At 45.1% G+C, this 57671-nt stretch carries 51 protein-coding genes and 1 pseudogene (2 of these 52 cut by a window edge); 37 read left to right on the top strand and 15 right to left on the bottom strand.

The features are described 5' to 3' along the window. The 6 genes from NYE22_RS20590 to niaP form a co-directional block, all read left to right on the top strand. Positions 1 to 384, top strand: the 3' portion of a protein-coding gene (locus tag NYE22_RS20590) for a TerD family protein (RefSeq protein ID WP_003234723.1). Its footprint begins 198 nt before the window's first position; only the last 384 of its 582 coding nucleotides appear in the window; the start codon falls outside the window, past its left edge; the stop codon is at positions 382 to 384. Positions 385 to 418: 34 nt separating this feature from the next. After that, a complete protein-coding gene (locus NYE22_RS20585; RefSeq protein ID WP_003241242.1) occupies positions 419 to 997 on the top strand; it encodes a TerD family protein in 579 nt (192 codons plus the stop codon). A gap of 51 nt (positions 998 to 1048) precedes the next feature. Further along, positions 1049 to 1822, top strand: a complete 774-nt coding sequence (locus NYE22_RS20580) for a TerC family protein (RefSeq protein WP_003234719.1) — start codon at positions 1049 to 1051, stop codon at positions 1820 to 1822. 83 nt (positions 1823 to 1905) lie between these two features. Beyond that, positions 1906 to 3519, top strand: a complete 1614-nt coding sequence (locus NYE22_RS20575; RefSeq protein WP_021481855.1) for a YceG family protein — start codon at positions 1906 to 1908, stop codon at positions 3517 to 3519. Positions 3520 to 3534: 15 nt separating this feature from the next. Then, complete coding sequence (locus NYE22_RS20570; protein ID WP_003234715.1) at positions 3535 to 4626, top strand: toxic anion resistance protein; 1092 nt, start codon at positions 3535 to 3537, stop codon at positions 4624 to 4626. A gap of 121 nt (positions 4627 to 4747) precedes the next feature. Next, complete coding sequence (niaP, locus tag NYE22_RS20565; protein ID WP_015252880.1) at positions 4748 to 5950, top strand: niacin permease NiaP; 1203 nt, start codon at positions 4748 to 4750, stop codon at positions 5948 to 5950. 228 nt (positions 5951 to 6178) lie between these two features. Here the strand turns inward: niaP and NYE22_RS20560 are convergent, their stop codons facing one another. Both NYE22_RS20560 and NYE22_RS20555 read right to left on the bottom strand, forming a co-directional pair. After that, on the bottom strand, positions 6179 to 7351 hold the full coding sequence (locus NYE22_RS20560) for an MFS transporter (RefSeq protein WP_072175241.1): 1173 nt from the start codon (positions 7349 to 7351) through the stop codon (positions 6179 to 6181). A 68-nt stretch (positions 7352 to 7419) separates the two neighbouring features. Beyond that, positions 7420 to 7722, bottom strand: coding sequence for a metalloregulator ArsR/SmtB family transcription factor (locus NYE22_RS20555; protein WP_010886398.1), 303 nt, complete (start codon positions 7720 to 7722; stop codon positions 7420 to 7422). A gap of 289 nt (positions 7723 to 8011) precedes the next feature. Here NYE22_RS20555 and opuAA point away from each other — a divergent pair, with 289 nt between their 5' ends. The 3 genes from opuAA to opuAC are packed head-to-tail and all read left to right on the top strand — an operon-like array spanning position 8012 to position 10999. After that, positions 8012 to 9268 carry a glycine/proline betaine ABC transporter ATP-binding protein OpuAA gene (gene opuAA, locus NYE22_RS20550; protein ID WP_003246301.1) on the top strand — a complete coding sequence of 419 codons (1257 nt, stop codon included), beginning with the start codon at positions 8012 to 8014 and terminating at the stop codon, positions 9266 to 9268. Position 9269: 1 nt separating this feature from the next. Next, positions 9270 to 10118: a glycine/proline betaine ABC transporter permease subunit OpuAB gene (gene opuAB / locus NYE22_RS20545; protein WP_003234703.1), complete on the top strand. Its 849-nt coding sequence runs from the start codon at positions 9270 to 9272 to the stop codon at positions 10116 to 10118. Further along, on the top strand, positions 10118 to 10999 hold the full coding sequence (gene opuAC, locus NYE22_RS20540; RefSeq protein WP_003246462.1) for a glycine/proline betaine ABC transporter substrate-binding protein OpuAC: 882 nt from the start codon (positions 10118 to 10120) through the stop codon (positions 10997 to 10999). Before opuAB ends, opuAC begins: the two co-directional genes overlap by 1 nt. A 37-nt stretch (positions 11000 to 11036) precedes the next feature. Here opuAC and NYE22_RS20535 read toward each other — a convergent pair whose 3' ends face one another. Further along, the gene (locus NYE22_RS20535; RefSeq protein WP_342412100.1) at positions 11037 to 12188 is read right to left on the bottom strand and encodes a M20 peptidase aminoacylase family protein; all 1152 of its coding nucleotides are present in this window, start codon (positions 12186 to 12188) and stop codon (positions 11037 to 11039) included. A gap of 149 nt (positions 12189 to 12337) precedes the next feature. Between NYE22_RS20535 and NYE22_RS20530 the strand changes: the two genes are divergently transcribed. The 5 genes and pseudogenes from NYE22_RS20530 (at position 12338) to NYE22_RS20510 (ending at position 19415) form a co-directional block, all read left to right on the top strand. Further along, positions 12338 to 13771 carry a YfcC family protein gene (locus NYE22_RS20530; RefSeq protein ID WP_172850470.1) on the top strand — a complete coding sequence of 478 codons (1434 nt, stop codon included), beginning with the start codon at positions 12338 to 12340 and terminating at the stop codon, positions 13769 to 13771. Positions 13772 to 13886: 115 nt separating this feature from the next. Beyond that, positions 13887 to 14488 (top strand): annotated as a pseudogene (locus NYE22_RS20525) (DUF6773 family protein). 148 nt (positions 14489 to 14636) lie between these two features. After that, positions 14637 to 16616, top strand: coding sequence for an alpha-amylase (gene amyE / locus NYE22_RS20520; protein WP_161986479.1), 1980 nt, complete (start codon positions 14637 to 14639; stop codon positions 16614 to 16616). A gap of 176 nt (positions 16617 to 16792) precedes the next feature. Beyond that, positions 16793 to 17758, top strand: a complete 966-nt coding sequence (locus tag NYE22_RS20515; protein ID WP_161986478.1) for an L-lactate dehydrogenase — start codon at positions 16793 to 16795, stop codon at positions 17756 to 17758. A gap of 31 nt (positions 17759 to 17789) precedes the next feature. Continuing rightward, positions 17790 to 19415, top strand: coding sequence for an L-lactate permease (locus NYE22_RS20510; RefSeq protein ID WP_342412099.1), 1626 nt, complete (start codon positions 17790 to 17792; stop codon positions 19413 to 19415). Between the two features lie 43 nt (positions 19416 to 19458). Here the strand turns inward: NYE22_RS20510 and bmr3 are convergent, their stop codons facing one another. Continuing rightward, on the bottom strand, positions 19459 to 20997 hold the full coding sequence (bmr3, locus tag NYE22_RS20505) for a multidrug efflux MFS transporter Bmr3 (RefSeq protein WP_161986476.1): 1539 nt from the start codon (positions 20995 to 20997) through the stop codon (positions 19459 to 19461). Positions 20998 to 21109: 112 nt separating this feature from the next. Here bmr3 and NYE22_RS20500 point away from each other — a divergent pair, with 112 nt between their 5' ends. The 3 genes from NYE22_RS20500 (at position 21110) to NYE22_RS20490 (ending at position 23106) form a co-directional block, all read left to right on the top strand. Beyond that, the gene (locus NYE22_RS20500) at positions 21110 to 21574 is read left to right on the top strand and encodes a MarR family transcriptional regulator (protein WP_003246360.1); all 465 of its coding nucleotides are present in this window, start codon (positions 21110 to 21112) and stop codon (positions 21572 to 21574) included. Between the two features lie 71 nt (positions 21575 to 21645). Continuing rightward, positions 21646 to 22275: a LysE family translocator gene (locus NYE22_RS20495; RefSeq protein ID WP_038828521.1), complete on the top strand. Its 630-nt coding sequence runs from the start codon at positions 21646 to 21648 to the stop codon at positions 22273 to 22275. A gap of 69 nt (positions 22276 to 22344) precedes the next feature. Beyond that, positions 22345 to 23106, top strand: coding sequence for a YqcI/YcgG family protein (locus tag NYE22_RS20490; RefSeq protein WP_032724882.1), 762 nt, complete (start codon positions 22345 to 22347; stop codon positions 23104 to 23106). 1 nt (position 23107) lies between these two features. On the opposite strand, the gene NYE22_RS20485 is transcribed toward NYE22_RS20490, so the two are convergent. After that, positions 23108 to 24448 (bottom strand): amino acid permease, encoded by a 1341-nt coding sequence (locus tag NYE22_RS20485; protein WP_021481846.1) that lies wholly within the window; start codon positions 24446 to 24448, stop codon positions 23108 to 23110. 129 nt (positions 24449 to 24577) lie between these two features. Here NYE22_RS20485 and NYE22_RS20480 point away from each other — a divergent pair, with 129 nt between their 5' ends. Continuing rightward, complete coding sequence (locus NYE22_RS20480) at positions 24578 to 25174, top strand: DUF1989 domain-containing protein (protein WP_003246345.1); 597 nt, start codon at positions 24578 to 24580, stop codon at positions 25172 to 25174. A gap of 129 nt (positions 25175 to 25303) precedes the next feature. Further along, a complete protein-coding gene (gene nadE, locus NYE22_RS20475; RefSeq protein WP_003246440.1) occupies positions 25304 to 26122 on the top strand; it encodes an ammonia-dependent NAD(+) synthetase in 819 nt (272 codons plus the stop codon). Between the two features lie 49 nt (positions 26123 to 26171). Here the strand turns inward: nadE and tmrB are convergent, their stop codons facing one another. After that, positions 26172 to 26765, bottom strand: coding sequence for a tunicamycin resistance ATP-binding TmrB (gene tmrB / locus NYE22_RS20470; protein ID WP_161986854.1), 594 nt, complete (start codon positions 26763 to 26765; stop codon positions 26172 to 26174). Between the two features lie 277 nt (positions 26766 to 27042). Here tmrB and NYE22_RS20465 point away from each other — a divergent pair, with 277 nt between their 5' ends. After that, complete coding sequence (locus tag NYE22_RS20465; RefSeq protein WP_032724886.1) at positions 27043 to 27603, top strand: shikimate kinase; 561 nt, start codon at positions 27043 to 27045, stop codon at positions 27601 to 27603. A gap of 27 nt (positions 27604 to 27630) precedes the next feature. On the opposite strand, the gene NYE22_RS20460 is transcribed toward NYE22_RS20465, so the two are convergent. After that, positions 27631 to 28392 carry a class I SAM-dependent methyltransferase gene (locus NYE22_RS20460; RefSeq protein WP_342412098.1) on the bottom strand — a complete coding sequence of 254 codons (762 nt, stop codon included), beginning with the start codon at positions 28390 to 28392 and terminating at the stop codon, positions 27631 to 27633. 117 nt (positions 28393 to 28509) lie between these two features. Between NYE22_RS20460 and NYE22_RS20455 the strand changes: the two genes are divergently transcribed. The 10 genes from NYE22_RS20455 (at position 28510) to NYE22_RS20410 (ending at position 40485) form a co-directional block, all read left to right on the top strand. Next, entirely contained in the window at positions 28510 to 29484 is a 975-nt protein-coding gene (locus NYE22_RS20455; protein ID WP_021481843.1) for a LysR family transcriptional regulator, read from the top strand. A 71-nt stretch (positions 29485 to 29555) separates the two neighbouring features. Beyond that, positions 29556 to 30512, top strand: coding sequence for a cephalosporin C deacetylase (cah, locus tag NYE22_RS20450; RefSeq protein WP_342412097.1), 957 nt, complete (start codon positions 29556 to 29558; stop codon positions 30510 to 30512). Between the two features lie 84 nt (positions 30513 to 30596). Continuing rightward, on the top strand, positions 30597 to 31379 hold the full coding sequence (locus tag NYE22_RS20445) for a nucleotidyltransferase domain-containing protein (protein WP_342412096.1): 783 nt from the start codon (positions 30597 to 30599) through the stop codon (positions 31377 to 31379). A 189-nt stretch (positions 31380 to 31568) separates the two neighbouring features. After that, complete coding sequence (gene putB / locus NYE22_RS20440) at positions 31569 to 32480, top strand: proline dehydrogenase PutB (protein ID WP_003246421.1); 912 nt, start codon at positions 31569 to 31571, stop codon at positions 32478 to 32480. A gap of 16 nt (positions 32481 to 32496) precedes the next feature. Further along, positions 32497 to 34044, top strand: coding sequence for an L-glutamate gamma-semialdehyde dehydrogenase (gene pruA, locus NYE22_RS20435; protein ID WP_003234655.1), 1548 nt, complete (start codon positions 32497 to 32499; stop codon positions 34042 to 34044). 123 nt (positions 34045 to 34167) lie between these two features. Further along, entirely contained in the window at positions 34168 to 35589 is a 1422-nt protein-coding gene (gene putP, locus NYE22_RS20430) for a sodium/proline symporter PutP (RefSeq protein WP_234398237.1), read from the top strand. Between the two features lie 152 nt (positions 35590 to 35741). After that, positions 35742 to 36971, top strand: coding sequence for a proline utilization transcriptional regulator PutR (putR, locus tag NYE22_RS20425; RefSeq protein WP_042977244.1), 1230 nt, complete (start codon positions 35742 to 35744; stop codon positions 36969 to 36971). A 191-nt stretch (positions 36972 to 37162) separates the two neighbouring features. Then, positions 37163 to 37549, top strand: coding sequence for a lactococcin 972 family bacteriocin (locus NYE22_RS20420; RefSeq protein WP_042977243.1), 387 nt, complete (start codon positions 37163 to 37165; stop codon positions 37547 to 37549). Positions 37550 to 37628: 79 nt separating this feature from the next. Beyond that, positions 37629 to 39836 carry a DUF1430 domain-containing protein gene (locus NYE22_RS20415; RefSeq protein WP_161986473.1) on the top strand — a complete coding sequence of 736 codons (2208 nt, stop codon included), beginning with the start codon at positions 37629 to 37631 and terminating at the stop codon, positions 39834 to 39836. 4 nt (positions 39837 to 39840) lie between these two features. Next, positions 39841 to 40485, top strand: a complete 645-nt coding sequence (locus tag NYE22_RS20410; RefSeq protein WP_042977240.1) for an ABC transporter ATP-binding protein — start codon at positions 39841 to 39843, stop codon at positions 40483 to 40485. A gap of 88 nt (positions 40486 to 40573) precedes the next feature. On the opposite strand, the gene NYE22_RS20405 is transcribed toward NYE22_RS20410, so the two are convergent. The 3 genes from NYE22_RS20405 to NYE22_RS20395 form a co-directional block, all read right to left on the bottom strand. Next, positions 40574 to 41431, bottom strand: coding sequence for a TIGR03943 family protein (locus tag NYE22_RS20405; protein ID WP_043858166.1), 858 nt, complete (start codon positions 41429 to 41431; stop codon positions 40574 to 40576). A gap of 4 nt (positions 41432 to 41435) precedes the next feature. Next, a complete protein-coding gene (locus NYE22_RS20400; protein ID WP_128441338.1) occupies positions 41436 to 42320 on the bottom strand; it encodes a permease in 885 nt (294 codons plus the stop codon). Positions 42321 to 42419: 99 nt separating this feature from the next. Further along, the gene (locus NYE22_RS20395; protein ID WP_161986472.1) at positions 42420 to 43274 is read right to left on the bottom strand and encodes an alpha/beta hydrolase; all 855 of its coding nucleotides are present in this window, start codon (positions 43272 to 43274) and stop codon (positions 42420 to 42422) included. Between the two features lie 159 nt (positions 43275 to 43433). On the opposite strand from NYE22_RS20395, the gene ffoR reads away from it, so the two are divergent. Next, on the top strand, positions 43434 to 44444 hold the full coding sequence (ffoR, locus tag NYE22_RS20390) for a ferredoxin--NADP(+) reductase (protein ID WP_161986471.1): 1011 nt from the start codon (positions 43434 to 43436) through the stop codon (positions 44442 to 44444). A gap of 31 nt (positions 44445 to 44475) precedes the next feature. On the opposite strand, the gene cobA is transcribed toward ffoR, so the two are convergent. The 5 genes from cobA to nasB all read right to left on the bottom strand — a co-directional run bounded on the left by cobA (position 44476) and on the right by nasB (position 53332). Then, complete coding sequence (gene cobA, locus NYE22_RS20385; RefSeq protein ID WP_161986470.1) at positions 44476 to 45927, bottom strand: uroporphyrinogen-III C-methyltransferase; 1452 nt, start codon at positions 45925 to 45927, stop codon at positions 44476 to 44478. A 60-nt stretch (positions 45928 to 45987) separates the two neighbouring features. Next, positions 45988 to 46308 (bottom strand): nitrite reductase small subunit NirD, encoded by a 321-nt coding sequence (gene nirD / locus NYE22_RS20380; protein ID WP_003246252.1) that lies wholly within the window; start codon positions 46306 to 46308, stop codon positions 45988 to 45990. 31 nt (positions 46309 to 46339) lie between these two features. Beyond that, the gene (gene nasD / locus NYE22_RS20375; protein ID WP_161986469.1) at positions 46340 to 48757 is read right to left on the bottom strand and encodes an NADPH-nitrite reductase; all 2418 of its coding nucleotides are present in this window, start codon (positions 48755 to 48757) and stop codon (positions 46340 to 46342) included. A 120-nt stretch (positions 48758 to 48877) separates the two neighbouring features. Further along, positions 48878 to 51010: an assimilatory nitrate reductase catalytic subunit gene (gene nasC, locus NYE22_RS20370; protein ID WP_161986468.1), complete on the bottom strand. Its 2133-nt coding sequence runs from the start codon at positions 51008 to 51010 to the stop codon at positions 48878 to 48880. 6 nt (positions 51011 to 51016) lie between these two features. After that, entirely contained in the window at positions 51017 to 53332 is a 2316-nt protein-coding gene (gene nasB / locus NYE22_RS20365) for an assimilatory nitrate reductase electron transfer subunit NasB (RefSeq protein WP_342412095.1), read from the bottom strand. Positions 53333 to 53511: 179 nt separating this feature from the next. Between nasB and NYE22_RS20360 the strand changes: the two genes are divergently transcribed. The 6 genes from NYE22_RS20360 to zinU all read left to right on the top strand — a co-directional run. Beyond that, entirely contained in the window at positions 53512 to 54717 is a 1206-nt protein-coding gene (locus NYE22_RS20360) for a nitrate/nitrite transporter (protein ID WP_015252853.1), read from the top strand. Positions 54718 to 54833: 116 nt separating this feature from the next. Further along, complete coding sequence (gene folE2 / locus NYE22_RS20355) at positions 54834 to 55748, top strand: GTP cyclohydrolase FolE2 (RefSeq protein WP_163136467.1); 915 nt, start codon at positions 54834 to 54836, stop codon at positions 55746 to 55748. Then, positions 55745 to 56329 (top strand): L,D-transpeptidase, encoded by a 585-nt coding sequence (locus NYE22_RS20350; protein ID WP_342412094.1) that lies wholly within the window; start codon positions 55745 to 55747, stop codon positions 56327 to 56329. The genes folE2 and NYE22_RS20350 overlap by 4 nt, the downstream gene beginning before the upstream one ends. Positions 56330 to 56410: 81 nt before the next feature. After that, on the top strand, positions 56411 to 56554 hold the full coding sequence (locus NYE22_RS20345) for a hypothetical protein (RefSeq protein WP_342412093.1): 144 nt from the start codon (positions 56411 to 56413) through the stop codon (positions 56552 to 56554). 4 nt (positions 56555 to 56558) lie between these two features. Next, positions 56559 to 56732, top strand: coding sequence for a hypothetical protein (locus tag NYE22_RS20340; RefSeq protein ID WP_249849597.1), 174 nt, complete (start codon positions 56559 to 56561; stop codon positions 56730 to 56732). A 27-nt stretch (positions 56733 to 56759) separates the two neighbouring features. Next, positions 56760 to 57671: the 5' portion of a zinc metallochaperone ZinU gene (gene zinU / locus NYE22_RS20335; RefSeq protein WP_032724904.1), read on the top strand. The gene runs 282 nt beyond the window's last position; 912 of the gene's 1194 nt are visible here — the first part of the coding sequence; its start codon is at positions 56760 to 56762; its stop codon lies beyond the right edge, outside the window.

The following is a 57671-nucleotide window of genomic DNA, read 5'->3' as shown; positions in this document are numbered from 1 at the left end:
CTTGAAGGCGGCAACGGTTCAGTCGTTCATTCAGGCGACAACCTGACTGGTGCTGGCGAAGGCGACGATGAGAATGTAAAAGTAAATCTCAGCGCTGTACCGGCAAACATTGATAAAATCTCATTTGTTATTACCATTCACGATGCAGAAGCGCGCAGCCAAAACTTTGGACAAGTATCAAACGCGTTTGTCCGCATCGTAAATGAAGAAACAAATGAAGAGCTCATCCGTTACGATCTTGCAGAAGATTTCTCTATTGAAACGGCAATCATTGCAGGGGAGCTTTACAGACATAACGGCGAGTGGAAATTCTCAGCAATCGGCTCAGGCTACCAAGGCGGCCTTGCCCGCATTGCAACAGACTACGGTTTGCAAGTCGGTTAAGACAAATACGAAGAGCAGAAAGGAGAGAGGCAGTATGGCCATTCAATTATCAAAAGGACAGCGCATTGATTTAACAAAAACAAATCCGGGACTGACAAAAGCGGTGATCGGCTTAGGCTGGGATACAAACAAGTACTCCGGCGGACACGATTTTGACCTGGATGCTTCGGCCTTTTTAGTTGATGCGCATGATAACTGCGTAAATGATCTCGATTTCGTCTTCTATAATAACCTTGAACATCCGAGCGGCGGTGTCATCCATACGGGTGACAACCGCACGGGTGAGGGCGACGGAGATGATGAGCAGATTATCGTTGATTTCTCAAAAATCCCTGCTCACATTGAGAAAATCGGCATCACAGTGACCATTCACGACGCTGAAGCACGCAGCCAAAACTTTGGACAAGTTTCCAATGCATTTGTCCGCGTTGTGGATGAAGAAACGCAGAATGAGCTTCTTCGCTTCGATTTGGGAGAAGACTTCTCCATTGAAACAGCTGTTGTCGTTTGTGAGCTTTACAGACACGGCGGCGAGTGGAAATTCAATGCGATCGGCAGCGGATTTTCCGGCGGGCTGGCTGCATTGTGCCGGAATTACGGTTTGCAAGTGTAAGCGAGTGACAAATAGAGAAGTCACCGTTTCAAATTAATAGGAGGAAAAAACTTGGACTTTTTACATCATATTTTGTCTACGTATGCTTCATTTTTCGATTGGAAAATGTGGGGGGAAGTTCTGACTGATCCTGTTTCTTGGGGTTTGATCGGTTCCCTTGTTGTTCTGGAAGGCCTTTTATCGGCCGATAACGCGCTAGTTCTTGCGGTCATGGTTAAACACCTGCCGGAAAAACAGCGGAAAAAAGCGTTAACGTATGGTTTGTTTGGAGCTTATATTTTCAGGTTTATTTTCATCGGGCTCGGTATGCTTCTCATTAAATTCTGGTGGATCAAGGTGCTTGGCGCGCTTTACCTGGCTTGGCTCGTCATTAAGCACTTCTGGATTGGCGAAAAAGAAGAGGAAGCGGACGGCATCAAGAAAAACTCTTGGATGGTCCGTACGTTTGGGATCTTCTGGGCGACTGTCATTTCAGTAGAATTAATGGATCTTGCCTTCTCTGTGGACAGCATCCTGGCCGCGTTTGCAGTATCTGAAAAAGTATGGGTGCTTCTGATCGGCGGTATGCTTGGTATTTTAATGATGCGTACAGTGGCAAAAGTGTTCCTTGTGCTGATTGATAAAATTCCTGAGCTGGAAAACACAGCATTCGTCTTAATCGGCATTATCGCGCTGAAAATGGCGGGGAGCGCTTTCCATTACGAAATGCCGCACTCTGTATTCTTCATTATCATTATCGCTGCATTTGCGGTAACATTGATCATTCACTACATCAATAAACAAAAGCAGGTGCGCGAACAAACAGCCGCTTCAAAAGAAGAATAAAACAAAACAAGGAGGGAGGTTCAATGTCCTTCCTTTTTTGTTACCGAAATATCGTTCAATGACAAACCGGAAAGGAGGATATGATGAGACAAGAAGAACTAACCATTCATAAAGCACTTCCGGCTGATGGCGATTGGAAAAGCCTGCTGTTTCAGCCATTGCCGGAGCGGGATCACTATGAAACTGCACAAGGCCTTTCTTTTTCTCGTCTTGCCGGTCAGATATTGGGCACGCCTATTGATGAGACGGACTACTATAACGAGCTATATGAGCTGTCTGTAAACGACCGCATAACGATTTTGAGTGAAACGCTTGATAAAACAATCGAACCGGAAACATTTCAAAAGCTTCAGCATATTCATTCCATCAATCAGAAAGAAAAAGGGCTGTCAGTCAGCCGCTTTGTTGCCTTTCTGGACGGGGAAAAGCTGATTGCGAAGCACTCAAATCCCCTGATGCACCGCCATTTAAGAAAAGCGCTGATGACGCTTTTACATACCTTTGCGGACAGTCATGAAAAGGGGCTGAATCATCCTGATTTTCGCAGAGTGCTGCTTGATGTCTCGAAGTTTTCCTTAAACCATCTGAATCCTTGGCTGGAAAAAACCGATATAGAGCGGGAGATGCCGAAGATTGTTTGGTATGGAGATGCGACGAAAAGCCAGCTCTATTTCTTATATTATCTGATGCTAGTCGGCTGTGATGTACTACTGTTCCATCCGGCGGGAACGGATCAGCTGGCGCTTGTCGACCCGAAGCAGGAGCTCGGTTTTACGGAAAAGCTCCCGGATGTTTCTGAGCTTCAGCCGTTTCCGAAAGAAAAACCAGACCGGAAATCAACAGTGGCTTACCGCTCAACAAAGGAAATTGAACATGTGCTGAATCACGAGGAATCCATGCTGTATAAGCCGTGGCAGTTCAGAGATCACACACCGGTGTCCGTTACGCTGAAAACGACCTATGATGAATTGTTTTTAATCACGAAAGAACGCGCCTTTATTCGGCCGAATTTCAAAGCTGATAAACATTCCATTGAGATTCCGAATGTATTCGCCAAAATTATGGGCGTGTCGAAAGACAATAAGGAATATTGGAACAGGCTTCATACTCTAGCGGATTATCAGGAAACAGAAATGGTCAGAAGCTTTCCATTTACAGAAGAAATAAAGTCGAACTATCAATTTCACTACAGCCACGCACTTGATCAAGAAGGGAACATTGATCCGGACAAGCTGATGGCAAGCAATGTGTGGCAGTACAAACAGCTGCCGGCGGGCGTTCAGACTGCCATTGCCAAAACGATTTCGAGAATGTGCAGGCACCCGCGGCTTAAAGCTTTGCATCAGGAACAAGTCAAGGATGTTCAAATCTATTTGTTTAAACAAACAACAAACCTGCCTGCTAATCTGCTGAAATTGATTCAAATGTTCGACTATGCGCAAACCGTTCCGAAACTCGTTTTATATCATACGGAAATGAGCGGCGGACTCACGCGTTCGGATGCTGCTGCCCTGTTGTTCCTGAATGAAATCGGAATCGATATCATCATTTATAATCCGCCCGGACACCAGGATATTGAGCAGTTTATTGAAGAGGATCAGTATGATATCCACTGGCTGGATGACATGGTGTTTCAGCAGGACTACAAAGAGCCTTCGCTTGTGAAAAGGCTCTTCAGAACCATTACCCAAAAATAAGGAGAGAAGAAAAGCATGACAACAGAAAATCAAAATCCGCTTGTTCTCGATAAAAATGAAGAGATTTCCCAGCAAAAAGCTGACGATATCCGTCTTCAGCTCCGTCAGGAACCAGAAGTGAAGCGGCTTGCTCAACAAATTGACGTCAAAAACCAAATGGAGCTGCTTGAGTACGGCAAGGAGCCGGCCGTTGAAATATCCAAGTTCTCTGACCGCATCTTGGGGATGATGAAAACAACAAGCGTGACAGACTCCGGCACAATGCTGACTCAGCTTGGGAAAATCATGGACCGCTTCGACAAAAATGATTTTGATGAGCCAAAGGGATTAATGGCGAAAATTTTCAAACGCGGCGGCAGCATGATTGAAAAAATCTTTAAAAAGTATCAGACACTTGGCGGAGAGATTGAAAAAATCCACGTTGAGATTTCAAAATACAAAGATGAGATGACGAAGACGAACTACACGCTCGATGAAATGTATGAAAACAATATCAAATACTATATGGAGCTTGAAAAATACGTCGTTGCCGGGCAGATGAAACTGGAAGAGATGCAGTCGATCCTTCCTTCATATGAGGAAAAAGCGGCAAGCGGGAACCAGCTGGCGCAAATGCAGCTCGATACGTTGCGCAACGGCATTCAGGCGCTTGAGGAACGGGTGTATGATCTGGACATGGCACGGATGGTGGCGCTTCAAACCGCACCTCAAATCCGTCTCCTGCAGCGAGGAAATGCAAAGCTGATCGGGAAAATCAACTCCGCGTTTATCATTACCATTCCGATTTTCAAAAACGGCATTATTCAGGCTGTTACGGTAAAGCGGCAAAAGCTTGTGGCTGATTCCATGAGCGAGCTTGACCGCCGGACAAACGAGATGCTGAAACGAAATGCTGAAAACATCTCGAGCCAAAGTGTTGAAATTGCCAGAATGGCCGGCAGACCGAGCATAGATATTGAAACGATCGAATCGTCTTGGAACACGATTGTCAGCGGCATGCAGGAAACAAAACAAATCGAGGAAGAAAACAAACGCCTCCGCGAAGACGGCGCGAGACGAATTGCACAGCTTCAGGATAATATTAAAAAAGCAGCATTGCAGCAATAATAAAAACCCCGCTTGTGGAACATAAGCGGGGTTTTTCAATTATATCATTTAGTTAATGACAACGTGTAAAGACAGGTGTAAACTTAAACGGTAATCATTTTGCATATCAGAGGTGTTGGCAATGGGAAAACAACAGCCTATATCCCAGCGTAAACTGCTGGGCGTCGCCGGTTTGGGGTGGCTGTTTGATGCAATGGATGTCGGAATATTATCGTTTATTATCGCCGCGCTCCATGTAGAGTGGAATCTGTCGCCCGAAGAAATGAAATGGATCGGAAGCGTCAATTCCATCGGCATGGCTGCGGGTGCGTTTTTGTTTGGTTTGCTTGCTGATCGAATCGGCCGCAAAAAAGTGTTCATCATCACCCTTTTATGCTTTTCCATCGGAAGCGGCATTTCCGCTTTTGTGACGAGCTTATCGGCATTTCTAATCCTTCGTTTCGTGATTGGTATGGGACTTGGCGGCGAGCTTCCAGTCGCTTCAACACTCGTTTCGGAAGCGGTTGTGCCTGAAAAGCGGGGCAGAGTGATTGTGCTTTTGGAAAGCTTTTGGGCCGTTGGCTGGCTCGCAGCGGCCTTGATTTCTTACTTTGTGATACCAAGCTTTGGCTGGCAGGCTGCCCTTCTGTTAACTGCGCTGACTGCTTTTTATGCGCTGTACCTGCGGACGAGTCTGCCTGATTCGCCGAAATATGAATCGCTTTCTGCCAAAAAGAGGTCGGTGTGGGAGAATGTAAAAAGCGTCTGGGCAAGACAGTATATACGGCCGACGGTGATGCTGTCGATCGTTTGGTTCTGTGTGGTGTTTTCTTATTACGGCATGTTCCTATGGCTCCCGAGTGTCATGCTGCTGAAAGGCTTCAGCATGATTCAAAGCTTTGAATATGTCCTGCTGATGACGCTTGCTCAGCTACCGGGCTATTTCTCTGCCGCATGGCTGATTGAAAAAGCGGGCCGGAAGTGGATACTCGTCATTTACTTGATTGGTACAGCAGGAAGCGCCTATTTCTTCGGAACGGCGGATTCCTTAAGTCTTCTGCTTACGGCTGGAATGCTGTTATCGTTTTTCAATCTCGGTGCATGGGGAGTGCTGTATGCTTATACCCCGGAGCAATACCCGACTGCGATTCGAGCAACAGGTTCAGGAACGACAGCAGCGTTTGGAAGAATCGGCGGCATCTTCGGGCCTTTGCTCGTCGGAACGCTGGCAGCCCGTCATATTTCGTTTTCGGTCATCTTTTCAATCTTTTGCATTGCAATCTTACTCGCGGTTGCTTGTATTTTGATTATGGGAAAAGAAACGAAACAAACTGAGCTAGAATAGGAAAAGCACCTCTTAAAAGAGGTGCTTTCAGCGTGTCGACAAACCCTCGCATTCGTTGTCAGGACTGCGCTTCGGTGCTCAATGCGAAGTGGATCAACGGCTAAATTCTCAGGCGTCCTGCCTAAACGCCGTCGTCATCACATCCTGTGAATGTCCGCTCCTATGCTCGTCCTTCCTAGACTTCAAGGGTTTTCAATCTGAGGCACCTCTTGAATGAGGTGCTTTTTTTTACATTTGCGCCCGGGCTGCGGATTGGCGTTTCCCGGTTTTACTAATTGTCTGGTAGAGCGTCATAGAAAGTATGAACAGAATGGCAGTAAATCCTGTGACAGCTCCGAAATGCTGTGTGCTTTGATATAAAAAACCTGCAATACTTGTACCGACAGTGGTTCCGGCATACATAGCGGCATTGGAAAGGGAAGCGATGGTTCCTCGCGCATTTACTGCAATGGATTGAAAGACACCCATCATTAACGGAAAGATGATGCCAGCTGTAAAAAACGTGAGAAAAAAGCTGGCTTCTACTAAAAACAAGTTTGGAAAGAACGGAAGAGCGAAATAGAGAGCGCCCATTAGCAGCATCCCGCTGATCAGTGTTTTAAACATGCCCAGCTTTTCTGAAACCCGGCTGCCGATAAGGCTCCCGAGCATATTTCCCAGTCCGAGTACAAGCATAGCTGCGCCAATTTGTGACACGGTTAAATGATAATCCGCGGAAAGCCAAGCACCCAGAAAGCTGAACGAAGCGAAGTTTCCGGTTTGAAACAGAAAATAGGCAAGCAGAATGACCGATGTTTTCGGCAATGAAAAAAGCTCCCGATAGGGGTTGATAATTGATGGTCGCGCCAATGGTTCAGAAGGCCGGATATCAGGCATGACCGCCGCCAGGATCAATAGTAGAATAAGCGAGCAAGCTGACAAAACGAAAAATGGCGTATGCCATGTAAAGGAAGCGAGAAACCCTCCAATAGGAAGTCCGAGCATTTGTGAAGCGGCCAAACCTGCTGTCGCAATCCCCATGCCTTTTATGATCAGAGAAGGCCGGACAATGACTGGGATGGACGCCCAAATTTGAGGCGTCACAAACGCAGCGCTAACGCCTGCGGCAAAACGGAACAGGCACATGGCGGCAAAAGAGGGAGCGATGCCGCATAAAAACGTGGATACGATAAAGCCTGCAAGTCCCCACAGCATGACTGTTTTCCTGTTCAGCCGGTCTGAGATTGGGCCTGCAATGAAAGCGAAGAGCGCATAACCGAGTGCATAAGCACTGACCATCCAGCCTGACAAATCAGTAGAGACATGAAACTGATTCTGTAAAAGGGGGAGAAGCGGCGAAAGCAAAAAGGTATCCGTGCCAATGACAAACATGACACTGAAGAAAAGCCAAATGCGATTCAAATTTTATCACTCCTATTGTTTTATAACTTTGAAACTATGAAACAGATATGTATAGAGAAAACCCTTTGTTAGAGGGTTTCCAAAAAGCCAGGCAGGTATGTTTGAAATGTGTCTTCACGCAGACTGACGTATTTTGTCCGCGAATCTTTCCGGGTTGCCGTCAATCCCGCTTCACGCAGCGTTTTAAAATGATAAGATGCCGTGGTTTTGACAATATTGCACTTTTCACCTACTTCACCGCAGCTGAGTTCTTTTCCGCTGACATAAAGCGTACGAATAATGGCAAGCCTTGATTCATCAGACAGTGCTTTAAAAATTTGCGCTCTGATTTGATCATCTGATTGTTTCATAGTCATGAAACTATAATACATAATGGGTGTTGGAAAAGCAACTTATTTTTCCAGTAAAGGAGCAGGAAGTCATAAGAGGAAGGAGGAATTCAATTCCAATAAAAGCGTTTTCAAATAAAGATAGGAGAAAAATCACCCGTAAAATACAATCATATAGGAGGATTACAGAGCATTTAGAAGCATAAATAAGATCATGTGGTCACATGGATGTTTATAAAGAAATGGTACAGAATAAAAGAGAATATGCTGTTTGTGTGGGAAGTTACATAAATGTTACGGTAATAAAGATTGCTTAATATGGAGGGAAAATATGAGTGTAGATGAGAAACCAATTAAGATAAAAGTCGAGAAAGTCTCTAAGATTTTTGGGAAACAAACAAAGAAGGCAGTTCAAATGCTTGCCAACGGAAAGACAAAAAAAGAGATCCTGAAAGCAACCGGATCAACCGTTGGTGTTAATCAGGCAGATTTTGAAGTATATGATGGTGAGATATTTGTCATCATGGGTCTATCAGGGAGCGGTAAATCAACTTTAGTACGGATGTTAAACCGGCTTATTGAACCGACTGCCGGAAATATTTACATTGATGGTGACATGATAACAAATATGTCTAAAGACCAGCTCCGGGAAGTCCGCCGGAAGAAAATCAGCATGGTCTTCCAAAAGTTCGCTCTGTTCCCGCACAGAACGATACTTGAAAACACAGAATACGGACTGGAACTTCAAGGTGTAGACAAACAAGAGCGGCAGCAAAAAGCGCTTGAGTCTCTTAAGCTCGTTGGACTGGAAGGATTTGAACACCAATATCCAGACCAGCTTTCCGGCGGGATGCAGCAGCGTGTCGGCCTTGCCCGCGCGTTGACAAATGATCCGGACATCCTTCTGATGGACGAAGCGTTCAGTGCGCTCGATCCACTGATTCGTAAAGATATGCAGGATGAGCTTCTTGATCTTCACGATAATGTCGGAAAAACAATTATCTTTATTACGCATGACTTGGACGAAGCGTTGCGGATCGGCGACAGGATTGTCCTAATGAAGGACGGCAACATCGTTCAAATCGGCACGCCTGAAGAAATCCTGATGAATCCATCTAACGAATATGTTGAGAAATTCGTCGAAGATGTTGATTTGTCTAAAGTCCTCACAGCAGGCCACATTATGAAACGCGCTGAAACAGTGCGGATTGATAAAGGGCCTCGCGTAGCATTGACACTGATGAAAAACCTTGGAATTTCTTCAATTTATGCAGTGGATAAACAAAAGAAATTGTTAGGTGTTATCTATGCGTCTGATGCGAAAAAAGCGGCTGAGTCTGATTTGTCACTTCAAGACATCTTGAATACAGAATTTACGACTGTACCAGAGAATACGTATCTGACTGAGATTTTTGACGTTGTGTCCGATGCGAATATTCCAATTGCGGTTGTGGATGAGAAGCAAAGAATGAAAGGAATTGTCGTAAGAGGCGCGCTGATTGGCGCACTTGCCGGCAATAACGAGTATATCAATGCTGAAGGCACTAACGAACAAACACAAGATCCTTCTGCACAGGAGGTGAAATAAGATGGATAGACTGCCTAGAATACCTTTAGCAGATATTATTGACCGTTTTGTTGACTGGATTACGATGACGTTTGGCGGATTCTTCGACGGAATCGCTAACGGATTGGCCGCTTTTGTAAATGGAATTGTCACGGGTCTTGGATTTATTCCATCTATTTTGTTAACGATTATTTTCGCCGCACTTGCGTGGTGGATCAGTACAAGGGGAATTGCGTTATTTACGTTGATTGGATTCCTCCTGATCGATTATTTAGGATATTGGGACCCAATGCTGCAAACATTGGCGCTTGTTTTGACATCTGTGATTATTTCGATTGTGGTCGGGGTTCCGATCGGAATTTGGGCGTCTCAGAAAGAAACGGTTCGCCGTATTGTAACGCCAATTCTTGATTTAATGCAGACAATGCCTGCTTTCGTATATCTATTGCCGGCGATTTTCTTCTTTAACATCGGTGTTGTGCCGGGTGTTGTTGCATCTGTTATCTTCGCGATGCCGCCGACAATCCGCATGACTGTTCTCGGTATTAAACAAGTGCCGGCGGATTTGATTGAAGCGACTGAGGCATTCGGTTCTACAACAGCTCAGCGTTTATTTAAAGTTCAGCTTCCGCTTGCGACAAAAACGATTTTGGCCGGAATTAACCAGAGCATCATGCTTGCGTTATCAATGGTTGTTATCGCCGCAATGGTCGGTGCACCGGGACTTGGTTCTGAAGTATACAGTGCCGTTACACAGCTGAAAACCGGGGTCGGAGTAGAGGCCGGTATCGCCATCGTTATCGTTGCCATTACCCTGGACCGTATTACTCAAAATATTAAAGTGAAGAAGAAAAGCAGGGGGAATGCCTGATGCTTAAAAAAATCATCGGCATCGGCGTTTCCGCCATGCTGGCGCTCTCACTTGCGGCTTGCGGTTCAGAAAACGATGAAAATGCATCCGCAGCAGAACAAGTGAATAAGACCATCATCGGGATTGACCCCGGTTCAGGGATTATGTCCCTGACTGACAAAGCGATGAAGGATTATGACCTGAATGACTGGACATTGATTTCAGCGTCAAGTGCTGCGATGACCGCTACGCTTAAAAAGTCATACGACCGTAAGAAACCGATTATCATTACAGGATGGACACCGCACTGGATGTTCTCCAGATATAAGCTGAAATATCTCGATGATCCGAAACAATCTTATGGCAGCGCAGAGGAAATCCATACGATCACACGCAAAGGCTTCAGCAAAGAGCAGCCGAATGCCGCAAAGCTTCTGAGCCAGTTTAAATGGACACAAGACGAAATGGGCGAAATCATGATTAAGGTGGAAGAAGGCGAGAAACCTGCCAAAGTTGCTGCTGAGTACGTCAATAAACACAAGGATCAGATTGCCGAATGGACAAAAGGCGTTCAAAAGGTGAAGGGAGACAAAATCAACCTCGCCTATGTGGCGTGGGACAGTGAGATTGCAAGTACAAACGTCATAGGCAAAGTCTTAGAAGACTTGGGCTATGAGGTAACACTTACTCAGGTAGAGGCTGGGCCGATGTGGACTGCAATTGCGACGGGAAGTGCGGATGCATCCCTTTCCGCATGGCTGCCGAATACCCATAAAGCATACGCCGCTAAATATAAAGGCAAATATGATGATATTGGCACCAGTATGACTGGTGTGAAGATGGGGCTTGTTGTTCCTCAATATATGAAAAATGTCAACTCAATTGAAGATTTGAAGAAGTAATCAAAAAAGCAGCCTGTGTCAGGCTGCTTTTTTTGCGTTATTTTACGTAAACGGCAGCGGGTGAATCAGCCTTTTGAAAAGTTTTTAATACGGCATTCGCTAAAATGTGAATGCCATTGAACATCGCGTTTCTGTCAAAGGTCATGTGCGGATGATGGAGCCCCGGCTGGAGCCCGCAGCCTAGTCCGAGCATCGTTGTTTTCAGATTCGGCACCTTCACGGCGTAAAAATGGAAATCCTCGCCGCCGGTGGTGACAAGCGGGTCATCAAGCCGCTCAGCCCCGATAATTTCCGTAATGGCTTCTGCCATGATCGCTTCAGCTTCTTTATTTTGTGTTGCCGCAGGAAGGCTGTGTTCTTTTTGCAGCTCGATTTTGGCGCCGAATGCGGCGGCGGCCGCTTCACAGGCTCTTTCTGTTTCGGCGATTAATGCCTCCATGGCTTCATTGGTCTGTGCGCGCAAATCAAGGCTGAACGATGCTTTTCCTGGAATGATGTTAGAGCTTTCACCGCCGGCTTGCAGTTTTGTCATTTTGACGGTATGCGGGATTTGCGGGTCAATATGAATGAGTCCGAGCTTGTGTACAAGAAATGCCGCAATTTCAATGCTGTTTTTCCCGAGGTGCGGACGGGCGCCATGAGCCTCTTCCCCGATGATCGTTCCCTCAATGTGCTGGCTTGATCCGTGCAGAATAGAAGGAGCGCAGCGGCCGTTCTGTGTTTCCTGGATCGGACGGACGTGAACGCCATACAAATAGTCGATATCATCAAGCACGCCTTCTTCTATCATTTTCAAGGCGCCGCCGCCTTTTTCTTCTGCCGGCTGAAAGATAAAACGGATTGTGCCCTTCGGAAGCTCTGGTTGTTTTTTGAGCAGCATTAACGTGCCCAATGCCATTGTCATATGTGAATCGTGTCCGCAGGAATGGTTGGCGCGAAATGTGCCGTTAACCTCCTGCCACAGCGCGTCAATATCAGCGCGTACCGCTACAACAGGTGAGCCTGAGCCGATTTCGCCGACAACCCCGGTGCAGTCTGAAAACGTGCGCGTCCGGCATCCTAAATCCTCAAGCTTTTGTTTCAAAAATACAGTTGTCTCATATTCCTTCCAGCTGACTTCAGGGTTCGCGTGCAGATGCTCGAAGATGTCCATAATGGTTTGTTTCATGTCTTCTGAAAGTTTTTGCATGGTAAGAAATACCTCCTTCTATCAGAATGAATTTTTACCTTCTTTACTTTATTTATATTGAAACAGGAAGATAGGCTGTATATAATATAGCACATATTGCTACTATTCAGAATAATTAATATTTTCAAACAGAGGGGATGGATCGAAATATGAGTATGCCAGCAGCCGAAACACAGCCTAAGAAAAAACGTATGACATTTAAAATGCCTGACGCCTATGTCCTCTTATTTATGATTGCTTTCATTTGCGCAATCGCTTCATATATTGTGCCGGCAGGTGAATTTGACCGCATGACAAAGGGGGATGTCACGACCGCTGTTCCGGGAAGCTATCATTCCATTGAACAGTCTCCGGTCAGCTTGATCAGCTTTTTTACTTCTCTACAGGATGGAATGGTTGGATCAGCACCCATCATCTTTCTGATTTTATTCACAGGCGGCACCATTGCCATTTTAGAAAAAACGGGAGCCATCAACGGACTGATTTACAATGTCATCAGCAAGTTCCGCACAAAGCAATTATTATTTATTTGTATTGTCGGCGCATTGTTCTCCATTCTCGGAACAACCGGGATTGTCGTGAATTCAGTTATCGGTTTTATCCCCATCGGCCTCATTGTGGCACGATCCTTAAAATGGGACGCAGTCGCGGGAGCCGCTGTTATATACATCGGCTGCTACGCTGGATTTAACTCCACCATATTATCACCGTCACCGCTCGGTTTATCACAATCAATCGCGGAGCTCCCTCTTTTCTCAGGAATCGGCCTGCGAGTTGTGATATACATATGCTTTTTGCTGTCTTCTATTATTTATATCTATTTGTATACGAGAAAATTAAAAAAATCAAAAGATGCCAGTGTGTTAGGAACAGATTGGTTCCCTGCGGCAGGAATGGGCGAAGCCGGTAAAGAAGAAGATCAGTCAGTGCCGTTTACCGTTCGCCATAAGCTGATTTTGGCTGTGGCGGGACTCTCACTTGTCGGATTTTTATACGGCGCTTTGAAGCTTGGCTGGTCAGATTCCCAAATGGCTGCGACATTTATTTTTATTTCTGTCCTTGCCGGTTTAATAGGCGGGCTTGCGGCGAACGATATTGCCAAAACCTTCATTACGGGCTGCCAAAGCCTTGTATATGGGGCGCTGATTGTCGGGATGGCACGAAGCATTTCCGTTATCCTTGAAAATGGAAAGCTTCTCGATACTGTCGTCAATGCTTTGGCTTCACTTTTGGACGGATTCAGCCCGATTGCCGGGGCAATCGGCATGTATATCGCCAGTGCGCTGCTTCATTTTCTCATCTCTTCAGGTTCTGGCGAAGCCGTTGTATTTATTCCAATCCTGGCGCCGCTCGCTGATTTGATGGGAATCACGAGACAGGTTGCGGTTGAGGCGGTTATGCTTGGAGAAGGGGTCGTCAACTGTGTGAACCCGACATCCGGCGTTCTCATGGCGGTGCTTGCCGCCAGCGGTATTCCGTATGTCAAGTGGCTGCGGTTTATGGTGCCGCTTGCTCTGATTTGGTTCTTGATCGGGCTTGTCTTTATCGTGATCGGCGTCATGATCAATTGGGGGCCGTTTTAACGATTGCTGCCCGCCGGCTTGTACGGCGGGCTTTTGAGTTATTCATTGCAGAAGCGCAGGCTGTTATTGTAACATGTAAGCCATAAGCCATTCGTAAAAGTGCGGGAGGAAGGTCATGAATAATCTGCGTAATAGACTTTCAGGCGTGAATGGGAAAAATAAGAGAGTAAAAGAAAAAGAACAAAAAATCTGGTCGGAGATTGGGATGATAGCGGGAGCATTTGCGCTGCTTGATGTGATCATCCGCGGCATTATGTTTGAATTTCCGTTTAAAGAATGGGCTGCAAGCCTTGTGTTTTTGTTCATCATTATCTTATATTACTGCATCAGGGCTGCGGCATCCGGAATGCTCATGCCGAGAATAGACACCAAAGAAGAACTGCAAAAACGGGTGAAGCAGCAGCGAATAGAATCAATTGCGGTCGCCTTTGCGGTAGTGGTGCTTACGATGTACGACAGGGGGATTCCCCATACATTCTTCGCTTGGCTGAAAATGATTCTTCTTTTTATCGTCTGCGGCGGCGTTCTGTTTCTGCTTCGGTATGTGATTGTGAAGCTGGCTTACAGAAGAGCTGTAAAAGAAGAAGTAAAAAAGAAATCATCTTGAAAAATAGATGGTTTCTTTTTTTTGTTTGGAAAGCGAGGGAAGCGTTCACAGTTTCGGGCAGCTTTTTTATAGGAACATTGATTTGTATTCACTCTGCCAAGTTGTTTTGATAGAGTGATTGTGATAATTTAAAATGTAAGCGTTAACAAAATTATCCAGTCTTCACATCAGTTTGAAAGGAGGAAGCGGAAGAATGAAGTAAGAGGGATTTTTGACTCCGAAGTAAGTCTTCAAAAAATCAAATAAGGAGTGTCAAGAATGTTTGCAAAACGATTCAAAACCTCTTTACTGCCGTTATTCGCTGGATTTTTATTGCTGTTTCATTTAGTTCTGGCAGGACCGGCGGCTGCGAGTGCTGAAACGGCGAACAAATCGAATGAGCTGACAGCACCGTCGATCAAAAGCGGAACCATTCTTCATGCTTGGAATTGGTCGTTCAATACGTTAAAACATAATATGAAGGATATTCATGATGCAGGATATACAGCCATTCAGACATCTCCGATTAACCAAGTAAAGGAAGGGAATCAAGGAGATAAAAGCATGTCGAACTGGTACTGGCTCTATCAGCCGACATCGTACCAAATTGGCAACCGTTACTTAGGAACTGAACAAGAATTTAAAGAAATGTGTGCAGCCGCTGAAGAATATGGCATAAAGGTCATTGTTGACGCTGTCATCAATCATACCACCAGTGACTATGCCGCGATTTCCAATGAGATTAAGAGTATTCCAAACTGGACACATGGAAACACACAAATTAAAAACTGGTCGGATCGATGGGATGTCACGCAGAATTCATTGCTCGGGCTGTATGACTGGAATACACAAAATACACAAGTACAGTCCTATTTGAAACGGTTCTTAGAAAGAGCATTGAATGACGGGGCAGATGGATTTCGATTTGATGCCGCCAAACATATAGAGCTTCCGGATGATGGCAGTTACGGCAGTCAATTTTGGCCGAATATCACAAATACATCTGCAGAGTTCCAATACGGAGAAATCCTGCAGGATAGTGCCTCCAGAGATGCTTCATATGCGAATTATATGAATGTGACAGCGTCTAACTATGGGCATTCCATAAGGTCCGCTTTAAAGAATCGTAATCTGGGCGTGTCGAATATCTCCCACTATGCATCTGATGTGTCTGCGGACAAGCTAGTGACATGGGTAGAGTCGCATGATACGTATGCCAATGATGATGAAGAGTCGACATGGATGAGCGATGATGATATCCGTTTAGGCTGGGCGGTGATAGCTTCTCGTTCAGGCAGTACGCCTCTTTTCTTTTCCAGACCTGAGGGAGGCGGAAATGGTGTGAGATTCCCGGGGAAAAGCCAAATAGGCGATCGCGGGAGTGCTTTATTTGAAGATCAGGCTATCACTGCGGTCAATAGATTTCACAATGTGATGGCTGGACAGCCTGAGGAGCTCTCAAACCCAAATGGAAACAACCAGATATTTATGAATCAGCGCGGCTCACATGGCGTTGTGCTGGCAAATGCAGGTTCATCCTCTGTTTCTATCAATACGCCAACAAAATTGCCTGATGGCAGGTATGACAATAAAGCTGGGGCAGGTTCATTTCAAGTGAATGATGGTAAACTGACAGGCACGATCAATGCCAGGTCTGTGGCTGTGCTTTATCCTGATGATATTGCAAAAGCGCCTCATGTTTTCCTTGAGAATTACAAAACAGGTGTAACACATTCTTTCAATGATCAACTGACGATTACCTTGCGTGCAGATGCGAATACAACAAAAGCCGTTTATCAAATCAATAATGGACCAGAGACGGCGTTTAAGGATGGAGATCAATTCACAATCGGAAAAGGAGATCCATTTGGCAAAACATACACCATCATGTTAAAAGGAACGAACAGTGATGGTGTAACGAGGACCGAGGAATACAGTTTTGTTAAAAGAGATCCAGCGTCGGCCAAAACCATCGGCTATCAAAATCCGAATCATTGGAGCCAGGTAAATGCTTATATCTATAAACATGATGGGAGCCAGGCAATTGAATTGACCGGATCTTGGCCTGGAAAACCAATGACTAAAAATGCAGATGGAATTTACACGCTGACGCTGCCTGCGGACACGGATACAACCAACGCCAAAGTGATTTTTAATAATGGCAGCGCCCAAGTGCCTGGCCAGAATCAGCCTGGCTTTGATTACGTGCAAAATGGTTTATATAATGACTCGGGCTTAAGCGGTTCTCTTCCCCATTGAGGGCAAGGCTAGACTGGACTTACCGAAAGAAACCATCTATGATGGTTTCTTTTTTGTTCATAAATCAGACAAAACTTTTCCCTTGCAAAAGTTTGTGAAGTGTTGCACAATATAAATGTGAAATACTTCACAAACAAAAAGACATCAAAGAGAAACATACCCTGGAAGGATGATTAATGATGAACAAACATGTAAATAAAGTAGCTTTAATCGGAGCGGGTTTTGTTGGAAGCAGTTATGCATTTGCGTTAATTAACCAAGGGATCACAGATGAGCTTGTGGTCATTGATGTAAATAAAGAAAAAGCAATGGGCGATGTGATGGATTTAAACCACGGAAAGGCGTTTGCGCCACAACCGGTCAAAACATCTTACGGAACATATGAAGACTGCAAGGATGCTGATATTGTCTGCATTTGCGCAGGAGCAAACCAAAAACCTGGTGAGACACGCCTTGAATTAGTAGAAAAGAACTTGAAGATTTTCAAAGGCATCGTTAGTGAAGTCATGGCGAGCGGATTTGACGGCATTTTCTTAGTCGCGACAAATCCGGTTGATATCCTGACTTACGCAACATGGAAATTCAGCGGCCTGCCAAAAAAGCGGGTGATCGGAAGCGGCACAACACTAGATTCTGCGAGATTCCGTTTCATGCTGAGCGAATACTTTGGCGCAGCGCCTCAAAACGTGCACGCGCATATTATCGGAGAGCACGGCGACACAGAGCTTCCTGTTTGGAGTCACGCGAATGTCGGCGGTGTGCCGGTCAGTGAACTCGTTGAGAAAAACGATGCGTACAAACAAGAGGAGCTGGACCAAATTGTAGATGATGTGAAAAACGCAGCTTACCATATCATTGAGAAAAAAGGCGCGACTTATTATGGGGTTGCGATGAGTCTTGCTCGCATTACAAAAGCCATTCTTCATAATGAAAACAGCATATTAACTGTCAGCACATATTTGGACGGGCAATACGGTGCAGATGACGTGTACATCGGTGTGCCGGCTGTCGTGAACCGCGGAGGGATCGCAGGTATCACTGAGCTGAACTTAAATGAGAAAGAAAAAGAACAGTTCCTTCACAGCGCCGGCGTCCTTAAAAACATTTTAAAACCTCATTTTGCAGAACAAAAAGTCAACTAACCGCAACTTTAGAGTAAAGGGCTGATTGTCAATGTGGGAGCAGTTGTATGATCCGTTTGGAAACGAGTATGTGAGCGCACTTGTGGCGCTCACTCCGATTCTCTTTTTTCTTTTGGCTTTAACTGTTTTGAAAATGAAAGGCATTCTTGCGGCATTTCTTACCCTAGCCGTCAGTTTCTTCGCCTCCGTTTTGGCATTTCATATGCCGGTTGAAAAAGCGATTTCTTCTGTTTTGTTAGGAATCGGGAGCGGGCTGTGGCCTATTGGCTACATCGTCCTGATGGCGGTGTGGCTGTATAAAATCGCAGTGAAAACCGGGAAATTTACCATTATTCGGTCCAGCATTGCCGGCATTTCGCCTGACCAACGATTACAGCTATTATTAATTGGTTTTTGTTTTAATGCGTTTTTAGAAGGCGCGGCTGGTTTTGGTGTTCCGATTGCGATTAGTGCGGCGCTGCTCGTCGAACTTGGTTTTAAACCGTTGAAAGCGGCGGCGCTCTGCTTGATTGCAAACGCCGCCTCCGGAGCCTTTGGGGCGATTGGGATTCCTGTCATCACAGGGGCGCAGATTGGTGATTTGTCTGCTCTTGAGCTGTCACGGACATTAATGTGGACACTGCCGATGATCTCATTTTTAATACCATTCCTGCTTGTATTCTTATTAGACCGAATGAAAGGAATCAAACAGACATGGCCCGCTCTTCTGGTTGTGAGCGGTGGGTATACAGCGGTTCAGACACTGACAATGGCGGTGCTCGGGCCGGAATTAGCAAACATTTTGGCGGCCTTATTCAGCATGGGCGGGCTTGCCCTCTTCCTCCGCAAATGGCAGCCGAAAGAGATTTACCGCGAGGAAGGGGCCGGCGATGCTGGTGAGAAAAAGGCATACCGTGCCGCTGACATTGCGAAAGCGTGGTCTCCTTTCTACATTTTAACTGCGGCGATCACCATCTGGAGCCTTCCAGCCTTCAAAGCGCTTTTCCAAGAAGGCGGGCTGTTATATCAATCAACGCTCCTGTTCAAAATGCCTTTTCTGCATCAGCAAATTATGAAAATGCCGCCGATTGCGCCATCTGCCATGCCGTTAGATGCAGTCTTTAAAGTTGATCTGCTGTCAGCGACTGGTACAGCGATTTTAGCGGCGGTCATCGTGACAGGGCTGTTCAGCAAAAAGTTCTCCTCCCGGGATGCCTTTGCTTCCCTGAAGGAGACAGGAAAAGAGCTGTGGGTGCCGATTATGACGATCTGCTTCGTGATGGGGTTTGCCAATCTGGCCAACTTCGCAGGGCTCAGCTCTTCAATTGGGTTAGCATTGGCGAAAACAGGAGACCTGTTCCCGTTTGTCAGTCCTGTTCTCGGCTGGATTGGCGTGTTCATCACCGGTTCGGTTGTCAGCAATAACGCTTTGTTCGGCCATTTGCAGGTTGTCACCGGAGCGCAGATCGGTGCGGGTTCAGACTTGCTGTTAGCCGCAAATACGGCGGGCGGTGTCATGGCGAAACTTGTTTCTCCTCAATCTATCGCCATCGCTGCCGCAGCGGTCGGCCAAACAGGCAAGGAATCTAAACTGTTTAAAAAGACAGTGGCGTACAGCCTGATTCTGTTAGTGATTATTTGTATATGGACGTTTATTCTTGCAAGATTAGGAGTGTAATAGAAAAAAGCAGTACATGCCCAGCATGTACTGCTTTTTTATGTTAATTTGCTTTCTTTGTCATTTCGGCTGTTGTTTTCACTCTGGCTTTTCCCATAAATAAAATGGTAACCGCCGCGAGGACAATTGGAATCAAAGCGAGCAAAAAGACATACGTGATACTTGATGACATCGCGTCAATAATGCGATTCAGGATCGCATCAGGAATCTGGGAACGTGTTCCCGCTTGGAATATCTCCTGCGGGTCGCCTATATTTTGCGCAGCGCCTGATCCCGCTGAGCCTTTCATCCCGCTGAAGGCGTCGGTCAGCTTGTTCGTGAATAGGTTTGTTTGCACCGTTCCGAAAATGGTGACGCCTAAGGTCATGCCAAATGATCGCAAAAATGAATTTGTAGAGTTTGCCGTTCCCCGAAAGCGAGGTTCAAGATCATTCATCGATGCCGCCGGCAGCAGGGAGAAGTTAAAGCCTACACCAAAGCCTGAAATCATCATAAAGACTGTCAGCCATACCCTTGCTGTGTCAGGCGTCATATTGGAAAGAAGCAGCATACCGATAAAGAAAGCTATAACAGATATCAGCATCAAATTGCGGAAGCTTGCCTTCGTTTGGAAGATTCCGCCGATCATGCTTCCGATGACTGATCCAATCATCATCGGCGTCAGAATGAAGCCCGCGCTTGTCGCCGAGCTGCCGTAGACCGCCTGAACGAAAATCGGAATAAATACCGCTAAAATAATAAATGTTCCGCCATACAAAAAAGCGAGAATCTGCGCTGTGGCAAACAAGCGGTTCTTAAACATCCAGAAAGAAATAATCGGCTCTTCTGCTTTTCTCTCCACAATAAAAAAGGCAATGAAGAAAACGGCGAATACAATAAACAGCCCGATGATCTGAATGGAGTTCCAATCGTATGTTTTGCCGCCAAGCTCAAGGGCGAACATCAGGCATACAATGGATACGACTAAGGTAATCGCGCCGCCCCAGTCTATTTTCTGCTTTCTGTGCTCCAGAGATTCTTTGTAGTAGCGAATAATGAAAAACAATGACAATGCGCCGATCGGCACATTGATGTAAAACACCCAGTGCCAGCTGATCGAATCTGTAATGATCGCCCCTAAGAGCGGACCAAGAACACTGGATAATCCAAATACAGCACCGAACATGCCGGACATTTTTCCGCGTTTTTCCGGCGGAAACAAATCAAAGATAATGGTAAAGGCAATCGGCAGGAGCGCGCCGCCTCCGATCCCTTGAATGGCCCGGAAGATGATCAGTTGATTCATCGTCTGGGCAATCCCGCATAAAGCCGAACCGATTAAGAAAAAAATAAGTCCAAACAGGAAAAAACGTTTTCGGCCGTACATATCGGAAAGCTTGCCGTAAATCGGCATGCCAGCCATAACCGCCACCATATAGGATGCCGTCACCCAGGCAAATTTATCGAAGCTTCCAAGATCGGCTACGATATTGCCCATCGCGGTGGCAACAATCGTATTGTCCATTGCAGACATCAAGATGCCCAGCAGGAGACCGAGGACCACAAATTTGGTGGAAGCCTGTTTTTCTGTTGTTGTGTCCATTTGTTCTACCTCCTCTTACTTTTCTATGTAAGTTCTGATATCATGATAATAGTTTGATCATTGAATATCTCGATTATCAAGATAAACTCGATTTTATAGGGAGGACTGTCAGTTGTCAACAAGAAATTCCAGAAGTGAGTTGGAAAAGACTGCTGTTCAGCTTTTTCGAAAACTGGGCACAAGAACGGTTCTGTTTCATCAGGCAGCCGCTCAAGCTCTCGGTCTGTTTCCTACCGATTTGAAATCAGCTGACATTTTAAATGAAGCAGGTCCGATGACGGCCGGAGAGCTGGGGAAAAAAACCGGCCTCAGCACGGGTTCCGTCACGGCGCTTGTTGACCGGCTGGAAAAAGCGGGGTATGTGGCTCGTGAAAAGGACCCGAACGATCGCAGGAGAGTCGTAATCGTCCCTTTGACTGCTTCGAAAAAACATATAAAGGATTTGTTCCGTCCTCTGTCTGAGTCAACGATGGATTTGTGCCGCGAATATACGGAAGAGGAGCTGGAACTCATTTTTAGTTTTGTAGGCAAAGCCGCCGATATTATGGAGGAAGAGCTTGAACGTCTGAAACAGTAAGTGAATTTGTGCATAGCTTGGCCCGTTCCCGAATAAATTGTACAAGATACATAAGAAGGGAGTACGGGCCGGTGAACATTTTTTTGAGCTATATTGTGCTGGGACTGTCCTTGTCTGCGCCTGTGGGGCCAGTGAATGCGGCGCAAATAGACAAAGGAATTAAAAACGGTTTTTGGCATGCATGGATTTTCGGTTTAGGCGCCATGACAGCGGATGGGCTGTACATGCTTTTTATCTATTTCGGGCTGTCACAGTTCTTGACCGCTCCATTTGTAAAAACGTTTTTGTGGCTGTTCGGCTTTTTTGTCCTGACCTATACCGGAATTGAAACGCTGAAAAACGTCAGAGAACCGATGGATGTGCGAAGCTCGCGGGGGAAACCGTCATACAGGAAAACATTCGCATCGGGTTTTCTCATTTCCTTGTCAAACCCATTGAGCATCCTTTTTTGGCTTGGAATTTACGGAAGCATTCTTGCGAAAACAGCAGAGTCCTACAATATGAATCAGCTTCTAATCTATAGCTCCGGCATCATGATCGGCATTTTAATCTGGGATTTCTGCATGGCTATCACAGCCAGTACGTTCAGAAACCTGCTTCATGAAAAGCTATTGAGAGGATTGACCGGAATCGCCGGTGTATCCCTCCTTGTGTTTGGCTTTTACTTTGGTTATCAGGGCATCAAACAGTTATTGGGCTGATTCATGAAGGACAGTCACCTGCCGCTTCCAGTTTTAATATAGTATCCAGATGATACTGGAGGTGGATCAATGGTGAATGGGATTTACACCAAAAGTTTTCTGGAACGTATTCAGGAAGAGCTTCCTGAATGGCAAAGAATCGCTTTTGAACTGCTGGCAGAAACTCTGGCGGACGATGCGGATACGTTTCCATGCATTCCCGGACGCCAGGCGTTTCTGACTGATCAGCTTCGGATTGCTTTTGCCGGAGATCCGCGGGAAAACCGCACAGCGGAGGAACTGGCTCCGTTGCTTGCGGAGTACGGCAAGATATCGCGGGACACGGGAAAATACGCATCCCTCGTTGTGTTGTTTGATACACCGGAAGATTTGGCGGAGCATTATTCGATTGAAGCGTATGAAGAGCTGTTTTGGCGCTTTTTAAATAGACTGAGTCATCAAGACGAAAAAGAATGGCCGGAAGACATTCCGGCCGATCCTGAGCATTATAAATGGGAGTTTTGTTTTGACGGCGAGCCGTATTTCATTCTGTGCGCTACACCGGGGCACGAGGCAAGAAGAAGCCGGAGCTTTCCTTTTTTTATGATCACGTTTCAGCCAAGGTGGGTGTTTGATGACCTAAATGGATCTACTGCATTTGGCCGTAACATGAGCAGGCTGATCCGATCTCGTTTAGAGGCCTATGATCAGGCTCCGATTCACCCACAATTAGGCTGGTACGGAGGAAAAGATAATCGTGAATGGAAGCAGTATTTCCTCCGTGATGACGAAAAACAGGTATCGAAGTGCCCGTTTTCTTATTTAAAGAACATGTTCAACAAAATGAAATAAATCAAGGACTCGCAGGGCGATCTTTATGACCCTGCTTTTTTTGATAGATCATGGTAACGATGGCGATAATCACGAGAAAACCTATGCTGACGAAAAAACCGGGCCGGCTTGATTTTTCAAACAATGTACCGGACACAGCTGCAGCAATCAGAACCATCGCTAAATAAATTTGCGTTTTTCCCATGCCCTCGGGATCAGTCAGCTTTTTGCTGGAGAACAGGATAAACAGCCAAGTGTATAAAAGCATAAGCCCCGCAGCTGTTGTCATATGCTCATAAATGTTTTTAGGCAGCACTAACGACAGAATAATGGAGAGGACAAGCCCCGCAAACGTCAGCCCAAGTGCCGGCCAGCATATTTTTTTGCCTTCCTTTAGAGTAAAGCATTTCGGCGCGTCGCCGTCATCAGCCATTGTACAAAGCAATGTTGTAACGGCAAAAAGCGAAGCGACAAGGGTCGAGAACCCGGCGATGATGAAAATCCCGTTAAATATATCAAGGATGATCTCAAGGTTATATCCTTTTAATGACGTAATGAACGGACTGTCCTGTTCAGTAAACGCGTGTAACGGAACCAAAAGCAGAGCAAGCCCGATTGAAATGATATAAATAATCGCCAGCGTCGCCAGCATCAGTTTCCCTGATTTTGACGCTTCCTCAGGTTTTTTTAAGTGAACCGCCATCAGCCCCATGACCTCAATTCCGCCAAAAGCGTAAAACGCGTAGATTAAACCTGTCCACAGCCCCATGGCGCCGTATGGGAAAAACTCACTCGTCTTATTTGGAACATGTATGCCATGATTTCCGCCGGACAGGATACCGCATAAAGCCAGGATGGCAATGACAATAAACATAAAAATAGCAGCTGTTTTAATGACTGCCAGCACGTTTTCTGTTTTTTCAAAGACGGACAGGCCGGTGAAAATAATAAGGAGCCCCAGTACTGCGTAGATTGAGGCAAACACCCATAGCGGCACTTGAGGAAACCAATGCTTCGTAAAGAGCGAAATGGCTGTCAGCTGGCTTCCGGTAATCAGCATTTCTGATGACCAGTACACCCAGCCGTTGCTGAAGCCTGCCCATTTGCCGAATGCTTTTCGGGCATACGCACAAAACGAACCTTTTTCCGGCTGCTTCGCCGACAGCTTGGCGAGCTGTTCAAAGACAAAATACGTACCGATCCCTGCGATCAGAAATGAAAGGAGAACGGAAAAACCGCTTTTTACAATTGCGATGCTGGAACCGAGAAAGAAGCCTGTTCCAATCGTGCAGCCGACTCCGATCAGTGACAGCTGCCACCAAGCCAGATTCCCTTTTGGCTGGTCTTTTTTTGTTTGGCTCATTATTTATTCAACCCCTTTTATCTAAGGTTAGATTGTGATCTGTCCGAAGCTTATATACATCGGATTTTTGCCTCTTTTTACATGGAGAAGGAAGCGGACGCTCATACTAATGAAAAAAGGAGCAAACCAATGACACAGCAATATATTGTGGAGCCGAAAAAAGGGCTTGGGCTGAAGCTGAAAAAGGGTCAGATTTTAAAGGTGGTTGATGTAGAAGGGCAGCAGGTGGCTGATTTTGTCGCATACCATGCCAAGGATTTTTATGAACACCTTGATCAGGGAGCGACGATAGACGCCAATCACTCCATTCATGTGAAGGTCAACGACCATCTCTACTCCAACCTGTATAAGCCGATGTTAACCCTGATTGAAGATACGGTCGGCAAGCATGATCTGCTGCTGCCCGCCTGCCGTCCTGATATGAACAGGCTCTTATATGGGAAGCAAAAGGATGAGTTTCAGGATACGTGCTATGACAATATGAACCGTGCGCTTGAGCAGTTTGGCGTACCGAAGCCTCACATGCATTACCCATTTGCGATTTTTATGAATACTGTCCTTGATGAGAAAGGGAATCTGTCTGTGGAAACGCCGCTTTCGAATGCCGGAGATTATGTAAGGCTCAGGGCGGAGATGGATTTAATTGTCGCGTTTTCTTCCTGCCCGATTGAAAAAGGGAAATGCAATGGCGACAGTGTGACATCCATACGGGTTGAAGTCAGCTGATCTCTCTTGTTCACTGTGAATGAAGACCTGTGCTATATTTAATAGGGATACATAACAGTCATGATTCATTTTCATTGATTTGGGGAAATGATCAGTAACAAGGGAAAATGTACAGGAGGAATGATTGGGATGAGCATGCAGGAAAAGATTATGCGTGAGTTACATGTGAAGCCCTCAATTGATCCAAAGCAAGAAATTGAGGACCGAGTCAATTTTTTAAAACAATATGTAAAGAAAACTGGTGCTAAAGGCTTTGTATTGGGAATCAGCGGCGGCCAGGATTCAACACTTGCGGGAAGACTCGCTCAGCTTGCGGTGGAGAGCATTCGCGAGGAGGGCGGAGACGCTCAATTTATCGCTGTCCGTCTTCCGCATGGCACACAGCAGGATGAAGACGATGCCCAGCTTGCTTTGAAGTTTATTAAGCCGGATAAATCATGGAAGTTTGATATTAAATCAACAGTCAGCGCTTTTTCTGATCAGTATCAGCAGGAAACAGGCGATCAGCTGACGGACTTTAATAAAGGAAACGTAAAAGCAAGAACAAGAATGATCGCGCAATACGCGATCGGCGGCCAGGAAGGCCTTCTTGTGTTAGGAACAGACCATGCTGCTGAAGCAGTGACTGGTTTCTTTACGAAGTACGGTGACGGCGGAGCAGACCTCCTGCCGCTGACAGGCTTGACGAAGCGCCAGGGAAGAACCCTGCTGAAAGAGCTGGGTGCACCGGAACGCTTATACTTAAAAGAACCGACTGCCGATCTGCTCGACGAAAAACCGCAGCAGTCGGATGAAACAGAGCTTGGCATTTCCTACGACGAGATTGACGATTATCTCGAAGGAAAAGAAGTATCAGCGAAAGTATCAGAAGCGCTGGAAAAACGCTACAGCATGACTGAACATAAACGCCAGGTTCCGGCGTCTATGTTTGATGACTGGTGGAAATAAGTTGAAGAAAGCCCGCTCTCGGAGCGGGCTTTTGTCGTGTACAGGAGCTTTATTTGATGCGGATATGATTCAGCTTTACCATTAATCTGTCGGTGAACCTTCGGAGGATGCCTCTCGTATCAGGATCTAATGGGAGTTCGGCTCTCGCGGCAATGTTCTCTGCCACATCCTGAATCGACAGGTTGTCTGTTTGAATGTGGTCCTCAAAAATGGGTGATGATAAACCTTCAACGCAGCGGTCAATTTGTTTGGCGGCCCATGAGTTTTTTCCTTCTGCTCTGGTGCGCAGCCTTTTTAACAAGGTTTCCTTTGAAGCCATTAATGTAAAGTGGTGAACGATCCTGCCTTCATGTCTGAGCCTGCCGATGATCTCATTGAAGTATTCAGGATGTACAATCGTCATAGGCACAATAATGGTGCCGCGGTATGTATCTGTCAGAGAAGCTAGCAAACTGTAATTGAACGCCCGCCATAAAGGATAGCTTTGAAAATCGTCCTTTGCGATCTCCTGCGGCACCATGGAGCGCAGCGCAAAACCCATTTTCTCGGGATCATACACGTAAGATGGGTTCAGCCTTCTGTGCAGTTCGAAGGCTGTTTGTGTTTTTCCGGAACCGAATGCCCCGTTTATCCAAATGATCATCGCCATTTCTCCCTTCCTATTTATCATACAGAAAAAGACCCTTCCATCGAAGAGTCAGCTGGAAAAACAATAAAGGCGGAAGGTTTTAATGCTTTTTTGCGTCGAAGTATTAAAATACCTGCGGAAATGTTGTACAATGAATGTCATTCAGGCAAAAATGGCTAAACAACAAAGCGCACTATAAGCTTGACCGGTAAAGCCGGTATCTATATAAATATTCGCTAAATAAGCATATAATGAATATAAAATTTCATTCCTTAGGAGGATTTCGCCGAAGATGAACGCTAAACGAGCCATCCCAGTAAGAGAAAGAAATATCGTCCTGATCGGATTCATGGGTGTAGGAAAAACAACAATCGGCCAATTGGTCGCTAAAAAATTATATAGAGATTTTATTGATATTGACCAGCAGATCGAAAAGGATTTCAATATGTCAATTCCTGAGATATTTGAGAAAAAGGGAGAAGACTTTTTCCGGAAAACGGAGAAGGAATATATTTTAGACATCTGCCATCATAAACGATTCAAAATCGTATCTCTGGGCGGGGGATCTTTTAAACAAGAAGAAATCAGGAATTGCTGTCTGGAAAACTGTCTCGTGCTTCATCTGGACCTGTCATGGGAGAACTGGAAGCAGCGCGCGGATTTATTGATCGAAAGCCGCCCTGTACTGCATAACCGTTCAATGGATGAAATGGAACAGCTGTTTAACGAAAGAAAAGTCATTTATGACAAGCACAATTCAAAAGTGGCAACAGACAACCTTTCCCCGGAAGAGGTTGCCGATTACATTGTTGAGACATTAAAATTTGGCTGGGATCTTTATCAGCCGATGTAAAAAGCCGTGCGCAGCGCACGGCTTTTTTTATCGTTTTATCCCTTGTATCAAAATCGCTTTTAAACAAAAGGAGATGGGCTGTCCGTTTTGGTTTAATGTAATACAGAACGTGTCTTGTGCTTCGTCTGATGCGTGGTTCAAGTGGGCAATGATTTGTTTTTCTCGATCAGCGGGGGTTCCGCCTCGTTTGATCCAGCTATCGTATTGAATCGGCAAGTTCCACTTTTGGATGTCTTGATAGGCCAGTTGATTGGCGCTGAACATCGCCTGCCATTCTGATAATGAGCTTTCACGAACATGGGAAGGGTCTCGAAGCCGGTTCAAATGATTGACAAACTCATCAAGAACGGGATCTTCAGGCGCGTAATGATCAACTAAGAGAAAACGTCCGTCCTGTTTTAGTACGCGTGCAACCTCTCTGACAGCTTTGCGGACATCTGAAAAATGGTGGGCTGCGTATCGGCAGGTGATGATGTCAAATGAATCGTCGGGGAAGGGGAGTGACTCTGCCGTTCCTTGCTGAAAGCGTACGTTTTCAGCTCCTTTTTCTTGCGCGAAGGAGGACGCAACCTCAACCATCTCTTTCGTCGCATCAACACCGATGCACTCCTGTACATAAGGAGAAAATGCCAGGGCCGTATGGCCGGCGCCCGCTCCGATATCCAGCACCCGATGCTCTGCCCGGCATTCCGCTGTTTTGATCATCAACCCCAAATCTTCCCCCTCGGCAAATACCTTTTCATCCCGATACATCTCGGCGTTTTTAGAAAACGGTGTTTCATTTGTCATTTGAACCAGCTCCTTCTTTTCGTAAATGATGATATGGATTATGTTAGCAATTTCTGTTATGATTCGTCCAAGATATAAAAATGATGAAAACGATAGGTTCAACCTATGGAGGCTGAAATGGATATTAAAGTGATGGAATATGCAGCGGAAATTGCCCGGCGCCAAAGCTTTACAAAGGCGGCGGAACATCTTCATATCGCACAGCCGTCTCTCAGCCAGCAAATCAAAAAGCTTGAGGCTGAGCTGGGGCTTACCCTTTTTCACAGATCTCATGGCTCTGTTACACTGACACCCCACGGCAGGCGTTTCATTGAAAAAGCCGAGGACATCATTCGTTCCAGAGATGATTTGCTTCGGGAAATGCAGGAGCGATCACAGGGAATCGGTCATAAATTATCCATCGGGATTCCTGCTGTAACAGGGAGATATCTCTTTCCTCCGCTGCTGAAGCAGTTTTTGGCGCGCTATCCTCATGTGGAGGTTCAGCTTGTTGAAAAAGATCCGGTTTCATTAGAGGAGATGACGGCAAAGGGAGAAGTTGACCTTTCTGTTTTATCCTTGCCGATCGAGGATGAACGGCTCTCCATTATACCCTTGCTCACGGAACCGATTGTTCTCGCGGTGCCGAAGGAAAAACAAAGGTGGATGCCGCCGGAAATGGTCGCGCTGATTGAGAAAGCGCTGGAAGAAGATGAGGGACACCAGCCGTGTGTGCCGCTTGACATGGTAAGGAACGTGCCATTTATTCTGTTAAAAGAAGGCTTCGGCTTTCGCAGGACAGTTCTCGATCTCTGTGCGGAAAGCGGCTTTAAGCCGAATGCCGCCTTTAAGACAAGCCATATTGAAACCGCCCAATCTCTTGTGGCTAACGGATTAGGTGTGACAATGGCGCCGAATATGGTCAGAAGGGATAAAGATCCGGGTGTGATCTATTTATCGATTCAATCCGCGCCATCACGAACCCTCGTCTTCGTCTTTTTAAAGAACCGCTATGTCAGTCTGACCGCCCGGGCCTTTATGGAACTAAGCCGGGAAAGTCTTAAACAAACGTTTGATGAAGGCTGTCTGGGAAACAAAGATGAAAATATTTAGAAAACAAAGCCGAAACGTGGTAGTATAGGAATACAAACTATATCTTATAAAACAAAGGGGAATAATCGGAAATGCAACTATTCGATCTGCCGCTCGACCAATTGCAAACATATAAGCCTGAAAAAACAGCACCGAAAGATTTTTCTGAGTTTTGGAAATTGTCTTTGGAGGAACTTGCAAAAGTCCAAGCAGAACCTGATTTACAGCCGGTTGACTATCCTGCTGACGGAGTAAAAGTGTACCGTCTCACATATAAAAGCTTCGAAAACGCCCGCATTACCGGATGGTACGCGGTGCCTGACAAGGAAGGCCCGCATCCGGCGATCGTGAAATATCATGGCTACAATGCAAGCTATGATGGTGAGATTCATGAAATGGTAAACTGGGCACTCCATGGCTACGCCGCATTCGGCATGCTTGTCCGCGGCCAGCAGAGCAGCGAGGATACGATTATTTCACCGCACGGTCACGCTTTGGGCTGGATGACGAAAGGAATTCTGGATAAAGATACATACTATTACCGCGGTGTTTATTTGGACGCCGTCCGCGCGCTTGAGGTCATCAGCAGCTTCGACGAGGTTGATGAAACAAGGATTGGTGTGACAGGAGGAAGCCAAGGCGGAGGTTTAACCATTGCCGCAGCAGCGCTGTCAGACATTCCAAAAGCCGCGGTTGCCGATTATCCTTATTTAAGCAACTTCGAACGGGCCATTGATGTGGCGCTTGAACAGCCGTACCTTGAAATCAATTCCTTCTTCAGAAGAAATGGCAGCCCGGAAACAGAAGTGCAGGCGATGAAGACACTTTCATATTTCGATATTATGAATCTCGCTGACCGAGTGAAGGTGCCTGTCCTGATGTCAATCGGCCTGATTGACAAGGTCACGCCGCCGTCCACCGTGTTTGCCGCCTACAATCATTTGGAAACAGAGAAAGAGCTGAAGGTGTACCGCTACTTCGGACATGAGTATATCCCTGCTTTTCAAACGGAAAAACTTGCTTTCTTTAAGCAGCATCTTAAAGGCTGATAAAATGTGAAAAGCCGCCGCATATCATCAGGCGGTTTTTTTCTGCAAACTGCCGGAATGAGAACAGACTGGAGACGAATAGATATGAAACAAAGAATCATTGATGAATTAAAACGGATCGAGCAGTCATACGGAGTCAAAATCGTGTATGCCGTCGAGTCAGGAAGCCGAGCATGGGGATTTCCGTCGCAGGATAGTGATTACGACGTCCGCTTTATTTATGTGCCGAAAAAGGAGTGGTATTTTTCAATTGAGCAGGAGCGTGATGTCATTGAGAAACCGATTCACGATTTGCTGGATATCAGCGGCTGGGAGCTGAGAAAAACGCTTCGGCTTTTCAAAAAGTCAAACCCTCCGCTCCTCGAATGGCTGTCCTCAGACATTGTGTATTACGAAGCATTTACGACCGCAGAGCAGTTAAGAAAACTGCGCACGGAGGCATTTAAGCCTGAAGCAAGCGTGTATCACTATATCAATATGGCGAGAAGGAACGTCAAAGATTATCTACAAGGACAAGAGGTCAAAATTAAAAAGTACTTCTACGTTCTTCGGCCTATTTTGGCTTGTCAATGGATTGAAAAGCACGGAACCATTCCGCCAATGGACTTTACTGTTTTGATGAATGAACTTGTTGCTGAACCCGAGCTGAAGGCTGAAATGGAAACCTTGCTTGAACGGAAAAGAAGAGGGGAAGAGCTTGACCTCGAAGCAAGAATCGATGTTATTCACCAATTCATTGAAACGGAAATCGAAAGAATCATGGAAGCGGCAAAAGAACTGAAGGCAGAGAAAAAAGATATAACACCTGAGTTGAACCGTTTGCTTTTGAATACGGTTGAAGAAGTGTGGAAGGATGGAGGAAGCTGATGTTTTTTGTCGCTTCCTTTTCTCCTTTATTCGACAGAATCCCCCCCGACTTTCTAACTATCTGATTGTGGCAAACCCACAAAAATAATCAGAATCTTTGTATTTTGAGAATATTGTGAACGTCGGTTTTGTCCATTTACAATAAACTCATACAAATACTTCTTAGATTGCGGGGTGTTGAGGTTGGAAGTGATCACAAGAGATTTTTTCTTATTTTTATCCAAAAGCGGCTTTCTCAATAAAATGGCGAGGAACTGGGGAAGCCGGGTAGCAGCGGGTAAAATTATCGGCGGGAATGACTTTAACAGTTCAATCCCGACCATTCGACAGCTTAACAGCCAAGGCCTGTCAGTTACTGTCGATCATTTAGGCGAGTTTGTGAACAGCGCCGAGGTCGCACGGGAGCGTACGGAAGAGTGCATTCAAACCATTGCGACCATCGCGGATCAGGAGCTGAACTCACACGTTTCTTTAAAAATGACGTCTTTAGGTTTGGATATAGATATGGATTTGGTGTATGAAAATATGACAAAAATCCTTCAGACGGCCGAGAAACATAAAATCATGGTCACCATTGACATGGAGGACGAAGTCAGATGCCAGAAAACGCTTGATATTTTCAAAGATTTCAGAAAGAAATACGAGCATGTGAGCACAGTGCTGCAAGCCTATCTGTACCGGACGGAAAAAGACATTGACGATTTGGATTCTTTAAACCCGTTCCTTCGCCTTGTAAAAGGAGCTTATAAAGAATCAGAAAAAGTAGCTTTCCCGGAGAAAAGCGATGTCGATGAAAATTACAAAAAAATCATCCGAAAGCAGCTCTTAAACGGTCACTATACAGCGATTGCCACACATGACGACAAAATGATCGACTTTACAAAGCAGCTTGCCAAGGAACATGGCATTGCCAATGACAAGTTTGAATTTCAGATGCTGTACGGCATGCGGTCGCAAACCCAGCTCAGCCTCGTAAAAGAAGGTTATAACATGAGAGTCTACCTGCCATACGGCGAGGATTGGTACGGCTACTTTATGAGACGCCTTGCAGAACGTCCGTCAAACATTGCATTTGCTTTCAAAGGAATGACAAAGAAGTAAAAAAGGAGAGATTATCATGACAACACCTTACAAACACGAGCCATTCACAAATTTCCAAGATCAAAACAACGTGGAAGCGTTTAAAAAAGCGCTTGCGACAGTAAGCGAATATTTAGGAAAAGACTATCCGCTTGTCATTAACGGCGAGAGAGTGGAAACGGAAGCGAAAATCGTTTCAATCAACCCGGCTGATAAAGAAGAAGTCGTCGGCCGAGTGTCAAAAGCTTCTCAAGAGCACGCTGAGCAAGCGATTCAAGCGGCTGCAAAAGCATTTGAAGAGTGGAGATACACGTCTCCAGAAGAGAGAGCGGCTGTCCTGTTCCGCGCTGCTGCCAAAGTCCGCAGAAGAAAACATGAATTCTCAGCTTTGCTTGTGAAAGAAGCAGGAAAGCCTTGGAACGAGGCGGACGCCGATACGGCTGAAGCGATTGACTTCATGGAGTATTATGCACGACAAATGATCGAACTGGCAAAAGGAAAACCGGTCAACAGCCGTGAAGGCGAGAAAAACCAATATGTATACACGCCGACTGGAGTGACAGTCGTTATCCCGCCTTGGAACTTCTTGTTTGCGATCATGGCAGGCACAACAGTGGCGCCGATCGTTACTGGAAACACAGTGGTTCTGAAACCTGCGAGTGCTACACCTGTTATTGCAGCAAAATTTGTTGAGGTGCTTGAAGAGTCCGGATTGCCAAAAGGCGTAGTCAACTTTGTTCCGGGAAGCGGAGCGGAAGTAGGCGACTATCTTGTTGACCATCCGAAAACAAGCCTTATCACATTTACGGGATCAAGAGAAGTTGGTACGAGAATTTTCGAACGCGCGGCGAAGGTTCAGCCGGGCCAGCAGCATTTAAAGCGTGTCATCGCTGAAATGGGCGGTAAAGATACGGTTGTTGTTGATGAGGATGCGGACATTGAATTAGCGGCTCAATCGATCTTTACTTCAGCATTCGGCTTTGCGGGACAAAAATGCTCTGCAGGTTCACGTGCAGTAGTTCATGAAAAAGTGTATGATCAAGTATTAGAGCGTGTCATTGAAATTACGGAATCAAAAGTAACAGCTAAACCTGACAGTGCAGATGTTTATATGGGACCTGTCATTGACCAAGGTTCTTATGATAAAATTATGAGCTATATTGAGATCGGAAAACAGGAAGGGCGTTTAGTAAGCGGCGGTACTGGTGATGATTCGAAAGGATACTTCATCAAACCGACGATCTTCGCTGACCTTGATCCGAAAGCAAGACTCATGCAGGAAGAAATTTTCGGACCTGTCGTTGCATTTTGTAAAGTGTCAGACTTTGATGAAGCTTTAGAAGTGGCAAACAATACTGAATATGGTTTGACAGGCGCGGTTATCACAAACAACCGCAAGCACATCGAGCGTGCGAAACAGGAATTCCATGTCGGAAACCTATACTTCAACCGCAACTGTACAGGTGCTATCGTCGGCTACCATCCGTTTGGCGGCTTCAAAATGTCGGGAACGGATTCAAAAGCAGGCGGGCCGGATTACTTGGCTCTGCATATGCAAGCAAAAACAATCAGTGAAATGTTCTAAGCGGGACTAAATGGGCATCCTCCCTGCGGGGGTGTCCATTTCATCCATATACTATAAAAAAGAGGAGGAAGTGCCATAGAAAACACACAGCTGATTATTTCGATTTGTATTTATATGGCGGGAATGCTGCTAATCGGCTACTTTGCTTACAAGCGTACGTCGAATCTGACGGATTACATGCTGGGAGGACGCTCTTTGGGTCCGGCAGTAACTGCTCTCAGTGCCGGCGCTGCCGATATGAGCGGCTGGCTGCTAATGGGGCTTCCGGGCGCCATGTTTTCTACTGGTCTGAGCGGAGTTTGGATTGTGTTCGGACTTTGCCTTGGAGCGTGGGCGAACTGGCTTTACGTCGCACCGCGGCTGAGAACCTATACTGAAAAAGCGGGGAATTCCATTACAATTCCCGGATTCCTGGAAAATCGCTTCGGAGATCAAACAAAGCTTCTCAGACTGTTTTCAGGAATTGTCATTTTAGTCTTTTTCACGTTTTATGTATCGTCCGGAATGGTGTCCGGCGGCGTCTTATTCAACAGCATCTTGGGGATGGATTATCACACCGGCCTGTGGATTGTGACGGGTGTTGTTGTGGCATATACCCTGTTTGGCGGCTTTTTGGCAGTCAGCTGGACAGATTTTGTTCAGGGGATCATTATGTTTGCCGCACTCATTCTTGTGCCGATCGTTACGTTTTTCCACACGGGAGGAGCAGGTGATACAGTTGCTGAAATCCGCTCTGTAGATCCTGATATGTTTAATATTTTCAAAGGAACGAGCGTCCTTGGCATTATTTCTTTGTTTGCCTGGGGGCTGGGATACTTTGGCCAGCCGCATATTATTGTGCGTTTTATGGCGATCACGTCTGTCAAAGAGATCAAAAGAGCGCGCAGAATCGGGATGGGCTGGATGATTTTGTCTGCAGTAGGCGCAGTGCTGACCGGTTTGGGCGGAATCGCTTATTACCATCAGCGCGGCATGACACTGAAGGACCCAGAGACGATTTTTATTCAATTAGGGAATATCTTGTTTCATCCGATTATCACGGGTTTTCTGATTTCAGCGATTTTGGCTGCGATTATGAGTACCATTTCTTCTCAGCTGCTTGTGACATCAAGCTCTCTGGTAGAAGATTTGTATAAGTCGATGTTCAGACGCTCAGCTTCAGATAAAGAGCTGGTGTTTTTAGGCCGTCTGGCTGTTCTGGCTGTTTCAATTGTCGCGTTGGTTCTGGCTTGGGAGAAAAATAACACTATCCTTGGATTGGTCAGCTACGCGTGGGCGGGCTTCGGTGCATCATTCGGGCCGGTTGTACTGCTCAGTCTGTTTTGGAAACGAATGACCAAATGGGGGGCACTCGCCGGCATGATTGTGGGAGCAGCGACTGTAATCATTTGGGCGAATGCCGGTCTTTCGGACTTTCTGTATGAAATGATACCTGGTTTTGCTGCGAGTCTATTATCTGTGTTTTTTGTCAGCATATTGACGCAGGCTCCGTCACAAGCTGTCACAGACCAGTTCAACGACTACCAAGATACAATGTCACAATAAAGATCGAAAGGAGGAGGAAGGGGCTGTCCCTTTTTCCTCTTTTCTCCTTTTAAGCGGCCATTTTTTTCTTTTGGAAACAAACGTATTTTTTTCTATACAAAAAGACCCCGTATGGATATGATTAAAGTAAAAAAAGTATAGGAGAAAAAGGTATGGAAGAGCTTTTAGAGAGAGTTTTTTCATTTTCAGATGTTGATAAACTGATTGATTTTATTAGCTATGAGCTGCAAAAGCCAGTGATACTGGAAAGCGCGGATTTCTTTTTGTTAGCCTATAATTCTTACTATATTAACCATTTTGATTCTGCCAACCAGCAGACTATTTTTTCGAAAAAGTGTCCGGTCCAGATTTTTGAGAGGTTTCTGAAGGACGGAATTATTGAAAAATTGAAAACAGAGCCTGAGCCTTTTCGCGTCAATAAAATTGAAAGCATTGGGTTAAACCAGAGGGTGGTCGTGAGTGCAAAGCACAAAGGGGAAGTCATGGGCTACATCTGGATTCAGGAGCTGGACCAAAATCTGACGGATGAAGAGCTCGACTTTTTGTACGAGACCTCCTTCCATGTCGGGAAAATCATTTATAAAACGAATAAATTGAAACAGGAAAAGGAAGAAAAAGCAGAGGATCTCATCAAACGGGCGATCTACCAGCAATTTACCTCTGAGAAGGAACTCAGACGGGAAGCTGAAAGGATCAACACCGTGCTGCCTTCCATGTTTTCAGTTGTGATCCTGCACGCCGCAAATGGGGATGGGGAAGCGGTTGAGGATTTAAAGGAAAATATCAGGTCGTACCTGAATTTACGGGATAAGGTCAGTCATGTCTTAACGATCGAATCAAACATTGTCATCGTCGTAGCGAGTTTTTCCCAAAAAAGCTCCGTCTCCTCAGCAGCTTCTGAGTTTATTAACAAGCTGTTAACACATTTTCACTTTCAAAAAATACCTACCCCTATTTATATCGGTATCGGAAACGAATATAATCACCTATTAAAACTTGGCAAGAGCTACACAGAAGCACTTGAAGTCATCAAAGCCGCAGAAATCACCGGCAATCAGGAAAACATTCCATATGAATATGCCAAACTCGGCATTTACCGTTATTTAGAAAGCATCGAACAGAAAAATGAATTTTTAGAATACGAGAATAAAGATTTAGCTTTATTAAAAGCGAAAGACGAAGAAAGCAGCACTGAGCTGCTCAAAACCTTGGAAATCTATCTCCTCAACAACTGCAAAACAAAACCAGCGGCAGAACAGCTGTTTATTCACCAAAATACATTGAATTACCGCATCAAACAAATTACTGAGATGACGTCGATCGATTTAAGCGATTTCAGAACGCGGTGCCAGCTCTATCTCGATTTGATGCTGATGAAATAAAACAGCCTGTTTAGAGAGTTTTTCTGCGAGTTTGTTAATAGAATATATCTAGATCACTTTCTTTTATGATCCATTTATAGGAAAAAATATTTATTTACTATACTGTTAATATATGGGATAATCAGGTTGTGGTTGAACGGATGAGCGCGCTGTCATTCAATCTACATTTAAAAAGAAGGAGTGGATCAGTTATGGTGAAAAAAGGTCTCATGAGTGCAGCTTTAATAGCAGCATTAGCATTATCAACTGGACAAGCAGCATCAGCAGCAGGTGCAGCAACAAGTGGCGAGGTTGATTTAACTAATACGCCTCTGAAAAACTCTGAAGTAACCCCATTTGCGAATGAAAATGTTGGCGGAGGAAACTGGGATTACGGTACAGCTGGTTATTTTGATTGGGGATTTAAAAAGAAAGTTTGGTCAAATTATTATCACAAAGATAAGGCCCATGCTTCATCATGTGCTCTAGGGACAAGAACTAATTCAAGCGGTAAAACTAAAGCAGGAACAACCTCATACTCCGATTTGTCAGGCGGCGCAACAGATGCTAAGACAAAGGCCAATTGGAAAACTTACTAATATAAAATTTTGATAAGGATATCATCGGAAACTAGAGTTAGTTTTCGATGATTCTCCTTTTTATAAAGGAGTTTTTTTTGTGAGAAAAATTGTGATTTTATTTCTAGTGATTTCTTCACTGTTCTCCTTTTTGATTACCTTTAGGGAAACCGCAAATAAACAAATTGAAGAAATTGAACAGCTAGATAGTTCTGTCGGAAAACCTTTTACTATTCCTGATGATCCCTTACTAAATGACCCTAAAGAAATGATCGAACTAATTATGAGTAGTTCTAAAAAATATAAAACTAATATTTTTCGGCCGGCTACTAATTTCTCTACAAACGATAAAGTGGAAATTTCTAAATATGTATTGTTAACGCAACAAACTGACTATTTTAATGGCATTGAACTCTCACAAGGGAAATTTTTAAGTAAGTTGGATACTCAATCTGAAAATTTTTACTTAAGTACGCATAAATCAAAGGATAAAAATCAGATAGGACAAATAGAAAAATTCGGTATCACTTCTGAAATAACAATTAAACCACTAAAAAACTCATTTGATTATCTTCCTGTAAACGGTACATATTATGCTGAAATTAAAGGTAAGTATTCTTTTGAAGATTTTTTAAAGGGATTTGTTAATGAGATAAATGAAAAATTTGATTCGACGTTTGAAATAAATGACTTTTTACAAACTCGAGAAGTTAATGATAGTTATGCGGAAGTCTCTACCTCGTCATTACAACAGTACAACTATTTGATTCTTATTGTAACATTGTTTCTTCTTATTTATTATATCGTGAATGAGTCAAAAACAATAGGTGTTTTAAAATTACATGGATATTCTAATTTAAGAATTTGGTTTCAAATAGTAGGGAAATTATTAATATTAACGTTTTGTTTTTCTTTGTTATTATCAATCATATGCGCAATTTTCTTACCTGGTTCCACCTTTTCTTTTATTATGAATACCATCATGAAACAAATTATTAATTATTTGATTATAGGCTCATTATCAATACTTACTTATTTTTATATAAGAAAGGTAAAAGTTAATCTAGCAATAAAAAATAAGAAAGATACAAATAGCATCTTTATTTTTAATTCTATTTTAAAAATAGTTTGTTCGGTCTTAATAATTGTGATAGGTAGTTCAACTTTAAATCAATATAGTGAAGTGAAAAAAAAACAATCTCATTTAGAAGATTGGAAGGTTAGTAAAGATTATGGGGTTTTCAATCCTTTGTATATAGGTCATGATATTGAGGATGTTAATAACGGGAAGCCACAACTTACAAATGATATTGATAATATTTACCCCATTTTGAACAAAATGGGTGCTCTCTTAATAGATACAAGAGAATATGAAGAGGAATTTATTCGATTAAACTCTAGCTATAAGGGAATCAGGTCTATTGTTGTAAATGATAATTATTTAAAACAATTTCCTGTATACAACTCAGAAAAACAACCAATATCAATTAATGAGAGAGAAAAAAGATTAATATTACTTGTTCCAGAGAAATATAAACAACATAGAGAAAAAATAATTAAATTTTTTAAAGAAGATAGAAAAGAATCTGCAGTAGCTTATGATGAAGAGTTTTTAGGGAGACATGTACCAAAGTATTTAAAAGAACCTAAAATACATATTATTTGGACTGCTAGTGGTCAGAAAATATTTAGTTTTAACCCAGAAGTTTTTAAAGCTGAGGATAATCTAATTATAGATCCTATTATCCAAGTTGTTACAGAGAATAATAGCTTGGTAGGTGACAGAAATACAATTTTAGGAAATGGAAGTCGAGATCCGCTTAAAATAAAATTAAATAATAGAGATTCAAAAAAGACAATGAATATATTAGTGCCTTATTTAAAAAAATATCATCTTGATGATAATTTGAAGTACTTGGTCTCTTTAAATCAATATGCATTGAATGAAATAAAAGAGTTACATAGCGAAATTAGCTCACTGTTAGCTTTAGCTGCTGTATTAGCTGTCGCTTTGGTTCTTCTTATCGTGCAAAATTCTGTAATATACTTCAATAAGAAGCAACAAAAGTTTGTAGTCTATAGATTGTTTGGTATTGGTTTTTTTAGAACATTTAAAGATTATATGACCTTGTTTTTTATACTATGGCTTATTCAATTTATATCTTGTATTGTTATCAAAAGAGGAATAACTTTAAACCTATTAATTTGTATTGTATTTCTTTTAATTTTAGAATTGGTTACTTCGATAATTGCATTAATTATTATAGAACGAAGAAACAAGATTAAAGTTATGAAAGGAGGTTTCTGATTAATTGAGTTATGTTATGGAATTGCAAAATATAAGAAAAGCTTACGGGAAACATGTTGTATTGGAAAACGTCAACATTGTTATAGAAAAAGGGGAAATGGTTGCAATTACAGGTAGCAGTGGTTCGGGAAAAACAACAATACTTAATATCATGGGTATGCTCGAAAAGCCAGATGGTGGGATTGTTAAAATACTTGGGGATGTTGCTCCGAGAATTGGTTCTGGAAGAGCCAATGAATTGTTGCGTTCTAAAATATCATATTTGTTTCAAAATTACGCCTTGATAGATAATGCTAGTATCAGTGCGAATTTAGATGTCCCATTAACTTATAAAAAGTTAAAGAGAGAAGAAAAGGAAAAATTGAAGATTGCGGTTCTTGAAAAAGTGGGTTTGCAAAAAGTGTCCTTAACACAAAAAGTCCATGAGCTTTCTGGGGGCGAACAACAAAGATTAGCAATAGCAAGAATCATATTAAAACCATGTGATATTATTCTTGCAGATGAACCAACAGGCTCTTTAGATGTAAAGAATCGCAATGAAATTATCACCCTTTTAAAAGAATTAAATCAGATGAATAAAACAATAATAATAGTAACTCATGATCCTTATGTGTCAAATCAATGCAGTCGAGTGATCGAACTTAACTGACAAAAGTAACTAAATTAATATGTATAGGGTTAAAGTGCTAAAAAATATATAAGTAGGTTTGAGGAACAATTTTGTTCCTCAAACCTGTTTAATAGCCTCTGTAAACATACGGATCATCAGGTTTTTTAATGGTATTCCAGTCAGTTACTTTGACGACAGGGAGAGTTGACTTGAATGGCTGGTAATATTCTGAGGCCAGAGTGCCCTTAATGTGAATCCATTCATCATCCTTGATGTCCATGTCCTTCGGAAATTCCACAAGCATCCCGTACACGCCGGAATCAGCGATACAGTGAATGATGCCAAACCTTAATACGAACAGCTGATTTTTGTTAATTGCGTTTCCTTTGTAAGCAAATCCATGAAATTCTATCGTCCGTCCGAGAAATTCACCCGGATAGTTATAGATGGTTTCCATTCCTTTTAGGAAATCGTCATCGGTCAGAGAAATCTCTTTTTTGCTGGAATACTTATTAAACAGCTGTTTCATTTGTTTGTCATAGCTGTCTTGCGCGTAATAAAGGCTGGCATCAGGCCGCAAATACTGTGTTTGGGAGTAGTGATCTCCGCTCTCCATCGCCTTAAACGAGAACCCTTTTGTTTTGACAATGGATGAGTCAAGCGTTGCAATCGGGAAGAAGATGCCTGACACCAAAGGAAAAAGAAAAACAACATAAATCAAATAACGCTGATAAAATGGCTTGTTTTGTTCATGGTCATGCTCGTGATCATGGCCGCACCCGCAATCATGGTCATGGTGATGCCCGCTTTTTTCAGGCGACTTGATAAATAGATATGCTTGGACGGCGGTCAGAATGGCCAGCAGGAAGATCGCAATAAAGGAAAGATAGGCATATTTCATATTGATATATTTTGTTAGATTTCCTGAGGCATGCAGATGATAAAAGAAAAACGTAAATCCCATCAGCACCAATAGACGAAACATCCAATCACCCCTTTACCAGTAGTGATCCCGCTAAAACAATCACGACAATGTATGTAATCAGCAGGAAAACAAATCGTTTTTTGAAGGCCGCAAGCATCATCAATAGATTCTTAATATCCACCATTGCGCCAAAGACGAGAAAGGCGATTAACGATCCTAATGAAAATGTGCTGCTGAAGGAAGACGCGATGAACGCATCAACTTCTGAACAAAGCGACAGGACAAACGCCAGACCCATCATCACGAGGGAAGAGGATACATCATTCTGCCCGATCGCAAGCAGAGTGGATGTTTTGACATACGTCTGCATAACGGCTGCGATAAAGGCGCCGATGATTAAATATTTCCCCACGGAGAAAAATTCATCAATGGCATGCCGCAAGGTCCCGCCCAGTTTTTGGAGCAAGGTGCCGTGATGATGATGGTGGTGCCCGGGTTCATCAGGCTTTAAAAGCTGGTTATCCTTAAATTGATAGGATAAGATGACCCCGATGATCAGCGAAACGGCGAGAGCCAGTCCGCCTCTGTAAAAGACAACGCTCCATCTATTCCCGAACGCAATATAAGTAGAAAATAAAACGATAGGATTAATGATAGGCGCGGTCAGCATGAAAGCAACGCCCGCATGCAGAGGAACTCCCTTTAACAGAAGCCGCCTCGTAATCGGGATGATGCCGCATTCGCAGGCGGGAAATAAAACGCCGGCCAGCGCACCGAATAAAACGGCGAGAAAACGGTTTTTCGGCATGATTCTTGCAATCATTTCTTCAGAAACAAACATTTGAATGATTCCGGAAAGTATGACGCCAATCAGAATAAACGGAATGGCTTCTATTAAAATGCTGATAAAAATAGAATTCAGCTGAAGAAAAGATGATTGTGCTGTCACAATAAAACCTCCGCTCATGTTAAGCTGCCTTTCTTATGATACCAGAAAAAAAGGCACTGCTTGTTTGACGGAGGAAAGGAAAGGATCGTTTCACTTTGGTTAGGATTCCAAAAAACCGAGTAGGATACTGTCTGTTTCTGCAGCTTCTTTTCCGAGCCAAATCAGGTGTCCCCATGAGTGAAGCAAACAGAGAACAGCGCCACGAATGTGCTCTTTTGCATGATGTGCATGTGACAAGTCAACCAATCCATCATAAACACTTTGCATAATCAGCACGGGACATATGATGGCTTGCAGGTCTTTTAAAGAGACAGCGGCGGTTTGTGACAAGTCAATCAGAAATCCTTCACCCGAGCGCTGCCGGCTGTTCATTTTCCGAAATGCTTCTATGTCTTTTTCATTCATCAAGGACTTGATTCGCTGAAACGGAAGCGTGCTGAATTGGGGACTCATAGATCGAAACATCAAACGCGGGAAAGCGTTATTCAAGGAAGAAATTAGCTTCCATATCCACTTTTCCACCGGCGGGCGGAAGAGAATTCTCCCCAATTTATATTCAGTGTCTTTTGGGGTGAGCCACTCTTTGGTGACCGCGGATTGCAGGGTCAATGTATTTACTCTTTCCGGATAATGTGAGGCAAAGCATATGCCGCTTGGCCCTCCTGCTGAGATGGCGATCACATGGACACTTTCGATTTGTAGATGATCTAATAATTTCACATAGAAACGGCAGGCATTGGCAAGACTTTTTCCAATTTCTTTTGACGTCCGTCCATAGCCAGGCCTTGAAGGCGTAATGATGGAATACCCTTGCTCAATCAACGCTGTGTATCCGAATTCCTCGTAACAATTTGAATGCCCGCCATGCATGATAAGGATGGGGGCACCCTTTCCAGCCACTGAATATTCTAGTGTATGTCCTTCGAAGGTGATCGTTTCGACTCGTCTTTTCATCTGTTACTCCCATTTGTTTTTTGCCTATTATAGGGTTTTCAACAATTGATCACAAGGTGAAGAAATGAATAAACAAAGGCCCTTGAATATGATATACTTTGTATTGATATTCATTCTCAATTAAAATTTTGATATAGATGTGAACGGGAGGCAGGACGGATGGCTGAGAATCAAGAGGTATATGACGTTACGATTATAGGCGGGGGGCCGATTGGGCTGTTTACTGCTTTTTACTGCGGGATGCGGGAGCTGAAAACAAAGGTAATCGAATTTTTGCCGAAGCTCGGAGGGAAGGTGTCTTTATTCTTTCCTGAGAAAATCATTCGCGATATCGGCGGCATACCGGGGATTGCGGGAAAGCAGCTGATCGAGCAGCTGAAGGAGCAGGCGGCAACGTTTGATCCTGATATCGTATTGAATCAGCGTGTGACCGGGTTTGAACGCCTAGATGACGGCACCATTGTTCTGACGGGTTCTGAAGGCGAAAAGCACTATACAAGAACTGTGATTTTGGCTTGCGGCATGGGTACACTTGAGGTCAATGAGTTTGACAGCGAGGATGCGGCCCGATATGCGGGCAAAAATCTTCATTACGGAGTGGAGAAGCTCGATGCGTTTAAAGATAAGCGCGTGGTGATATCAGGCGGCGGAGATACTGCGGTCGATTGGGCTAATGAGCTTGAACCGATTGCGGCGTCTGTGACTGTCGTTCATCGGCGTGAGGAATTCGGCGGAATGGAAAGCAGCGTGACGAAAATGAAGCAATCATCGGTGCGGGTGCTTACGCCTTATCGTCTGAAGCAGCTGAGCGGCAATGAGGAGCGCATCCAAAAAGTGACGATTTGCCATACGGAGACTGGCCAGAGGGAAGACATAGAAATTGATGAGCTGATCATCAATCATGGGTTCAAAATTGATCTCGGGCCGATGAAGGAGTGGGGACTGGAGATTGAAGAAGGCAGGGTGAAAGCTGACAGACATATGCGAACGAATCTTCCGGGCGTGTTTGTGGCGGGCGACGCGGCTTTTTATGAAAGCAAGCTGAGATTGATTGCCGGCGGCTTTACCGAAGGCCCGACAGCAGTCAACAGCGCTAAGGCTTATTTGGATCCTAAGGCTGAGAATATGGCGATGTATTCAACCCATCACAAAAAATTGGTACATAAATAAAACAGCCCTTGGGGGAAAGGGCTGCCAGCCATCAGCTGTGAAGGAGCTTTTTTTGCGTCTGTTGATTCTGAATGAAAGCTAGCAATTCATCCTGTTCTTGTACGGCTGTGAATCCATAAGCCTCGGCAGCTGAGTCATCGCCTATACAGACGATAGGAGGCCGGCTTGCTGACAATTCCGGCGAAATGCCAATTTGTTCGCCACCATTGATCAATTGCTGAACGGACAGCTTGTTCGGGCAAATGACCATGTGCAGCGGGGATTCACTGATGGTACGCTGAATCATGTGGGTGAACCGGTCATCTATGACGTTTTCATGAGTGATATAAAACGAACAGGATTCATGTTTTTGCATGTTTTCCACTGCATGGCGGCTCCCGACAACAAGACATTTCTCTGAATCAGGCTGAATGGCGGTGACAAGAAACCCCCGTTTTTCAAGCTCCGTCTTTGCTTGTTCAGATGCTGCACTCAGTTTCGCTGTCAGCTGGCGGATGTCGATTTTCTGAGAAGCCAGTGCTCTGAAAAATTCACAAACCGCCCGGCGCGATGTGAAAAAAACGTCTTCAAAGGTGCCAATCTTTCGAAGAATGTCTTCATTGACAGGCATGTTTTCGGTCTGCCATTTCGGCCACTCGATGACATCGGCGCCGAAATCGCGCAGCTTGTCTGCAAGCGGGTCTTCATCTTCGCCATGAGTCACAACCATCAAATGCCGTCCGATGAGCGGTTTGCTTTCAAACCAGCCATGTGTTTGAAAGTTGACGATGTCTCCGATGACGATAATCGCAGGGTTTGTAATCTGGTGTTCCTGCACTTTTTGCTGAATGTTCTCAAGTGTTCCTTTCACACTCCGCTGGCGGCCCCACGTTCCCCATTGGATGACAATGACAGGGACAGAAGGTGATTTCCCGTATGAAATAAGCTGCTGGCAAATAAAAGACAAGTTCTTGACACCCATGTAAAAAACAAGGGTTTGAACGCTTCGGGCCAGCCCTTCCCAGTCAAGGTTCGGCGTGCCTTTTAATGATTTATCATGCGCTGTAATCATGGCAAAAGACGATGCGAAATCCCGATGCGTGACGGGGATGCCCGCATATAGCGGCGCTGCAATTCCAGAGGTGATTCCCGGCACCATTTCATAGCGAATGCCGTGCTCATGAAGAGCATCTGCTTCCTCGCCGACTCTGCCGAATACGCTCGGATCTCCGCCCTTCAAGCGAACGACGGTTAACCCATTTAATGCTTTTTCAACCAGCAGGGCGTTAATTTCTTTTTGTTTCATAAAATGGCGGTTTGGCAGTTTTCCGCAATAAATAAACTGGCAGTCCGGTGATGCAAATTCGAGCAGCTTCGGGTTGGCGAGCCGGTCATATAAAATCACATCTGCTTCCTCGAGCGCCTGTTTTCCTTTGATGGTGAGCAGGCCTGGGTCGCCGGGTCCGGCTCCCACGAAATATACGATTCCGTTCTTCATGATCATGTCATCCTTCCGTCACTGTAAAAAATGAAGGACCACTAGAAAAGTGATCCGGTCTTTTGATCAATATACGAGATAAACATGTTCTCCTTCGATCAGCGTTTCATATGTTTTGACGCATCCGTGGTCAGGTTCTTGGACGATTCCGTCTTCTAAGGAAATTTTCCAGTCGTGCATCGGGCAGAAAACATATTGACCGCTGACGATGCCTTCTGCCAGGACGCCGCCTTTATGCGGACAGCGGTTTTCGATGGCGCGGATGCTTCCGTCTGAAAGCTTGAAAACCGCGAGCTCCTTATCTTCAATATACACTGTTTTGCCTAATTGTTCAGGCAATTCTTCAATTTTTCCGATACATACTTTTGTTACGTCTTTGTTTACCATGCCCATTCCTCCTCAATGATTGTTTTTGTCATTATGATGTGGTCACGACATTTTCAAATAATTCTTTCGAGGTTTGTTTATCCTCTAAAAAGTCTTTCCACGGATCCTTGTGGACAGAGAGTGTTTCATTCATTCGGTCGTTCAGCTCCTGCCGCTTTTCCGGATCGTTTAACACGGATTGGACATGGGATAAACCGACGCGCTCAAGCCATGCGGACGTACGCTCCAGATAGTTTGCGGTTTCCCTGTAATATTGCAGGTAAGCGCCTGCGTATTCTAAGACTTCTTCATTTGTTTTCACCTTCATCAGCAAATCGCCGGCACGCAAGTGGGTTCCGCCGTTTCCGCCGACATAAAGCTCCCAGCCTCCGTCGATGCCGACAACGCCAAGGTCCTTAATGCCGGATTCCGCACAGTTTCGCGGGCATGCAGACACGGCCATTTTGACTTTGTGCGGCGTGTTTAGCCCTTCGAATTTTTTCTCAAGCGCAATGCCCAGTGCCATGGAGTCTTGTGTGCCGAAGCGGCAGAATTGCTCGCCTACACAAGTTTTCACTGTGCGGAGCGTTTTTCCGTACGCGTAGCCCGACGGCATATCAAGATCTTCCCATACCTTCGGAAGGTCTTCTTTTTTCACGCCGATAAGATCAATTCGCTGGCCGCCTGTCATTTTCACGAGCGGGATCTCATATTTGTCAACGACATCGGCGATCTTGCGCAAATCTGTGGAGTTGGTCACGCCGCCGTACATCCGAGGAACGACTGAGTATGTTCCGTCTTTTTGAATATTGGCGTGCATTCGTTCATTAACAAAGCGGGATGTCCGGTCATCCTCGTATTTGGTTGGATTGATCATGCCTAAGTAGTAGTTCAGAGCGGGCCGGCATTTGGAACAGCCTTCTGGCGTTTTCCAGCCGAGCACATTCATGACTTCTCTTGTATGTGACAGCCCTTTGGCTTTGATTTCTTCTACGACTTCATCTCTCGACAATGTGGTGCAGCCGCAAATGGATTCTTTTTGCGCTGACGCATCAAAGTCTGATCCGAGCGTATGCTGGAGGATTTCTTCTACGAGTGGCTTACAGCCTCCGCATGAGCGGGATGCGCCGGTGCATGCTTTGATCTCGTCCGTTGACGAGCAGCCCTTTTCCTGTATGGCTTGAATAATCGCACCTTTTGACACGCCGTTACAGCCGCAGATGATTTCATCGTCGCTCATCGCTGCGGTTATGCTTGTGCCTGCTTGTTGGTCGAGAGGCTGTAAGATTGATATTTTTGAGGTTTCAGAGATATCGGCTTCTTTTTGAATCATAGAAAACAGGCGGTTGCCTTCGCTGCTGTCGCCGAATAAAACAGCACCGACTATTTGATTGCCTCTCAGGACGATTTTTTTATAGATGCCGTCCTGCTCATCGAAGACTTTAATCGCTTTTTTCTCCTCTGATTCGTTAAAGTCACCGGCAGAGAAAACCTCGACGCCTGATACCTTTAACTGTGTGGAGAGAACGGAGCCCTCATACGGTTTTGTTTCGATGCCGCAAATATGCTTCGCCAGCACTTTTGCCTGTTCATAGAGCGGTGCCACAAGCCCGTAGGCGATTCCTCGGTGCTCGGCACATTCGCCGACCGCGTAAATGTGCGGGATTTCAGTCTGCATATAATCGTTGACGATGATGCCGCGGTTAACCGGAATGCCGCTCTCGGCGCCGAGTGTTGTATTCGGACGGATGCCGACAGCCATGACGACTAAATCAGCTTCAATGCTTGTGCCATCTTTGAAGCGAAGGCCTTCGACACGGTCATCACCGACAATTTCTTCTGTTTGCTTTTCAAGTAAAAAGGTCATACCTTGTTTTTCTAACTCGTTTTGCAGCAGGCGTCCTGCCGTTGCATCAAGCTGGCGCTCCATCAGGAATGGGGCAAGGTGGATGACGGACACGTCCATGCCAAGATTCAGCAGTCCGCGAGCTGCTTCCAAACCAAGAAGTCCTCCGCCGATGACGGCAGCTTTTTTATATTGTTTTGACGCGGCGAGCATTGTGTCTGTATCTTTTATGTCCCGGAAAGCTGTGACGCCTTTTTTGTCTGCGCCCGGAATCGGAAGGATAAAAGGGACCGAGCCTGTCGCCAAGATCAATTCATCGTAAGGCTGGATTCTGTCTGCATCTGTGATGACTGTTTTGTTTTCCGGGTCCACTTTGATGACTGTTTCATTTGTATACAATTGAATGTTGTTTTCTTCGTACCAGTCCCAATCGTTTAACGTAATATCTTTAATATCTGTATCGCCTTGAAGCACTTTTGACAAAAGGATTCGGTTGTAATTGGGATGCGGTTCGGCACCAAAAATTGTGATCTGAAACTCGTCTTTAGCAACACTCAGTATCTCTTCAATGGCCCTTACCCCGGCCATTCCATTACCAACAAGAACTAGCTTTTTTTTTCCCATCAGATGATCCGCTCCTTATCAATGTTTTTTCCAGCGTAGCACAGCAAAAAGGAATATTTAAGATACATGTTATAAAATGTAACAAAATATACGAAAAGTTCTAAAAATTTTATGAAAAATTTAAATAGGTCTGATTCGGACGGCGCATACCTTAAAACCGGGCATTTTACAGGCTGGATCTAAGGCTTCTCCGATTAAATCATTCACATTTTGAGCGTCTGCCCAATGGATGGGAACAAAAACAGTATCTTTTCTGATTTGTTCTGATAATTTGCTGCGGACGGTGATGCTTCCCCGCGGCGATTCTATTTTTATCAGTACACGGTCCTCGATATTGTAGGTCGCTGCTGTTTGCGGATGGATTTCCATAAACGATTCAAAATGTCTCGCGGCAAGGGCGGCGCTTTTTCTTGTTTGGACGCCTGTTAAGTAGTGAGACATGACTCTGCCTGTCGTTAAATAAAGCGGATAATCGGCTGTCGGCTTCTCTTTTGGAACAGGTGGTTCGTTTGGAATCACACTTAATGCCGCTTTTTGATCCGGATGAGCAAATGATTCTGTAAACAAGCGCCCAGTTCCGGAATGATCAGATTCCGGACACGGCCAATGAATGCCGCCTTCACGTCTGAGCCTGCCGTATGAGATGCCTGAATAATCGGCAATCCCGCCTCGGCTCGCTTCTCTCAATTCATTAAAAATATCCTCCGCTGACGTATAAGAAAAGTAGCGGCCCTTGCCGAGAGCGGATGCGAGATCACAAATGATCTGCCAATCATGCTTTGCTTCGCCGGGGCATGGCCGGCTTGCTTCTCTTAATGTCACGCGTCCTTCTACATTTGTCATGGTGCCTTCATCTTCTAAGTAAGAGGAGGCAGGTAAAATCACATCTGCGTATTTCGCAGTCTCAGAAATAAACAAATCGATTGCAACAAAGAATGTCAGTTTACGTAAAGCCTTTTTCACGAGATTCGCATTTGGGCTGGAGACAGCAGGATTGGAGCACATGAGGAACAATCCTTTGATGTCGCCGTCGTTGATTTTTTCCATCATTTCATAGGCTGAGACACCTTTTCGCGGCAGATCATCCTGATGGATTCCCCACACTTTCGCAACATGTGCCCGGTGTTGTTCGTTTTCAATAGATCGATAGCCCGGAAGCTGATCGGCTTTTTGGCCATGCTCTCTTGCACCTTGCCCGTTGCCTTGTCCGGTGATCGCCCCGTAACCTGAGTAAGGCTTGCCGATTTTTCCTGTGATCAGCACCATGTTTAAGAAGCCTTTCACAGCCGCTGTGCCATCGGTTTGCTGTTCAATCCCGCGGGCTGTAAACAGCATGCCGGACGTTTCCTTGGCAAACTTTACAGCCGCTTTTCTTATATCCACCAGCGGGACACTCGTCTGTTCGGCGATGTCATTCAGGTTCAACGAGTCAGTATGCTGCTTCAGCTCCTCGAATCCATTTGTTCGTGATTGAATAAAATCTTCGTTTGCGAGCTGTTCGTCGATGATGATTTTGACGAGACCGTTGGCAAGAGCGGCGTCTGTGCCGGGTTTGATTTTCAAATGAAGATCGGCGATTTTTGTTGTCGCTGTTTCACGCGGATCAATGGCAATGATGTAAGCTCCGTTTTCTTTCGCTTTTTCAAAATATGGCATAATCGTAGGCTGGCACTCCGCGATATTGGTGCCGGCCAGAATGATCACACGGGTGTGGGGAATGTCTGATAAGGGATTCGTTAAGCCTCTGTCCGCGCCGAATGTTTGGTTGGCTGCGGTTGCTGCGGCGGACATACAAAGCCTCCCGTTGTAGTCGATGTATTTTGTCTGTAAGCCCACCCGTGCGAATTTCCCTAACAAATACGCCTCTTCATTTGTAATCGAGGCGCTTCCGTATACCGCCATAGCGTCATGGCCGTGTTCTGCTTGGATCATTGTCACTTGGTCTTTAATGTAATTCAGTGCTTCTTCCCAGGAAACAGGCATAAACTCGCCGTTTTTCTTCAGCAGCGGCCGGGTGATGCGGGAGGAGTTCAGGGCATGCTGGTGGGCGTTCATGCCCTTCATGCATAGCCGACCCTGTGTTGTAGGATTATCAATCCCGATCGCAGTGTACTTTTTGCGCGTGACGATGGTTTGTTCCACGAGCTGCATTTTGCACTGCATGCTGCAAAACGGGCATTGAGTGTCATATGTTTTTTCTGATTGGACGTCTTGCTGTTTATCACGGAAATATCTAAGCAGTCGTTCAGTCAAAATGCCTCATCCTTTCTTATATGCACCCGTCTCAACAGTCGGGTTTTGAATCAGTGACAGATCTGTTTGGAGGCTTTCCAGCAGCTGTGCCCTTAGGTCTTCTTCGAATAGCACTTCTCTGATATGAACGATCCCGAGACGGTCTATCCACTGATGAACAGCTTCTAAGTAATGAGCCGTTTCCCGATAATACTGGATCAGTCCTTTGATCATGCCGGCAGTGCTGTCTTCGTTCTCAGTCACGCAAAACAGGGCTCCTGAACGGGCATGAGTTCCCCGGACGCCTCCGATGTAAATGTCCCAGCCAGCTTGTGTCCGAATTGCGCCGACATCTTGCAGGGCGGCATCGGTGCAGTCTGTTTCACATGATAAGCTGATAGAAATGGGAGCGGGTAAGGGAAGCATCTCAAGTTGTCTTTCGATTTGGGCTGCCAGCTGCTGAATCGATCGATTTTGCCCGCATGTACATGCTTTGATGCTTTGCAGCGCGTGTCGGTGTTCATTAGTGTAAACGGGCATCTTCAGGTCTTTTTTTATGTTCGGGAGATCCGCAGGCTTGATCCCGGCAAGCTTCAGCCTTTGGCCGTGAGTGATGGATACGTCGGGAATGCTGTATGCCTCAATGATGTTGGCGATGGTTCTTAGCTGCTCCGCGTTTGTCCGCCCGCCGTACATTTGCGGAATCAGGATGCATGTCTCTTCAGTGGCTGGCTCAGGCTGGACAAACCCGGGGTACAGCATTTCCAGATAGTATTGAATCGCAGGAACACAAGTACTGCATCCTTTTTTTGTTCTCCAGTCAAGCTGGTTCATCACTTCTGCCGGATTAGTGAATGGCCTGCGCTGAAGCTCAGCGATGATGTCGTCTTCTGTAAAATCAGTACAGCTGCAAAACGAAGGTGTGCCGGCGGGCTTCGTATATTCGCTGTTGGTCATGTGCCTCAAAAGGTCTTCAACGAGCGGTTTGCATCCTCCGCAGGACCCAGTGGCTTTGGTGCAGTGCTTGACTTCCTCAACAGTTGTTAAGCTATTCGTGTGCACCGCGTCTTCAATCGCGCCTTTCGTCACTGTGTTGCATTGGCAAATCGTTTCACTGGAAGGCATGGATTCAAATAAAGGGCCGCTTGTCTCCGGTTCGATGATCTGCTTTTTGACAATGGAGATGTCTCGTTGTTTAAGCAGGCTGTCGAGAAGCCGCTGCTTGTCACGGGTGTCTCCGAATAAAATAACGCCGGCCAGTTTGTCATCTACAAAAAGCGCTTTTTTATAAACGCCTGCTTGTTCGTCGTAGATTTTGATGCTCGTCGTGCGTTCATCCTCTTGGATCTTTCCTGCTGACCACACATCGATTCCAGCTATTTTTAACGCCGCAGATGGTGCTGAGCCTTGATATTCCTCACATGGAACGCCGCAAATATGACTGGCGAGAGCTCTTCCCTGCTCATAAAGCGGTGCCACCAATCCGTACACCGTTCTGTTATGTTCGGCGCATTCACCAACGGCGTAGATATTCGGTTCGCTTGTCTGCATGAAGTCATTCACGATGATCCCGCGGTTCACTTTGATTCCAGCGGATACAGCTAATTCAATATTCGGTCTGACGCCGGCCGCCATCACAATCAAGTCTGCTTTTAATGAAGAGCCATCTTTAAAATGGATTCGGTCTGCCTTGGTGGCGCCGGAAATGGAGACGGTGTCTTTCTCCAAAAGAAAGGTTAGGCCTTTTTGTTCCAGCTCTGTTTGCAGCAGCCGCGCCGCTGTTTGATCGAGCTGTTTTTGCATAATGCCGGCGGAGTGGTGAATGACGCTGACATCCATACCGAGATGCTGTAAACCGACTGCAGCTTCCAGTCCTAATAAGCCGGCTCCGATTACCGCAGCCTTTTGAAAGTGCTGAGCCATCTTCATCAGCGCTTGGCAGTCTTCTATTGTCCGAAATCCATAGACGCCTTTTTTGTCTGCCCCGGGGATAGGGAGAATATGAGGGGAGGAACCTGTTGCCACTATTAATTTGTCATACGACAGAGTGCGTTTCCGATCTGTGATGACCTGCTGCTGATCTGTATCAATCTGAATAACCGTTTCGCCTGTGTAAAGCGTGATCCCGTGCTTGTCGTACCAATCCTTGCTGTTCAGTGTAATATCATCGAGTGACGCTTCACCCTGCAATACAGAGGATAAGAGAATGCGATTGTAATTGGGATGCGGCTCGCTTCCGAAAATGACAATCTCAAACATGTGGCGATTCAGCTTTAATACTTCTTCAATACAGCGGATTCCGGCCATGCCGTTTCCCGCTAACACCAATCTTTGTTTCTTCATGTATCAGACCTCCTTTGGCGAAGCTCGTAAGTTTTCTCCTATTAAAAATTATGTCACAATGCACTGTTAACGCATTAAACGTGTCACAAAAACTTACACATGTCTTTTCCAGAAAATAATGGTCCTATATCCTTGATTCAGAAAATGTAAAATAATGAGGGTCTAGAAAGGGGAATCTTATGAAGCTGTCGGAACTGAAAACTAGCGGTCATCCACTCACTTTGCTCTGTTCCTTTTTATACTTTGATGTCAGTTTTATGATATGGGTTATGCTTGGGGCGCTGGGTGTTTATATTTCTCAGGATTTTGGCCTGTCTCCTTTTGAGAAAGGGCTTGTCGTAGCTGTGCCGATTTTATCTGGATCAGTGTTTCGTATCATTCTTGGTATTTTAACGGACAGAATCGGACCGAAAAAAACGGCAGTGATCGGGATGCTGGTGACGATGATTCCGCTGCTTTGGGGGACATTCGGCGGCCGTTCCCTGACTGAGCTGTATGCCATCGGGATTCTGCTTGGCGTGGCGGGAGCAAGCTTTGCTGTAGCGCTGCCTATGGCCAGCCGCTGGTATCCGCCTCATTTGCAGGGACTTGCGATGGGGATTGCCGGAGCGGGGAACAGCGGCACGTTGTTTGCAACCCTGTTTGGCCCTCGTCTGGCAGAGCAGTTCGGCTGGCACATTGTCATGGGAATTGCGCTTATTCCATTATTGATCGTCTTTATTCTTTTTGTATCCATGGCAAAGGATTCTCCTGCACAGCCGGCTCCGCAGCCGCTCAAAAGCTATCTGCATGTGTTCGGGCAAAAGGAAACATGGTTTTTCTGCCTGCTGTACAGCGTCACATTTGGCGGATTTGTCGGGCTCTCAAGCTTTTTATCTATTTTCTTTGTTGATCAATACCAGCTGTCAAAAATTCACGCAGGGGACTTCGTTACATTATGTGTGGCGGCGGGGAGCTTTTTCCGGCCTGTCGGGGGCTTGATTTCGGATCGTGTCGGCGGCACGAAAGTTCTTTCTGTACTGTTTGTCATCGTGGCACTGTGTATGGCCGGAGTCAGCAGCCTGCCATCTCTTTCAATGGTTATTGTTCTATTGTTTGTCGGAATGATGGGGCTCGGAATGGGTAACGGCGCAGTATTCCAGCTCGTGCCGCAGCGTTTTCGCAAAGAAATTGGCATGGTGACGGGAATCGTCGGTGCGGCCGGAGGAATCGGAGGGTTTTTCCTGCCGAACATCTTAGGATCTCTCAAACAGATGACAGGCACATATGCTATCGGTTTTATCACGTTTTCCTGTATCGCGCTGCTGGCGTTTGCACTTGTCCTTGCCGCAGGCTATTACTGGCGGAAAAGCTGGAGCGCGGAAAGCAGCCCGGCGGATGTTTAGGATTTTGACGGACACGCATTTGTGCGTGTCTTTTTTATTTTCTCTTGATTTCCAACAGTGAACCGATCAAAATAAATAGTAATTATTACGATTTGTTAGTGAGAGGAGTTTTCTGAATGAATCAACATACGCTGCTCCCGAAAAAAACGGAGCGTCTTCAATACTTTGGATCGGTCAGTCCGATCAAAGGCGAGAAACCAGTGGAAAAAGAGAAAATGAAGGACCTGCAAAATATCAGGAAGGATTATTTTTTTGACATTCAGCATGTAGGTGTCGCTAATGTGTCCCATCCAGTCACAATCACTTCTGCCATGATGCCTGCCGAGCAAACAACGGCTGCGAACTTTACAATGACTTGTAATTTGCCGAGAAATCAGAAGGGGATTAATATGAGCCGGTTAACAGAGCTGCTGCAAGTCTATCATCAAAACGGCTGGGTTCTCTCATTTTCCTCTCTTCAGCAATTTACGAAAGAGCTTGCAGAAAACATGGACATATCATCTGCCACAGTTGAAGTGAGGTTTCCGTGGTTTTTCGAACGGAAAAGCCCGAAGCTTGAGAAAGCGGGTTTGATGCATGCTGATATATTCATGTCTGTCACCTATCGCAAAGATCAGCCGTTTAAACAGCGTGCCGGCATCTCAGCAAAAGTAACGACTCTGTGCCCTTGCTCCAAGGAAATCAGCGAATACAGTGCCCATAATCAGAGGGGAACGGTCAGCATTTGGGCGGATATTCATCCGGCCGCATCGCTGCCAAGTGATGTTAAAGCTGATTTGCTTCACGCCGCAGAATCAAATGCTTCTGCGAGACTGTATCCGGTATTGAAGCGGCCTGATGAAAAAGCCGTGACAGAAACGGCCTATGAAAATCCGAGGTTTGTTGAGGATCTCGCCCGGCTGATTGCTGCAGATTTGTTTGAGCTTGAATGGGTGTCTGCCTTTGAGATTGAATGCCGCAATGAAGAATCGATCCATCTCCACGATGCCTATGCGAAGCTGTGTTTTTCGAAGGAAGTGGATAAAATATGAAACTCTCATTATTCATTATTGCAGTTCTTATGCCAGCCAGCCTGCTGTCAGCCTGCTCCGACCATGCAGAAGAACACGCAAGTATCAATACAAAGAAAACGGTCAAAAACATAACGGACGTTCGAAAAACAGCAAAAACAAGCATTGATTGGACAAAGCCTTCGGGCGGAGAATACCCGGATATTAAACAGAAGCATGTCTGGATTGATGTGAATGTGAAAGAGCAGAAGGCTTACATCAAGGAAGGAAGCAACACCATCTATACAATGATGATCTCTTCTGGTCTTGATCAAACAAAAGATGATGCTACGCCAAAGGGCACCTTTTATGTAGAGCCTGAACGGGGAGAATGGTTTTTCTCCGAAGGATACCAGGAAGGCGCAGAATACTGGGTATCAGGGAAAAATCACGGTGAATTTCTATTTCATAGTGTGCCAATGACTAAGGATCAAAAAGTCATCAAAACGGAAGCAGAAAAACTAGGAACGAAAGCATCTCACGGATGTATCAGGCTGACCATTCCAGATGCGAAATGGGTATATGAAAATATCCCTGAACATACAAAAGTGGTGATCAGCTGAATTGAAAACCGTTGACAAAAAGGAAAAAAGACCATACAATTTAAATCGTAACAATTACGTTTTGTGATAAAGGGCTTATCATTGGCTGTATCTGTGAAAAGCGGAAAGGCTAAGGATCTTGCTGTCATTGATCCCCATGAAGCGTCTCTTGAAAACTGGAAACGAAACCCAAGCTACTTTCTGATGAGATATTTGCGCTTTCCATCGGTTCAGCAACGCAAGTGAGCAATTGCTTTATGCAAGCTGCGGTTTTCCGAATGTCGGCAAGGATTTGCGATGGGGAAAAGGATTAAACGCGGTTGGAGCCTTTACTGATTTAGAAATCGGGCGGCAGCGAGAAATAAGCGCGAATAGCTGCTCTACACCATTGTACATACGGCGAAGTATTCAATTTAAATCGTAATCATTCTATTTTAATGGAGGCACTATTATGAAAAAAATTCCGGTTACCGTACTGAGCGGTTATCTAGGTGCGGGAAAAACAACATTGCTGAACAGCATTCTGCAAAATCGCGAAGGCTTGAAAATAGCGGTTATCGTAAACGATATGAGCGAGGTGAACATTGACGCGGGCTTGGTCAAGCAGGAAGGGGGTCTTTCCAGAACAGATGAAAAGCTTGTGGAAATGTCAAACGGCTGCATTTGCTGCACGCTTCGCGAAGACTTATTAATTGAAGTTGAGAAGCTGGCAAAAGACGGACGGTTTGATTATATCGTCATCGAATCAACAGGAATCAGCGAACCGATCCCGGTGGCCCAGACTTTCTCTTATATCGATGAAGAGATGGGAATCGATCTTACAAAATTTTGTCAGCTGGATACGATGGTGACAGTGGTTGATGCCAACCGTTTTTGGCATGATTATCAGTCAGGTGAAAGCCTTCTGGACCGCAAAGAAGCATTGGGGGAAGAGGATGGAAGAGAAATCGCCGACCTCTTGATCGATCAAATTGAGTTTTGCGATGTACTGATCTTAAATAAATGTGATTTGGTCAGCGAGCAAGAGCTCGAACAGCTTGAAAACGTTCTTCGTAAACTGCAGCCAAGAGCCAGGTTCATTCGTTCCGTCAAAGGAAATGTAAAACCGCAGGAGATTTTGCATACAGGGTTATTTAACTTCGAGGAAGCGAGCGGATCGGCCGGCTGGATTCAAGAGCTGACGGCAGGCCATGCGGAACACACCCCGGAAACAGAAGAATACGGTATCTCTTCATTTGTATATAAGAGACGTTTGCCGTTTCATTCTACACGATTTTACCGTTGGTTGGATCAAATGCCAAAGAACGTGGTACGTGCCAAAGGAATCGTCTGGTGCGCATCTCATAACAACCTTGCTTTGCTG

It is taken from the genome of Bacillus sp. FSL K6-1560, from assembly GCF_038592935.1.
Classification (GTDB): domain Bacteria; phylum Bacillota; class Bacilli; order Bacillales; family Bacillaceae; genus Bacillus; species Bacillus subtilis.
This window is presented reverse-complemented; position numbering and strand designations above follow the sequence as displayed.

What these genes read in the sequence shown, in the direction of transcription:
- NYE22_RS20455 (WP_021481843.1), top strand. Translation starts at nt 28,510, where the DNA reads ATGGATATTAAAGTGATGGAATATGCAGCGGAAATTGCCCGGCGCCAA.
- putR (WP_042977244.1), top strand. Translation starts at nt 35,742, where the DNA reads ATGGAAGAGCTTTTAGAGAGAGTTTTTTCATTTTCAGATGTTGATAAA.
- NYE22_RS20530 (WP_172850470.1), top strand. Translation starts at nt 12,338, where the DNA reads ATGAGTATGCCAGCAGCCGAAACACAGCCTAAGAAAAAACGTATGACA.
- nasB (WP_342412095.1), bottom strand. Translation starts at nt 53,332, where the DNA reads ATGAAGAAACAAAGATTGGTGTTAGCGGGAAACGGCATGGCCGGAATC.
- NYE22_RS20350 (WP_342412094.1), top strand. Translation starts at nt 55,745, where the DNA reads ATGAAACTCTCATTATTCATTATTGCAGTTCTTATGCCAGCCAGCCTG.
- amyE (WP_161986479.1), top strand. Translation starts at nt 14,637, where the DNA reads ATGTTTGCAAAACGATTCAAAACCTCTTTACTGCCGTTATTCGCTGGA.
- folE2 (WP_163136467.1), top strand. Translation starts at nt 54,834, where the DNA reads ATGAATCAACATACGCTGCTCCCGAAAAAAACGGAGCGTCTTCAATAC.
- nasD (WP_161986469.1), bottom strand. Translation starts at nt 48,757, where the DNA reads ATGGGAAAAAAAAAGCTAGTTCTTGTTGGTAATGGAATGGCCGGGGTA.
- opuAA (WP_003246301.1), top strand. Translation starts at nt 8,012, where the DNA reads ATGAGTGTAGATGAGAAACCAATTAAGATAAAAGTCGAGAAAGTCTCT.
- opuAB (WP_003234703.1), top strand. Translation starts at nt 9,270, where the DNA reads ATGGATAGACTGCCTAGAATACCTTTAGCAGATATTATTGACCGTTTT.
- NYE22_RS20465 (WP_032724886.1), top strand. Translation starts at nt 27,043, where the DNA reads ATGAACGCTAAACGAGCCATCCCAGTAAGAGAAAGAAATATCGTCCTG.
- cobA (WP_161986470.1), bottom strand. Translation starts at nt 45,927, where the DNA reads ATGATCATGAAGAACGGAATCGTATATTTCGTGGGAGCCGGACCCGGC.
- niaP (WP_015252880.1), top strand. Translation starts at nt 4,748, where the DNA reads ATGGGAAAACAACAGCCTATATCCCAGCGTAAACTGCTGGGCGTCGCC.
- opuAC (WP_003246462.1), top strand. Translation starts at nt 10,118, where the DNA reads ATGCTTAAAAAAATCATCGGCATCGGCGTTTCCGCCATGCTGGCGCTC.
- NYE22_RS20570 (WP_003234715.1), top strand. Translation starts at nt 3,535, where the DNA reads ATGACAACAGAAAATCAAAATCCGCTTGTTCTCGATAAAAATGAAGAG.
- pruA (WP_003234655.1), top strand. Translation starts at nt 32,497, where the DNA reads ATGACAACACCTTACAAACACGAGCCATTCACAAATTTCCAAGATCAA.
- NYE22_RS20490 (WP_032724882.1), top strand. Translation starts at nt 22,345, where the DNA reads ATGGTGAATGGGATTTACACCAAAAGTTTTCTGGAACGTATTCAGGAA.
- NYE22_RS20485 (WP_021481846.1), bottom strand. Translation starts at nt 24,448, where the DNA reads ATGAGCCAAACAAAAAAAGACCAGCCAAAAGGGAATCTGGCTTGGTGG.
- NYE22_RS20585 (WP_003241242.1), top strand. Translation starts at nt 419, where the DNA reads ATGGCCATTCAATTATCAAAAGGACAGCGCATTGATTTAACAAAAACA.
- NYE22_RS20575 (WP_021481855.1), top strand. Translation starts at nt 1,906, where the DNA reads ATGAGACAAGAAGAACTAACCATTCATAAAGCACTTCCGGCTGATGGC.
- NYE22_RS20395 (WP_161986472.1), bottom strand. Translation starts at nt 43,274, where the DNA reads ATGAAAAGACGAGTCGAAACGATCACCTTCGAAGGACATACACTAGAA.
- NYE22_RS20510 (WP_342412099.1), top strand. Translation starts at nt 17,790, where the DNA reads ATGTGGGAGCAGTTGTATGATCCGTTTGGAAACGAGTATGTGAGCGCA.
- cah (WP_342412097.1), top strand. Translation starts at nt 29,556, where the DNA reads ATGCAACTATTCGATCTGCCGCTCGACCAATTGCAAACATATAAGCCT.
- NYE22_RS20555 (WP_010886398.1), bottom strand. Translation starts at nt 7,722, where the DNA reads ATGTATTATAGTTTCATGACTATGAAACAATCAGATGATCAAATCAGA.
- NYE22_RS20360 (WP_015252853.1), top strand. Translation starts at nt 53,512, where the DNA reads ATGAAGCTGTCGGAACTGAAAACTAGCGGTCATCCACTCACTTTGCTC.
- nadE (WP_003246440.1), top strand. Translation starts at nt 25,304, where the DNA reads ATGAGCATGCAGGAAAAGATTATGCGTGAGTTACATGTGAAGCCCTCA.
- NYE22_RS20480 (WP_003246345.1), top strand. Translation starts at nt 24,578, where the DNA reads ATGACACAGCAATATATTGTGGAGCCGAAAAAAGGGCTTGGGCTGAAG.
- NYE22_RS20535 (WP_342412100.1), bottom strand. Translation starts at nt 12,188, where the DNA reads ATGCAAAAACTTTCAGAAGACATGAAACAAACCATTATGGACATCTTC.
- tmrB (WP_161986854.1), bottom strand. Translation starts at nt 26,765, where the DNA reads ATGATCATTTGGATAAACGGGGCATTCGGTTCCGGAAAAACACAAACA.
- ffoR (WP_161986471.1), top strand. Translation starts at nt 43,434, where the DNA reads ATGGCTGAGAATCAAGAGGTATATGACGTTACGATTATAGGCGGGGGG.
- NYE22_RS20515 (WP_161986478.1), top strand. Translation starts at nt 16,793, where the DNA reads ATGATGAACAAACATGTAAATAAAGTAGCTTTAATCGGAGCGGGTTTT.
- NYE22_RS20405 (WP_043858166.1), bottom strand. Translation starts at nt 41,431, where the DNA reads ATGTTTCGTCTATTGGTGCTGATGGGATTTACGTTTTTCTTTTATCAT.
- NYE22_RS20460 (WP_342412098.1), bottom strand. Translation starts at nt 28,392, where the DNA reads ATGACAAATGAAACACCGTTTTCTAAAAACGCCGAGATGTATCGGGAT.
- bmr3 (WP_161986476.1), bottom strand. Translation starts at nt 20,997, where the DNA reads ATGGACACAACAACAGAAAAACAGGCTTCCACCAAATTTGTGGTCCTC.
- NYE22_RS20420 (WP_042977243.1), top strand. Translation starts at nt 37,163, where the DNA reads ATGGTGAAAAAAGGTCTCATGAGTGCAGCTTTAATAGCAGCATTAGCA.
- putP (WP_234398237.1), top strand. Translation starts at nt 34,168, where the DNA reads ATGCTGCTAATCGGCTACTTTGCTTACAAGCGTACGTCGAATCTGACG.
- nirD (WP_003246252.1), bottom strand. Translation starts at nt 46,308, where the DNA reads ATGGTAAACAAAGACGTAACAAAAGTATGTATCGGAAAAATTGAAGAA.
- NYE22_RS20445 (WP_342412096.1), top strand. Translation starts at nt 30,597, where the DNA reads ATGAAACAAAGAATCATTGATGAATTAAAACGGATCGAGCAGTCATAC.